The organism is Pseudomonas sp. ok272 (assembly GCF_900109995.1).
Classification (GTDB): domain Bacteria; phylum Pseudomonadota; class Gammaproteobacteria; order Pseudomonadales; family Pseudomonadaceae; genus Aquipseudomonas.
Genome location: NZ_FOCB01000003.1, coordinates 169,986 through 227,656, shown reverse-complemented (window position 1 = coordinate 227,656; position 57,671 = coordinate 169,986). Strand labels below are relative to the sequence as shown.

Here is a 57,671-nt window from a genome sequence, read left to right as displayed (position 1 = left end):
TCACAGCGTCGTCAAAACCCGTCGTCAACAGGAAGACCAGCGGCGCATGGCGTTTCGCCGCGCCATCGAGGATCGCTGCGAACAGCGCCAGTTGCTGGCCGAGATTGGCGATGGTCCTGGCGAGCCTGCACTCAATTACTGGCAGGCGGCTCCCGCAACGCCCCGTCGAAACGCTCAGCCAGCGCGCTGATCTGCGCTCGCTCGCTGCGGATAAAGCCCAGGAACGCATGGGCCACGGGTGACAGTCGCTTGGCTTTGGCTTGCACCAGGCACCAACTGCGGTACAGCGGCAGCTCTTCAACCGGCAACTCGATCAAGCCGCCGGTTGCCAACTCCAGGCTCAGGGCGTGGCGCGTCAACAGCGCCACGCCCAGACCCGCCAGCACACACTCGCGCTGGGCTTCGGCCGATGAGACCTCCTGGGTCTGGTTGAAGTGCACGCGCTTGTCCTTGAAATACTCTTCGCACGCCAGTCGCGTGCCAGAGCCCGGCTCGCGCAGCAGCAGCGTGTAGGGCTCCAGGTCCTGTAGGCGCAGGGGGCCCATCTGGCACAACGGATGATCCGGCGGGGCGACGGCGACGATGGGGTTGTTGAGGAACGGCAGGAACTCCAGCCCCATGTCCTGAGGCACCATGGACATGATCACCAGGTCGTCGCGGTTATCGGACAGGCGCCGGATCACTTGCCCGCGGTTAGCCACGGTCAATTGCAGGTTCACTTCCGGATGCTGGCGCTTGAAGGCGGCAAACAGGTGCGGCACAAAGTATTTGGCGCTGGATTCCACCGCCAGTTTTAGTTGGCCCTGCAGTGAGCCCTGCATGTCCGAGAGCTGCATATCGAGGTTTTCCAGGCGCCCGAAAATATCCCGGCTGGCCCGCTGTAACGCTTCAGCCGCCTCGGTCATGTAGAGCTTTTTGCCGACATACTCGAACAACGGCTGGCCAATCAGCTCTTCAAGCTGGCGAATTTGTAGGCTGACGGCCGGTTGTGTGAGCGACATTTCCTCGGCTGCTCGGCTGTAGGACCGCAGGTCACAGACTTCGTTGAACACCCGAAGCTGACGCAATGTCATACGCATCAATGACTTACGCATATTAAAAGCACTCTGGCCGGGTGAGGGGTGTTTAACTATAAGTCGTTACTTATGGCTAACCCAATAATTATTGATTTTTATTAATTCCTTGAGGGAGATAGGGTGGCGGTGCGACTGATTTGAAACATTTAGTCACGCGCCGACCTGGGTCTAGCAGGTCGTAGCTCGCAATCGGCTCAAGGGAAATTCCAAGTGATAACAAAGATCCTGATCGCCAACCGTGGTGAAATTGCCGTCCGAATCGTGCGTGCCTGCGCCGAGATGGGCATCCGTTCGGTGGCGATCTACTCCGACGCCGATCGCCATGCGTTGCACGTCAAGCGCGCCGATGAGGCGCATAGCGTGGGTGCCGAGCCATTGGCCGGGTACCTGAACCCGCGCAAGCTGGTGAACCTGGCGGTGGAAACCGGCTGCGATGCGCTGCATCCCGGTTACGGCTTCCTGTCGGAAAACGCTGAACTGGCCGACATTTGCGCCGAACGGGGGATCAAGTTCATTGGTCCGTCCGCCGAAGTCATCCGCCGCATGGGCGACAAGACCGAAGCCCGACGCAGCATGATCAAGGCTGGCGTCCCGGTGACGCCGGGCACCGAAGGCAACGTTGCCGACATCGCCGAGGCGCTGACCGAAGGCGAGCGCATTGGTTACCCGGTGATGCTCAAGGCCACCTCCGGTGGTGGCGGGCGCGGCATTCGTCGCTGCAACAACCGCGAAGAACTGGAGCAAGCGTTCCCCCGGGTGATTTCCGAAGCCACCAAGGCGTTTGGTTCGGCCGAGGTGTTCCTGGAAAAGTGCATCGTCAATCCCAAGCACATCGAGGCGCAGATCCTCGGTGACAGCTTCGGCAATGTGGTGCACCTGTTCGAGCGTGACTGCTCGATCCAGCGCCGCAACCAGAAGCTGATCGAGATCGCCCCCAGCCCGCAACTGACCCCGGAACAGCGCGCCTACATCGGCGACTTGTCGGTGCGTGCGGCCAAGGCGGTGGGCTACGAGAACGCGGGTACCGTGGAGTTCCTGCTCGCCGAGGGCGAGGTGTACTTCATGGAGATGAACACCCGGGTGCAGGTGGAGCACACCATCACCGAAGAAATCACCGGTATCGACATCGTCCGCGAGCAGATTCGCATCGCCTCCGGCCTGCCGCTGTCGGTCAAGCAGGAAGACATCCACCACCGGGGTTTTGCGCTGCAGTTCCGGATCAATGCCGAAGACCCGAAGAACAACTTCCTGCCCAGCTTCGGCAAGATCACCCGTTACTACGCCCCCGGCGGCCCCGGCGTGCGTACCGACACGGCGATCTACACCGGCTACACCATCCCACCGTATTACGACTCCATGTGCCTGAAGCTGGTGGTCTGGGCGCTGACCTGGGAAGAAGCGATGGACCGTGGCTTGCGTGCCCTGGACGACATGCGCCTGCAAGGGGTCAAGACCACGGCCGCCTATTACCAGGAAATCCTGCGTAACCCGGAATTCCGTAGCGGACAGTTCAACACCAGCTTCGTCGAAAGCCACCCTGAACTGACCAACTACTCGATCAAGCGCAAACCCGAAGAGCTGGCCCTGGCCATCGCCGCCGCCATCGCCGCCCACGCAGGCCTGTGAGGAATATTCCAATGTCCAAGAAAATCTTTGTTACCGATACCATCCTGCGCGACGCCCACCAATCGCTGCTCGCCACCCGCATGCGCACCGATGACATGCTGCCGATCTGCGACAAGCTCGACAAAGTCGGCTACTGGTCGCTGGAAGTCTGGGGCGGCGCGACCTTCGATGCCTGCGTGCGCTTCCTCAAGGAAGACCCGTGGGAGCGCCTGCGCAAACTGCGCGCCGCGTTGCCTAACACCCGCCTGCAAATGCTCCTGCGCGGCCAGAACCTGCTGGGCTATCGCCATTACAGCGACGACGTGGTCAAGGCGTTCGTGGCCAAGGCGGCGGTCAACGGTATCGACGTGTTCCGCATCTTCGACGCGATGAACGACGTGCGTAACCTGCGCGTGGCCATCGAGGCGGTAAAGGCGGCGGGCAAACATGCCCAGGGCACCATCGCCTACACCACCAGCCCGGTGCACACCATCGAGGCCTTCGTGGCCCAGGCCAAGCAAATGGAAGCCATGGGTTGCGACTCGGTGGCGATCAAGGACATGGCCGGCTTGCTGACCCCCTATGCCACCGGCGAACTGGTCAAGGCGCTGAAGAGCGAGCAATCGCTGCCGGTGTTCATCCATTCCCATGACACCGCGGGCCTGGCCGCGATGTGCCAGCTCAAGGCGATCGAGAACGGTGCCGATCACATCGACACCGCGATCTCCAGCTTCGCCTGGGGCACCAGCCACCCGGGCACCGAGTCGATGGTCGCAGCCCTCAAGGGCAGCGAGTTCGACACCGGCCTCAACCTGGAGCTGCTGCAAGAGATTGGCCTGTACTTCTACGCCGTGCGCAAGAAGTACCACCAGTTCGAAAGCGAGTTCACCGCCGTCGACACGCGGGTGCAGGTCAACCAGGTGCCGGGCGGGATGATTTCCAACCTGGCCAACCAGCTCAAGGAGCAGGGCGCCCTGAACCGCATGAGCGAAGTGCTGGCCGAGATCCCGCGGGTACGTGAAGACCTCGGTTTCCCGCCGCTGGTCACCCCGACCTCGCAGATCGTTGGCACCCAGGCGTTCTTCAACGTCCTGGCCGGCGAGCGCTACAAGACCATCACCAACGAAGTGAAGCTGTACCTGCAAGGCGGCTATGGCAAGGCGCCAGGGGTTGTCGACGAAACACTGCGCCGCCAGGCGATTGGCAGCGAGGAGGTGATCGACGTGCGTCCGGCTGACCTGCTCAAGCCCGAGATGACCAAGCTGCGCGGTGAAATCGGTGCGCTGGCCAAGTCCGAAGAAGACGTGCTGACCTATGCGATGTTCCCGGACATCGGGCGCAAGTTCCTCGAAGAGCGCGACGCCGGCACCCTGACCCCGGAAGCGCTGTTGCCGATCCCGCAAGGCGGTGGCGTGACCTCGGCTGGCGGCGAAGGTGTGCCGACCGAGTTCGTCATCGACGTGCACGGCGAGACCTACCGCGTGGACATCACCGGTGTGGGCGTCAAGGCCGAGGGCAAGCGGCACTTCTACCTGTCCATCGACGGCATGCCGGAAGAAGTGGTGTTCGAACCGCTCAACGAGTTCGTCGGCGGTGGCAGCAGCAAGCGCAAGCAAGCCACGGCCCCGGGCCATGTCAGCACCACCATGCCGGGCAACATCGTCGATGTCCTGGTCAAGGAAGGCGACACCGTGAAAGCCGGCCAGGCCGTGCTGATCACCGAGGCAATGAAGATGGAAACCGAAGTGCAATCGGCCATCGCCGGCAAGGTCACCGCCATTCACGTGGCCAAGGGCGACCGGGTCAACCCGGGCGAAATCCTGATCGAGATCGAAGGCTGATCCAGCGGCCTTCGACCACAACGCTTTAAACCTCGGGGGAGCATGTGCTCCCCTTTTTTTGCCTGCGATTCAGGCGACTCACTCATGACCTTGTGGGAGCGAGACCGGCTTGCCGACGAAGAGGCCGGAGCATTCAATCTCGCTCCCACCTGGGTGGCGTCTGTCAGAACGCCATGCGCCATTGCCCCATCACGCCGTGGCTGCGGCTGTCCGTACCGATTTCACCGGTGACGCCCACGCCCAGCGTGTGACCGGCCGAGAGCCCGAGGTCGAGCCCCAGGTCGAGGGACAGGCTGTCGCGGTCCAGTAGCGCGCCGTATACCTCGAAGCTTTTCCCTCCCTGGACCAGTCGTTGGCGCGTCCCGCCCTCGAGGTCACCGTAGGTCCGTTTCCAGCCGGCACTCAGGCGCGGTGTCAGTTGCAGGCCGTTGTCCAGGGTGTTGAGACTGGCCAGGCGCAGGCCGAAGGTGGTGCTGAGGTTGTCCTGGGTCTGGCCGTAGACTTTCAGCGCGGCGGCCCCGCCTTTCTCGGTGTAGCTGTCGCGCTGATAGCGTTGGTAACCCAGGTTGGCGAAGGGCTCGAACGTGAGGTTGTTCGTGCCCAGGTTGAAACCCGTCTCGGCAAACAGGTGCTGGGTGCTGGCGCTGTAGCTGCCCTTGGGACTGTCACGGAAGCCATTGAACGCCACTTGGCGCGTGCTGCTGCCGTCGTGGCTGGCGAGGGTCGCGCCCAGGCGCAACGCCATGGGGCCGCTTTGGTGCACGGCGTACGCGCCCAGGTGCCAGCTGTCGAGACTGCCGTCGAGCCACTTGGCATCGAGGCGAGTTTGGGATTTGCCCCCCATGACGCCTATCCGCCACTGGTCATCCGCTCGCCAGTCGATGCCCATGACCAGGCCTTGGGTGTTGTGTTGCAGGGTACTGGCGAAGTCGCGGTCGACGTTGCCTGCATGGCCCAGGGCCTGGAGCCAGACGCGACCGGTCTCGCCGGCGGCCGCCTGGCGGGGTGCGCGGCTAACGCTGCCCAGGCCGTGAGGCGTGTTCAGTTGGCGCATGGCCGAGAGCAGGCTCGTGTTCACGGGGCTGACACTGCCGAGGGTGGCCTTGGCGAGGTTGGCGTTGCTTTCGGCGGCCAGTTGTTCAAACCCCAGGGCTGCGGTGGCTTTGTTGGACGTCAGCATGGCGCCGAGGAGCCGGTGTGCCGAGTCGGGTCCGGGCGCGGCTGGCGGTTTTGGCGCCTGGGTGGGCCGGGAGCCGGGCGCCGGCCTTGAGGCATGAGTGGCCGGTGAGCCGGGGGTCGGCTTTGCCGCCGGAGCGGGCTTGGGCTCGGGCGTTGGCGCGTGGGGGGCCCTGGGTTCGACCGGTGACTGGGGCGCTGGCGGTGTTTCCGGCGGGATCGGTGCGGGCGGTGCAGTGCCCTGCGGTTCCTCGATGCTCTTGGCCAGTTCGCGACTGTTGTCGGTGTCGGCGGCGCTTTCCAGTGGCACTTCGTTACGGGTATAGGTCAGGCCCACCCGTTGTTCTTCGTATTGCAGGCGGTGGTCCATGAATGGCAGGTCGTTGTCGACCCTGGCAAACGTGCCCTGGACGCTCCCGGCTTCGAGGATCGTGTGTTGACTGCTTTGCGGGTAGTCACCGCTGGTGACCAGCTTGAGGGTGGCATCGTTCAGCTCGGCGGTGCCTTTGACCACAATGGTCGGGCTGTTGCCGGAGGCATCGACGGCATAGGCCAGCACGGCGCTAGGGGACAGTTTCAAGTCCCGGGTGACGGTGGGTGCGCCGGACACGTTGCCGACGGACAGTTCGCCCTGGACGTTCAGGGCATCGACCGCGCCCCTGCCCGAGAACCGACCGCCTTCGAGGACATCCACGGCCCCGCCAATGGTCCCCTGGTTGGTCAGCACGCCCCCGGCGAGCACCTGGGCACCGTTCGCAATCGCCCCGTTGTTGCTCAGCGTGCCTTGGGTCAGTGCATGACCGCTGATGTTGCCGTTGTTGGTGAGTTGGGCCTGGGGGCGGACCAGCACTCCGGTACTGAAGTCGCCGGCGCCGCTGCGTGCCCAGTGGCCTTGCTTGACCTCCAGCCCGGCGAAGTTGCGGGTCTCGCCCAGTGTGCCGCCGTTGGCGGAGTCGAGTTGCAGGACGTTGTCGCCACCGCCGCCATCGACCAGCCCGGCGAAGCTGCCGCGGGGCTGCACGATGACCAGGTCATTGGTGTCACCCAGTTGCACGGAGACGCCACCCTTGGCCTTGATGCCTTTGGCGTAGGTTTTTTGGACGGTGTCCGGGTCGGCGATGAAGGCGTCGAGGCGGCTGATCAGTTCATGGGGTGTTTCTACGGTTGCCGGGTGCGGGTCCGCCAGGGTGGATTCGGCACAACCCAGTGCGAGTGCGATGGCCAGTGCCAGGAGTTGAGGGCGGTGTTGGTGTTGAGCGGGCATTGAGTTCAGCCTCTTTTGACAGGAGGCGGAACTCTAGGGGAGGGGCTGAGGTGGGCGATGTCAGGCGGTTCCGGGTCTGGAGCTGGTGGGGTCTGAGGGGGCTTGGGGAAATTGCGTGCTGAATGGGGTGTGGGTGTTTATGGCTGATCGGTGCTGGCGAATGGGCTTACAGACGACCTGTCGCTTGTGGATGTACCTCGGTCCAAAAACTGTGGGAGCAACTGTCTTAGCCATGCCGCTCGTCACCGCCATCGCGAGCAGGACTCTGGGTTGAGCCCGTAGGAGCGAGGCTTGCCCGCGAAGCGGCCAGCCCATTCAACATCGATGTGGTCAGGCTTACCGCCTTCGCGGGCAAGCCTTAATGCCAGTCAGTTAAGGCGCCAAACCTGTGGGAGCGAGCCTGCTCGCGAAGACGGCAACACAGCCAACATCTCCGTTGACTGACCTACTGCTATCGCGAGCAGGCTCGCTCCCACGCGGGTTTCGCTTAACTGACTGGCATTAGGGCAAGCCTCGCTCCTACAAGGATCCGGGCCTGACACGGGATGTGTGTTCGCCTCAGACCAGGGTGGGTGCGGGCTTGTCGGATCGCCGCACCGTCGCGAAGGCGGCCTGACAGCCGTCCGACCTCTGGCGGTTGGTGTACATATCCATTGCTGAGGGTGCGGCGGCTGTTGGTTTCGCCCTGACGGTCGACTCCCTTTGGCAGACGCCGGAGTGCCGGCCCAGCCCAAAGGAAGCAAAGGTCTCGCCCCTAGCGTTCGGCCCCTCGAAAGGACGGCGATGCAGTCCCGCGCGAGCAAGCTCGCTCGTCACGGGTGTTACTGCGACATCGAGAAGCATTGCAGGCACGCCTGGGATTTTTACTTCACGCGCTCATCACCCGCGACACTCCACCAGCGTCTTCACTTGCCCCGACGCGGTCTGGTTGTCGTCCGCCAGCCAGCGTTCAAACCCGGCGCCAATCGTCGGCCATTCGCCGTCGAGGATGGAGTACCAGGCGGTGTCGCGGTTTTTGCCTTTGACCACCATGTGCTGGCGGAACAGGCCTTCGTAGCTGAAGCCGAACCGTTCGGCGGCGTATTTGGAGCGGGCGTTGGCGTTGTTGCACTTCCATTCCAGGCGCCGGTAGCCCAGTTCGAATGAGTGCTTGGCCAGCAGGTACACCGCTTCGGTGCTCCGGGGTGAGCGTTGCATCGGTGCGCCGAAGGTGACGTGGCCGATTTCGATGCGGCCCTGGGCCGGGACGATGGACATCAGGCCGAGGAGGCCTTGTGCCTGGCCCGTGGCTTTGTCGATGACGCTGAAGAAGTACGGGTCGCTGTGGGCCGCGTGGTTGTTCAGCCAGTCATTGAAGGCGCTGCGCTCGAGGAACGGTCCGTAAGGCAGATAGTCCCAGAGCTTGAGGTCCGCGCCGGGGCCTTGCAGGGCGTGGAACAGGGCGTCGCCGTGGCGGGCCGGGTCGAGTTTCTCAAGGCGGATGAAGCGCCCTTCGATCAATGGCGCGGAGGGGGCCGGGGCGCCTTTCCAGTCAGCCAATGCAGTGCTCATGCGGTGCTCCTTGAACCTTAAAGGCCTTTGCGGAATTGGATGAAGCCGGGGCGTTCGGCGATGCGCTCGTAGAGCTGGATCGCGGTGGCGTTGGTTTCGTGGGTCAGCCAGTGCACTTTGGCGCAGCCGTCGGCCTTGGCCGTGGTGTAGACGAACTCGATCAGTTGGCGGCCGACGCCGGTGCCACGGGTTTCAGGGGCCACCAGCAGGTCTTGCAGGTAGCAGGCGTTTTCAATGCTCCAGTTCGAGCGGTGGTAGATGAAGTGCACCATGCCCACCGCCTTACCATCGGCCCAGGCCAGCGCCGCGTGGGTGGGCTCGCTCGGGTCGAGTAAACGCTGCCAGGTGTTCTGGGTCACCGCCTCGGGCAACTCGGTGTTGTAGAAGCGCAGGTAGGCGTGCCACAGGGGCAGCCAGGCGGCGTGGTCGTCGGCGGTGACGCGGCGGATCTCGATCGGGCTCATGTTCATTCCTTGGGCATCAAGTGGGCGAGGGCCTGGTCGTGCGGGTCGGGACTGGCGGCCAGTCCTTCACGTACGCCGGCGATGTCTGCGGTGCTGCGGTTCTGGCTGAGCTTGCGCTTGCCTTCCAGGCGCTGGATCGGCAGGGCGAAGCCGACGATGGCCTTGAGCATGCCATCGATGTACTGGGCCGGGGCATCGTCGACCTTCCACGGTTGGGCACGGCCGCTTTCGTGACGCTCGGTCAGGGCGCTGACCAGCCTGAGCAAGCGTTCGGCATCGCTGAACACCTCGGCGGTGCCAGAGGCGTGGACGGCGACGTAGTTCCAGGTCGGCACGACTTTGCCGTGCTCGGCCTTGGCGGGGTAGAACGAGGGGCTGACGTAGGCATCCGCCCCGGCAAAGATCACCAGCGCCTCGGCCCCGGCTTGCAGCGCCTGCCACTGCCGGTTGGCGCGGGCCAGGTGGCCGTAGAGCGTGCCGTGCGGGCCTTCGCCGGGGTTGAGCAGCAGTGGCAGGTGGCTGGCTTGCAGGCCTTGTTCTCCCTGGGTGACGAGCACTGCCAGGCGGGTGTCGAGGATCTGTTGGTGCAGGGCAGTGAGGTCGTCGACGGCAAAGGCGCTGGGGAGGTACATGGAAGTTTTCCTTGGCGAATGCCTGCATCCTAGGCAGGCTATTGGTTCGTTGTAAGAGCCATTAAAGGCTATTTTTATAGGTCCAATCACCCAGGTTCCGTTGCCATGAACAGCCCGACACCGTCCCTGTCGTTCAACCCCGCCGGCATCGAGCTGGATCGGCGCAAGGGCTTGAGCCGCCAGCTCTACCAGGCCTTGAGCGTGCGGGTGCTCGACGGCCGGCTGGTGGGCGGCACCCGATTGCCGGCCAGCCGCGACCTGGCGGCGGCGCTGTCGATTTCACGCAACAGCGTGGTGCGGGCCTACGATCAGCTGTATGCCGAGGGCTTCATTGAAGGGCGGGTGGGCGATGGGACGTACGTCGCGCAATTGCCCGCCAGCGTGTTGCCGGCGAAAAAACTATCCACACAAGTATCCACAGGGTTATCAACAGGCTTACCCACAGGTTTATCCACAAATTGGCTGGATTTACCTGTGGTTTCATCCAGTAAAGTTATCCACAGTGCTGCGCTGGCGCGGGTTGAAAAGCATCATTTACCCCGGCCGCCGAGTGGTCCGCCACGGGCTTTTCGGGTCGGGGTGCCGGCGTTCGATCTGTTCCCGTTCGAGGTCTGGGCCAAGCTGACGGCGGCTTTCTGGCGCAAGCCGGACTTGCAGCAGTTGTGTTACGGCGCGCCGGAGGGGGATGCGCGTTTGCGTGGGTTGATTGCCGCGTATTTGCGCAGTTCCCGTGGTCTGCAGTGCAGCGCTGAACAAATTGTGATCACCAGCGGCGCACAGCAGGGGATTAGCCTTTGTGCACAGCTGCTGGTGGCGCGGGGGGATGGGGTGGCGGTGGAGAATCCCGGCTATCGCGCCGCCGGCCATGCGTTCGCCGTGGCCGGGGCGCGGCTGCACGGCGTGGCAGTGGACAGCGATGGCATCGACTGCGCCGAACTGGGCGCGTTGGCAGATTGCCGCTTGGCCTATGTCACGCCGTCGCACCAGTACCCGACCGGGGTGATCATGAGCCTGGCCCGGCGCCTGGAACTGCTGGCCTGGGCCGAGCGCACCGACGGCTGGATCGTCGAGGATGACTACGACGGCGAGTACCGTTACAGCGGCGCACCCCTGGCGCCGCTCGCGGCATTGGACCGCCAGGGGCGGGTGATCTATGTCGGCACTTTCGGCAAGGTGGCGTTCCCGGCCTTGCGCCTGGGGTATCTGGTGTTGCCGATGGGCTTGGTGGACGCGTTCGCCCAGCGCCGGGCAGTGGATGTGCGCCATTCGGAGGTCAGCACCCAGGCGGTGATGGCCGAGTTCATGGCCGCCGGGCATTTCCAGCGGCACATACGGCGCATGCGCCGGGCGGCGCTGAATCGGCGTGATGCCTTGCTGGCCGCCTGGCCAGCGGACATTGCCGGGGTACGGGCGCTGCCCCAGGTGGTGGCCGGGTTGCACGTGATGGTGCGCGTGGACAGCCTGGCCCGCGAGCGCGAATTGGTCGAGCAAGCGGTGGGGGCCGAGGTCGAAGTCAATGGCTTGAGCCATTACTGGTTGCCGGACTCCAGCGTCCCCGATGACCAGCGTGCGGGGCTGGTGCTCGGGTTTGCCGGGGTGCCACCGCTGGCGATCGAGGCGGCGGTGGCGCGTTTGAAGGCGGTTTGGTGTGGCTGAGCACCAAACGGCCACGGTCTTCATTGACAGAACCAGCGCCATCGCGGGCAAACCCACACAAGCGAGACCGGCTTGCCGGCGAATGCAGCCTGTCAGCTGACTGAGATGCCGACTGATACAGCGCCTTCGCGAGCGGGCTCGCTCCCACGCGGGTCCACGGCGAATGCAAATCCGGCGCTCGACACGGATCCCCGTGGGAGCGAGCCCGCTCGCGAAAGCGGTGGGTCAGTCAATGGTGATGCTGGCTGTGCCGGCCTCTTCGCGGGCAAGCCTCGCTCCTACGGGCTCAACCCAGATTCTTGCTCGCGAAGGGGCCCGCCCGGTAGCCCTCACATCGACTGAAGCAACGCCATTGTGATCAGCGCTCGAAGAACAACGACTTGGCCAGTGCCGGGGCGATTTCACTGCGGTACACCGCGATCTGGTCGTGGTCGGTCAAGCCGGTGCGCTGGAACGCGCCGCCGAGTTTTTGTTGCTCGCGGGTCTTCAGGTGGCCGGCGGTAAAGTCCATGGCCGCGGCGTCTGGCGAGGCATAGTGGAAATGCGCGTACCACAACACCGCGTGGGTTGAGTGGTCGCGCACTTCGTACTCGTCCAGGTAGTCTCTGCCGGGGCCTTTGAGGCGACGCCGGGCGAGGACCTTGGCAATCTTGACCTGCCCCTGATCGTGCAACCACTGCACCCGCGTCGCCGTGGGCGGTTGCTGCTTGGTCATGTTGATGCGCGTCTGGGTGCCCAGTGCGTAGAGTCGCTGGGCGGCGTCATTGAGTCGCCGGTTGAGCCCGGCGGCGGAAGGGCGGTCGCTTTCGGTGAGGTTGAGTTGGGTCAGGGCGTGCTCGATCAGGCCGCTGGCGTGTTCCAGGCGGGCGGCGTACTGGTGGAACATCTCTTCGATTTCCACTGGGATGCGTCCGGGCTTGCTGGCGTGCGCCACGGTCCGTGCGGTGCTGGCCGGTTCTTGGGCCAGGAGTGTTTCCGCGCCTTCGAGGCTGCTGGTCAAATCCTTGGCGGATGGCGGGCGCGGGTGGGTGGACGGTCTTTCACGCTCGACCCAGACCCCCGGGGTTTTTTCGTGGAAGGTGGCGATGATCTTGCCGGTCATGGGCGCCTTGACGTCGACCAGCCCGGCGTCCGCGGCGTGGGGCTCGCCCACCAGCACGCCGTTGTAGCGGGTCTTGATGACTTTGCGCTTGGGCGTGGTCACGTCCTTCGATGTGCTGGGCTTGGGTGCCAGGGCTTTTCGTTCCCGCAGGCTCACGGCCAGTTCGCGCACGGTGTGTTGGTTGAAGGCGTCGATTCGCTGGCGCAGGCTTTCCAACGGTTCACGGTTGACCTGCTCGGGGTACTGCGCGTGCAGGTCCAGCAGGCGCTGATCGACAATGGCGAACTGCTCGGCCAGGCTGTTGAGGACTTCGATGCGCTCGTCCAGGTGGGTGATGTTGGCTTCAGCGACGGTCTCTACCCAGCTCTGAATGTTGAGGTCGGCGGCATCGACGATCTCGTGGATCTGCGTGCGGGCGCTGGCGAACGCCTCGCCCGTTCCCGTGCCGACGCAGAGATAGCTGGCCAGGGTGACTTGCAGGGCCTTGAGGTCGTAGAGCTTGATGGACGGCAAGGCGCGTATGTTCTCCTGGATGACCTTGAGGCCTTCGGCGCCGAGGCTTTCCAGTTCCCGGTAGCGAGTCTCGGCGTACTCCAGGCGATTGATCATCTCCTGGTTCATGTCCGACATCGCGGAGGCGCTGGCGGCTTGTCGTTTCGGGTTGGCCGCGTTTTCGTTTTCGAGGGTGTCCAGGGTCGAGGTGAACTTTTCGCGAAACGTATCCAGGCGCTCGGCGACGGCGGAACGGGTCAGCAGTAACTGCTTGCCCAGGTAATCAATCATCGAACTCTGGTAGTTGGGGACGGTGTCGATGATGTTCAGCGACCTGAGCTGGCGGATCGGCACGTCGTACTCCTGCAGCCGGGTGTTCACTTTATGGATGAACACTTCCCGTCGCAGGTTGGTGGAGGGCCCCGGGGTGTTGCCTATCTCGCTGTGGGCCTGGCGTACATCCACCAGCCCGCTCAGTTCGTTGGCATCGAATGCACTGAGGCCTTTTCTGAGGGTTTCGATGCGTGAAGGTTTTGCCTGCTGGGCGGCTCGCCTGCGGTTTCTGAAGCCGCCACCACGCAGGTGCAGGCGGGTATCGACAAACCATGAGCCCGCCAGGTTTCGCACCAGCACGGGGCCGGTGCGTGCGTGATTGAGGGGGTCGACGATGACGACGTGGTCATTGTCATCGACCTTCACTTCGAACCAGCGCTCGCCCACCGGCGCATACCATTTGCCTTCAAGGGCGTAGAGGTGCCGGTGAGGGCCGGGTTGTTGGCTGGGCTCGTCCAGCCCGGCGGGTTTGGCGGTCTTGAAGCGGTCCAGGGTGGCGCCCAGGCTGGCGGGCGTGCGGTTGAGTGCGCCGTGGGTGAGCAGGGCGCCTTGATGCGTCACCGGGAGTTCGCTGCCGACGATGTTCGACGTTTGCCTCACGGTGGTGTTTTTGGGCACCGGTACAGGCTTTTCCGGCAATGGGATCAATGGCGTGGAGAGGATCTCCTGCGGTTTCCTCGACGCTTGCCGTCGCGGCTGGCGCAGGGCCAGGTGCAGGATCAGCGCCATGCCCAGGTCGAGCAGCAGGTTGACCTGGGCCGTCCATTGCATGGGCTCGTCAGCCACGTCCTGGGCCTGCTCGACGGTTTGCAGGTCGTCCATGATCTGCCAGATCCAGGCGGCGATCCCGACCGTGCGGCCCATGAAGGGCAAGGCGACGTTGAAGATCTGCCAGCCGGCGCGCCGCAAGCTCGTCCAGCGCTTCTGCGCGTTGGACACCGATTGGCGGGTCGCCAGTTCGACCATGGCATTGGCGTTGTCCTTGAACAACGTGGCCAGGAGTTCACTGCCCAGTTGCTCATCGCTGAGGGTGATGGGGCCGCTCATGTACAGCAGGGTCTGGCTGTCGACCAATGCCTGGGTCAGCGTCCAGGGCGACGGCAGTTTGTTGGGGAGGACGTACTGCGCGTAGTTGAACTGTGCCCCTTCAGGCAGCCAGGCGAGGACCGATTCGCGCAGTTCGCGCTGGTGTTTGATCGCGTAGAGCAGGTTTTGCCGGGACGGGAACTGCGTCAGCACCGGTTCCAGCAGGGGCCGATACAGCAGGCATGGCCCTTGGCTGGAATCCTTGGGGCCGATCACGAACATGTTGGCGACCACATCCTGCTCATGGCCGGGGCGCAAGGTCGGGATGAACGCCAGGCGTCGCACGACGATCTCCTGTCCCTCGACGTAGCGCTGATGGGCCTGGGGTTGCATCGCCGCGGCGACATAGCGGTAGCCCTGTTGGCTGAGACCCGCCTGTCGCTGGACCTTCAATTGCAGGGCCAGCAAGGGCAGTTGCACGCGCAAGTGATCGCTGTAGAGCTGTTGGCGGGACGCGGACTGTACCGGGTCATCGAGCAACTGCCGTTTGATCAGGGCCGGGTAGTGCGCGCCGATGTCGAGGCTTTCGATCAACGTCTTGAGGTAGCTGTAGGTCAGCCACTCGGGGGCCGGACCACCGTTGTAGAGCACGCTGGCCTGGCCGGTCGGCAGGCCGGTGAGGTTTTCCAGCGCCAGGTCGATCAGGCTGCGCCGGGTGATGTCGGTCGCGCCGGGTTGGACAAACGTGCCCCAGACCACCGGGCTCTCGATGACGACCTCGACCTGGTCCAGGTTCAGCCTGGCGCCATTGGGCTGGGCCTGCAGGCGGTTGTGCAGTTGCTCACGGGCGTAGTCACGAATCGGCGCGATGCCGTCACGAAAGGACTGGCCTTGATGCTGGGTGTGCAGATTGGCCAGCTCGATCACGTAGCGGCTGTAGGTGGCGATGTCGAGGTCGCTGCCAGCGATCAGCCACTCGGGAAGGCGCTGATGAATCTCCTGGATGTGTGACAGGGTGTGATCGCTCAGGTCTTCGATTACCGGTAGCACGTGGGCAATGGTCGGTGTGGACGTGCTGGGGGTGGCGGGGTCCTCAAGCTCGGCAGAACCGGTGGACGCAATCGCGTCGAGTTGCAGGCTGATCAGGGTGGTGGCCAGGCTGTCGAAAAAATCCCCGCCCGGCTCGAACAGTCGCCATTGCACCGTCATGTCATGGGGGGCCTGGTTGAAGCGCTCGGGCATCGTTGCGCCGAGCTGTGCCAGGGACTCGAACTTCTCGTAACCGTTGACCAGCGAGTAGGTCAGGATGCGTTGTTGCTGGTCGTGTTCACCGATGACCACGGCGATGTCCGCGAAGCCCACGTGCGTGAAGATGTCGCGGCGCAGGGTATCGATGTCGATCAGGTAGGCGCGCACGGTGTAGGGCGCCAGCCCCGGACGCGTCGCCGCCTCGGGGAATTGGAACAGCGCCCTGGCAATGGCGCAATCGTGCTCGTCCCAACCCTCGACCGAGGTGACGTCCCACACCTTGCGCAGCGACTGGGAGAGCGTTTGCCAGCGTGGGCCGGTGTCGGCATTGGAGGCGTTCCAGTAGTCGAGTTGCTGCTCCTCGAAGGCCTCGGACAACAGCTCGGACAGCTCGTTGATCAGGCGCGCGATGGCCGTGATGTCCACCGGCAGGTGAACGACGGGCTGGGCATCTGGCTGCTGGGTGAGGAAGTGTTCGCCGTCGAGGTAGATCACCGGCTGGGGCGACAACGCCTGGCGGGCCAGGACCGAGGTCAGCGACTCGTAGCGTGCCGGGGCGGGTCGGATCAGGTCGCCGTCGATGCGCCAGCCCGGGGTGACGACCATCGCCTGGTCCGGGTCGATGTCCAGCGTCGGGTACAGCTCCTTGAGGGCCGAGCGCAGGGTGGTGGCGGCGACTTCCCGGCTGGTCGGACCGGTGGTCAGTTGCGTCAGCAGTGCGTAGGTGCTGGCAGGGTACTGGGTGTCATCAGGGAGCGAGTTAACAGCCGAGTCATTAGGCATGTGCAATTCCTTTGCAGGGGTTAGTCGGAGGTGGGGCGCTCAAGTTTCAGGAACACGGCCAGCAGCAGTGGATCGCTGAGCTTGCGCAATCGATTGTCCAGGGACGTACGGGTCGTCAGCGCCAACTGGACGTCAGGGGGGAGTGGGTTGAGGTGCTGGTCGGCGATTTTCAGGTGGGCGGCGCTGAAGCGCTGGGCCGGGGTCTTGAGGCTCGGATAGTGGAAGTGGGCCAGCCACAAGGGTTGGTCGTGGTGGGCGGTGTCGAGGATCAGGTACTCCTGGAAGTAGTCCTGCTGTTGCTGGGTCTTGATTCTGCCGGCATCGTTGCGGATCACCCGGACCTGGCCGTTGTCGATCATCCACTGCAAGTCGCTCTGGCGCGGCTTACGGGCCTTGAGCATCATGGCCCGGGTGCGGATGCCTTCGCGGCGCATCCGGGCAGCGTCTTCGCGCAGCTCGGTGGGCAAGGTGGCCACGGGCAGGGGAGCGTCAGTCTTCGACAGCTGGATGGCGAGCGTGTCGAGGGCACTGGCGGTTTGCTCCAGGCGCTGCGCTTGTTGGTCGAAAATATCCTGCATGTCCGCCGGTACGCGTTTGGGGCGCTGGGCGTCTTGTTTCGTGCGACGGATAAAGCCGTTGCTGTCCAGGTTCAACTCCAGGGCGGCGTTAATGACTTGGGTCGGGTCATCGGAAGGCGGCGAGGTGCGCGTTGCCTTGGATTGGATCAGCGTCAGCGGCGCTTGATCGGGGGTGTCGGAGGCTTTCCTGGGCTGTTCGCGGGGGCGGGTCTTGACGATCTTGATGCTCGGCCGGGGCCTGGCGGGGCCCGCCGTGGCCGAAGTGGTAGAGACCGTGCGGACCAGCAGGCTGTCGAGGGTGGTTTGTGCCAGGTGCTGAAACTCCCCGACCAGGGTTTTCACGCGTGCCAGCGGTTCGGGGTGAACCCGTTCCGGGTAGTCCACCGGTAACTCATCGATCTGCTGGCTGATGCTGCTGTAGTCATCGATGATTTGGATCAATTGCTCGATTTGATCTTGTGGCGCCAGTTCACCGGGCGCCGCGCGCACCATCTGCGCCATGTCCCTGCTGGCCAATGCCGCGCGATGCACGACGTGGCTGACGGCCAGTCGCGCCTGTTCCATGTCTTGCGCGGCTTGTTCGTGGATGCACAGTTCATAGGCGATGGAGATTTCGTTGGTTTTCACATCCCACTGGGTGAAGCGCGGTGCCGAGGCCTTCAGGTGGGTCGAGGCCACCAGCCCACTGGCGCCGATGTCGGTCAGTTTGCCCTGCAGTACGTTGAGTTGGGCCAGTTTGCCGAGCATGGCGTGGCCCAGCTGGTTACTGAGCGCGATGTCGTCCAGCAAGGCCTGGTGGGCGGCTGGCGATTCATCCTGCCAGCTTAGCTCGATACGTTTCATGACGGCCGTGTAGCTGAGTTGGGTGATCGAGATCCACAGGTTGATGTGCCGTTGTTGTTCGGCGTTCAAGCGCAACAACTCTTGCACATACCCGGCCGTTCCCCCGACGTCGCGCCACTCGTTGATCCGCGTCAGTGCCTGTTCAAACAGGCTGATGAGCTCCTGGGTCTTGTCTTGGCACTGCTGCAGGTCGCGCTCCGAGGGCGATGGGTTCTCGCCGGTCCTGGTGGGGCCGTACAGCGTGCCCAACTCATCCTTCAAGCGGGTTTCCCGGGTTTTTAATTCGCTCAGTTGTTGCGCCAGTTCCAGGCGGCGCTGGACTCTGGCCCGGCGCGAGGTTTTCAGTTGGCTTTTCAAGCTGGTGCCAGCCCCGAGCAAACGCAGGCTGGTGTCCACGCGCCACGTCTGGTCGCGGGTACTGGCCAGGCGCGGCCCGAGGCGCGATGGATGTTGAGGATTGAGCACCAGGATGTTTTCGTCTTCGTCTTGAACCACTTCGAACCAACGGTCGGCCGCCTGCGCATAGGTTTTGTCGTGCAGTTGGTACAACGGCGGCGAATGCTGCGGATCCACGGTCAACGCCGGATCGTCCGGGGCCGCGACCTTGAGGGTGTCCAGGTAGCTGGCCAACTGGGCGGGGCTGCGCCGCGGCACGCAACCTTCGGTGGCGATGGCGGCGTGCTGGCCGTGGGGGATTACGCCGGGCGCATCGGCGCTGAGGGTGGGGCGCAGGTGGGTGGCCAGGGCCACGGGCTCGGGGCTCGGCCGAGTACGGACAGGGCTGGTCAGCGGCTGGGGGGATCCGGTCTTGCGCCGCTGATTGGCGTGATGGGTGATGAAGATGGCCAGCGCCATCAGGACATCGCCCAGTCGCTCCCATTGAATCGGGCTTTGTCCTTGCTCATGGGCGTCCAGCGCCTGCTGCAGGTCATTGAACACTTGCCAGGCCCACACGGCCGCCCCGGCGTAGCCATTGAGGAAGTTCGACGCCACGTTGAAGACCGCCCAGCCGCTGTCCTCCAACAGCGCCCAGCGCCGCTGGGCGTTGGACTGTGATTGGCGGTCGGCCAGTTCGATCATGGCCTGGGTATTGGTGGCATACAGCGCGGCGAAAATATCACCGGTCAGCTCCGTGCTCGAAAACTCCAGGGTGCCGGCCCACTCCAGCAGGTTCAGGGGTTCGGCCAGCGGTTGCAGCGCCAGCCAGGGTGACGGCAGGCCGATGGGCAGCAAGTATTGCGCGTAGTTGAAGCTCAGCGCCCGGTTGGGCAGCCATGCCAGGATCGAGTCGCGCAGTTCGCCCGGCTGGTGCATGGCGTAGAGCAGGTTCTGCATGGAGGGGAACTGCTGCAGCGGGGGTTCCAGCAGCGGCCGATAGAGCAGGCATGGACCGTCTTGGGGGTTGCGCGGGCCAATGATGAACATGTTGAGGACGTTATCGCCGTGGCTGCTGAGCCGGTGCTGCGGGCGCAAGGTCAGGGGGCGGATCACGATGGGCTCACGGCTGGCCGGTGTCGGGTCGACCAGTTCGTTGATGTAGCGATAGCCGACCTCATCGACATGCCCCCGTTGCCTGACTTTGCATTCCAGCGCCAGCAACGGCAGCAACGCGCGCAGTTGCTTGATGTAGAACTGCTTTTGCCGGGGCGCCTGGTCCGGGTCGTCGACCATTCGGCGCTTGATCAGTTGCGGGTAAACCCTGCCGATGTCCACCCGTTCGGCGATCGTTGTCAGGTAGCGCACCGTCAGCCAGTCGGGAACGGTTTGCCCGTGCTTGAAACTGACGCTCGCCAGATAGGGCGGCGAATTGCTCAGGGCAAACTCGCCAAGGGTCTGGGTGTGATGCTCGAAGGGGTTGGGTAGGGTGAACGCGCCGGCGGTGAAGCTGTCGGTCAGGGTAATGCGCAACTCGTCGAGCGGCAGCGAGGCGACCGCGGCCAGGGTTCGGTCGACGATGATGGCCTCGCGCATTTTTTTCTGGGCGAAGGCTTTGATCGGTGGAAGGCTGAACAGATCATCCGGGGTTTGCTCACGCAAGGTGCTTAGTTCAACCAAGTGCTGGCTGTAGGCGCTCAGCTCATGGCTTGAGGCGCGGAGCAGCCAGTCGGGGATCGAGCCTTCCAACTGGTTCAGGCGGGTTTGTTCGCGATCACTGATCGCCGCCTCGTGGGGGCTGTGCGGGGGCTCGGCGTGTGGCAGGTGCGCGGACGACGCGGGTCGGTTGAGGGCCTCGATGGCCAGCAATTGGGTGTTGATCATGGCCCAGGCCATGTGATCGAAAAAGTGCCCTGCGGGCTCGATCAGCCGCCATGAAAACGCCTGTGCGGCAATCGCAGCAGGTAGGCGCGGGCGTATGGCCGTGCCCAGGGCCTGCAGCGAGTCGAAGGCCTCATAGCCGTACTCGACGGAGTACATCAACAGGCTGTCGCGTTCTTTATAGCGTCCGTGCAGCACCACGCTGCCGATCCACAGCTCATGCTTGAGCACCGTTTCGTTCGGGGTGTCGATGTCGATCAGGCACACCTGGATGGCGGCCATGTCCGGTTGCCGGGCCAGGCGTTCGGGTTTGTCGGGATACGCACTGACGGCACGGGCGATGGCGCACTGATCGGCATCCCAGCCGCTGACGTGTTGGACGTCCAGGGCTTTTTGCAGGCTGTCGGCGAACGTCTGCCAGCGTGGCAAGTGGCCGTCGCTGGTGTTCCAGAAGGCCAGTTGCTGCTCCTTGAACGCGACGAACAGCAGTGGCGCCAAGTCATTGAGCAGCTGCGCAATCGCCTCGATGCTGACTTCCAGGTGCACCGTCGGCTCGGCGTCAGGGTCCTGGGTCAGGAAGTGTTCGCCCTCCAGGTAATTGGCGAGTGAGGCATCCCGGCTTTGGCGCATCAGGATCCGGCTCAGGGACTCGACGTGGATGTCCTCCAGGGTCAGTTCGTCATCGGCAAAACTCCAGGCCGGTGTGATGACGAATGTGCTGTCGGGGTCGATGTTCAGGTCGGGGTAGCGGTTTGCCAGTTCTGCGCGCAGCAGGTGGGTGGCGACTTCATGCAGGCTGGGCCCTTCGTCCTTGAGACGGGTGAGCAGGGCTTTCTCCAGCAGGGGCTGGGTGGTTTGGGCGGTATCCGGTGTTGCCGGTGGGTGGCTCATGGGCTGCTCCTTGCCGTGATCGATGCCAGTCAGAGGCACCGTTGCACAGGCCAAGGTAATGAGCCGAGGAAGGGGGGAGGTGGTAGTTAAATAGGGCAGGGCGTGGATCGGCGCGCCTGCCCAGGGTGCAGCGGCTTATTGCGCGCGTTCGAAGCCTTCGAGCACGTTCACCGCGTTGATGCCGATTTCCTCCACCGCGTAGCCCCCCTCCATGACGAACAGGGTCGGTTTGCCCAGGGCCGCGATGCGCGCGCCCATGGCCAGGTAGTCCGGGCTGTCGAGTTTGAATTGGGAGATCGGGTCATCCTTGAAGGTGTCGACGCCCAGGGACACGACGATGATGTCGGCGCCGTAGCGCTCGATTTCCTGGCAGGCCGCCTCCAGCGCCGCGCTCCAGGTGTCCCAGGCCGCGCCGGCGGGCAGCGGGTAGTTGAAGTTGAACCCCTCGCCCGGGCCCTCGCCGTGCTCATCGTCATAGCCGAGGAAGAACGGGAACTCGGCTTCCGGGTGGCCGTGGATCGAGGTGAACAGCACGTCGCGCCGGGCGTAGAAAATCGATTGGGTGCCGTTGCCGTGGTGGTAGTCGACGTCGAGGATCGCAACCTTCTGGTGCCCTTGGTCGAGGAAGGCCTGGGCGGCGATGGCGGCGTTGTTGAGGTAGCAATAACCGCCCATCAAGTCGCTGGCGGCGTGGTGTCCCGGTGGCCGGCACAGGGCGAACGCGCTGTGGGCGCCGTTCTGGATCGCCGCTTGGGCCGTGAGTGCGACTTGGGCGGCGCTGTAGGCGGCTTGCCAGGTCCCGGCGGTGATCGGGGCGCCGCCGTCGAAGCTGTAATAGCCCAGTTGGCCGTGCAGGCTGGTGGGGATCACGCGGCGCAGGGTGCGGGCCGGCCAGGTGTAGGGCAGCAAGTCGCCGTCGGTGTTGAGTTCGCTCCAGCGTGCCCAGGCGCCTTTGAAGAAGTCCAGGTAGTCGCGGCTGTGGATGCGCGCGATGGGGGCCAGGCCAAAGTCGGTGGGCGCTTGCACCGGGCCCAGATCGCGGGCGTGTACGCGGGCCAGGACGTGGTCGGCCCGCGAGGGCATTTCGAAGCAGGGCTTGAGTTGCCCGTCTATCAATTCGCAACGGCCGTGGTGCAGGTGGTGATCGTGCGAGTAGATCGTCAGCATGTTGTTGTTCTCCGCAGGGCTGATTCGGGTGTGCACAGTTTTGCGGGGTGGGGCGATTCGGAGAATGTCGGGAAAGGCCAAAAGGGGATCGATAGGGCCAGTGTGTGTGTCCGTAATTGGCCCTGTGAGGGCGGATGCTGGCGGGTGTACCCCAATCCAAAAACTGTGTCTTAGCCATGCCGCTCGTCACCGCCATCGCGAGCAGGAATCTGGGTTGAGCCCGTAGGCGCGAGGCTTGCCCTAATGCCAGTCAGTTAAGGCGCCAAACCTGTGGGAGCGAGCCTGCTCGCGAAGACGGCAACACAGCCAACATCTCCGTTGACTGACCTACTGCTATCGCGAGCAGGCTCGCTCCCACGTGGGTTTCGCTTAACTGACTGGCATTAAGGCTTGCCCCATTCAACATCGATGTCGTCAGGCTTGCCACCTTCGCGGGCAAGCCTCGCGCCTACAAGGAATTGAGCGGCTCCCCGGATGTGTGTTCGCCGTGGACCAGGGTGGGAGCGAGCCCGCTCGCGAAGGCGGCCGACCAGCCGATCTGATTTTTCAGGTGTACCCCGACCCACTGTGGCAGCGAGACCGGCTTGCCGGCGAAGGCGGTTGTCCAGGCTCGCGGGGGGTCAAGGTCGAAACTGGCTCGGTGCCACGCCGCTCCAGCGTACGAAGGCGTGGCGGAAGCTCGCGGTCTCGCTGAAGCCCAGGGCTTCGGCGATGCGGTAAATGGGCAGTTGGTCTTCGCACAGCATTTGCTTGGCCCGTTCGAAGCGCAGTTCGTCGAGCAGTTCCTGGTAGCTGCTGCCCAGGTCTTTGAGGTGTCGGCGCAGGGTGCGTGCCGAGCAGTTCAGTTGTTCGGCCAGTCCTTCCAGGCCGGGCGCGGCACTCAGTTGTGCGGCCAGCAGTTGGCGGATGCGGCCTAGCCAGGCCTGGCGCCCGGTGAATTCGAGGTTCTGTTTGCGGCAGCGCTCGGCCATCGCCTGGTGGGTGATGGTGTCGGCCAGCGGCAGGGGGTGTTCCAGCCAGCGTTGGTCGAAGGCAAAGGCGTTGGCCGGGGCGTCGAACTGCAAGGGGCAGGCGAAGTGTTCGGCGTAGCGCGCTTGGTAATCGGGCGCTGGGTGTTCGAAGCGTGCACCGAGCAAGGGCAGGGGGTGGCCGAGCAGGTCCTGGCAGATGACTTTCAGTGAGACCAGGCAGAACTCGACGTTGAACGGTGCCAGTGCGGGGCTCTCCCGATAGCCATCGGCGGTGAACCAGACGCGCTCGCCGTCGGGTTCAAGGCTCAGTTCAAACAGGGTGCCCAGCAGCGCCGGGTAATGCATCGCCATGCGCAGGGCGTCACCTAAGGTGGCACTGGTGAGTAGGGCATACCCGAGCATGCCGTAGGACGACACGTGCATGCGCCGTCCCAATTCCAGGCCAATGTCGTGGCGCAAGGCCACGGCATTGGCGCAGACCAGCATTTCCTGGCTGGTGGTGATGCGGGTGTCGGCGCGTCCCAGGTCCGCTGCGCTGATGCCGCTGCCGGCCAGTACGGCGTCGCTGGACAAGCCCTCGGCCTTGAAGGCGTTGAGCACCAGCGACACGGCGTTGAGGGTGGTCAGGTGCGAGTGCAGCATGGGGCAGGTCCTGTCAGGGTTTGCCGGGAGCGAGCAAGTTGTGTGCCGCTGCCAGGCCCCGAGGTCTCAGCGCAGTTCGCCACACAGGTCCAGCTCCACCAGGCGCCGGACCTCGGCGATGGCCAGGCCGGCCCCGAGCAACGCCTGCAACTTGCCGAACACCGCTTCACGGGTCATGCCGCCACCGGACAACACCCCGACCCCGCGCAGGCGGCTGCCGGCTTCGTAGACGTCCAGTTCGACCCCGCCTTCGTGGCATTGGGTGATCGCCACGACCACGATGCCGTGGTCGTGGGCCCGCTTGAGGCTGGCGAGGAACCCAGGGTTATCGCTGGGCCCGGTGCCGCTGCCGAAGCATTCGAGCACCAGGCCTTGCAGGCCACTGTTGAGCAGCGCATCGAGCTGTTCGGCGTCGATGCCGGGGACCAGGGGCAGCACGCCGACTTTGGCCAGTTGCCTGGCCTGACGGTAATCGAGGGCCGCCGGGATCGACGGGGCTTTCACGCCGCCGCCCTGGCGCGCCAAGCGCTTGAACGGATGACGGCCGAAGCTGCGCACTTTGGCGCAACGGGTGGGCTCCAGCAGTTCGCCGTGGAAGTACAGGTGCACGCCCGGCGCCAGGCCCTGGCCGAGGGCGAGCAGGGCGCCGCCGAGGTTTTCCCAGGCATCGCTGTCCGCCACGCCGGCCGGCAGCATCGAGCCGGTCAACACCACACGCGCCGGCAGGCCCAGCAACTGGAAGCTCATAGCCGCCGCGCTGTAGGCCAGGGTGTCGGTGCCATGCAGGATCAACACGCTGTCACAGCCATTGACCTCGACGGCCTCCACCACCGCTTCGCGCAGGCGCTGCCAGTAGGCCGGGGTCATGTTGGCGCTGTCGATCAGTGGGCTCATCTCCCGAAAGCGCCACGCCGGCACCACCAGGTCGGGCTGGCTGTGCAGGTACTCGCGCATCCGTGCCTCGAAGCCGGCACTCGGGGCCAGGCCATTGGGGCTGGCCTGCATGCCGATGGTGCCACCGGTGTAGAGCACCATGACGTGTTGGGCGGCGGGATAGGTGTTGGGGATCATGCTGGAGGTCTCCGAGAACGATGACGTCCTGTGGGAGCGGGCTTGCTCGCGAAGGAGGGCGGTCAGTCAACACCGATGTCGACTGATTCACCGCTTTCGCGAGCAAGCTCGCTCCCACAGGTTTTGCGCCTGAGTGACGAGCATGGGGAGATGCCGGGCTCCCGCATGGAGGATTGCACTGTAACCGATCAGCGTTGCGCTGCGGTCTCGGCCGCTACCGGCGCGGGTGCCTGGGCCGGCGACTTGGCGGGCCAGGCCTTGCGGTCCAGGTCCAGGTCGGGGAACTGGCTGGCGTCGAACACCGGCGTCTTGATCCCGGCGGCCCGCTGGTCGTCATAGTCACGCAGCAGGCGCATGGCGACTTTGAACAACAGGAGCAGCGCGATCAGGTTGACGAACGCCAGCAGTGTCATGGTGATGTCGGCGAAGGCAAACACCGTGCTCAGGTTCTCGATGGCGCCCCAGACAATCAGCGCCAGCACCAGCGCGCGGTAGCCGATCAGCGCCTTGCGATTGCCCCCGACCAGAAAGCGCAGGTTGTTCTCGCCCAGGTAGTAGTTGTAGAGGATCGAGGTGAACACGAACAAGGCCAGCGCCACCGAGATGAAGATCCGCCCCCATTCGCCGACCACGGCGGCCAGGGAGTTTTGGGTCAGGACAATGCCGTCGCCTTCAAAACCCGGGGTGTAGAAGCCCGAGAGCAGGATCAGCAGCGCGGTGCAGGTGCAGATGATGAAGGTGTCGAGGAACACGCTGAACGCCTGGACCACGCCTTGTGCGACCGGGTGCTCGACCTGGGCCACGGCGGCCACGTTTGGCGCGCTGCCCAGGCCCGCTTCGTTGGCGAACACGCCGCGCTTGACGCCCATGATGATGGCGCTGCCGATCAGGCCACCGAAGACCGGGTCCATGCCGAAGGCGCTGCGCACGATGGTCATCAGCATGCCCGGCACGTGGTCGAACTGCAGCACGATCACGTAGACGGTCACCCCGATGTAGGCCAGGGTCTTGACGGGCACCAGCAGGTCGGCAATGGCGGCGATGCGCTTGATCCCGCCGATGAACACCAGGCCCAGCAGCGCCGCCAGGCCGACGCCGGTCCAGGTGGTGTCGAGGCTGAAGGCGTCATTGAGCGAGTGCGTCACGGCGTGGGCTTGCAGGCCGATGAAGGCGACGCCGAAGGTGATCAGCAGCAGGAACGCCATGACTTTGCCCAGCCAACGCTTTTGCAGGCCGTGCTGGATGTAATAGGACGGGCCGCCACGGTATTGGCCGTCGGCGTCGCAGCGCTTGTACAGCTGGCCCAGGGAGCATTCGATGAGGCTGCTGGCCATGCCGACCAGTGCGGTCACCCACATCCAGAACACCGCGCCGGGACCGCCCAGGGTCACGGCGATGCCGACGCCGGCGATGTTGCCCGCGCCCACGCGTCCGGCGAGGCTGAGCATCAGTGCCTGGAACGAGCTGAGCTGTCCGGCGCTGCTTTTGAGGCTGTCGCGAAACACCGCGAACATGTGGAAGAAGTGCCGCAACTGAACGAAACGCGAGCGGATCGTGAAGTAGCTACCGAGCCCGACGATGAGCACGATCAGTACTTTCCCTGAGAGGAAGTCGTTAATGACTTCAAGCATGGAGTATTCCTCTTACGTTTTTTGTGTAGGCACATGCCAGCCGGACAGTCACATCGAAGGACACCCGATGGCGCAGGGCGCAACGGCTGGGTCGAGGATAGTCCCGGTTTGAAAGTACGGGTTTGTTGTAGGTATGGGGTTCGCAGGGGAGGGGGCCTTGCTACTGGCGGCCGCTCACGCGAAGAGGGGCGGCACTATACCGAGACATGGGGCACACGTCTGTAACAGTGGGTTAAAGGTTTCAGCCCAAGGCTGCGCGGGTAGTTTTTCTGTGGGGGTGTGTTGTTCTACCGATCGACAGACAAAAAAAAGGGCCTGGAGAGTGATCTCCAAGCCCTCAAAAGGTGAGAGGTGTCTAGTCCCTCGACCTGGTGAGCGGTGCTACAGCGTTCAGGCCTTCAGGGGCACCAGACGCGGGGCAATCATGTTTTCCGGGCGCAGGATGTCGGCGAGCATGGCTTCGTCGAGCAGGCCTTCTTCGCGCACCAGTTCCAGCACGCCGCGGCCGCTTTCGAGGGCGATGCGGGCGATGCGGGTGGCGTTTTCATAGCCGATGTACGGGTTCAGCGCGGTTACCAGGCCGATCGAGTGCTCGACCAGTTCGCGGCAGCGGGCTTCGTTGGCGGTGATGCCGGTGATGCAGTGCTCGCGCAGCATGTCCATGGCGCGTTGCAGCAGGCGGATCGAGTCGAAGATCTTGAAGGCGATCAACGGCTCCATCACGTTCAACTGCAGCTGGCCGCCTTCGGCCGCGATGGTCAGGGCCAGGTCGTTACCGATGATCTGGAAGGCCACCTGGTTAACGGCTTCCGGGATAACCGGGTTGACCTTGCCGGGCATGATCGAGCTGCCTGGCTGACGCGCTGGCAGGTTGATCTCGTTGATCCCGGTGCGTGGGCCGCTGGACAGCAGGCGCAGGTCGTTGCAGATCTTCGACAGCTTGACCGCGGTGCGCTTGAGCATGCCGGAGAACAGCACGAAGGCGCCCATGTCGGAGGTGGCTTCGATCAGGTCGGCAGCCGGTACCAGCGGCTGGCCGCTGATGGTCGCCAGGCGCGAAACGGCCAGGGCCTGGTAGCGCGGGTCGGCGTTGATGCCGGTACCAATCGCGGTGCCGCCCAGGTTGACTTCGGTCAGCAGCTCGGGCGCCAGGGTCTTCAGGCGGGCCAGGTCTTCGCCCAGGGTGGTGGCGAAGGCGCGGAACTCTTGGCCCAGGGTCATTGGCACGGCGTCTTGCAGTTGGGTACGACCCATCTTCAGGACGTGGCTGAATTCTTCACCTTTGGCGGCGAACGACTGGATCAGGCTGTCGAGGCTGGCCAGCAGGGCATCGTGACCCAACAGCAGACCCAGGCGGATGGCCGTCGGGTAGGCGTCGTTGGTCGACTGTGCCATGTTCACGTCGTTGTTAGGGTGCAGGTATTGATACTCGCCCTTCTGGTGACCCATGGCCTCCAGCGCGATGTTGGCGATGACTTCGTTGGCATTCATGTTGGTTGAAGTGCCGGCGCCGCCTTGAATCATGTCCACCACGAACTCGTCGTGGAAGTCGCCGCGGATCAGGCGAGCACAGGCTTCGCTGATGGCAGCGTGCTTGGCTTCGCTCAGGTGACCCAGCTCGCGGTTGGCGTCAGCAGCGGCTTGTTTGACCATTGCCAGGCCCACAACCAGCTTCGGGTAGTGCGAAATCGGGACGCCGGAGAGACGGAAGTTATTCACCGCTCGCAGGGTCTGGATGCCGTAATACGCTTGAGCCGGTACGTCGAGTACGCCAAGCAGGTCTTTTTCGGAGCGGAAAGATGCAGCGGAGGACATGATAGAAATCATCTCGATATGGACCCGGTCGATGCCGGAACGCTGTGAATGCTAGGCTTGTGGGTAATTTTGGGCCAATGCTGTTAAACACTGGCCTATGCACATTCGGCATAATACCGATGTGACGCCGCGAGCGCGGCGAGCGTGTGAGCTAATTTGGTGCGTGTTCGGGAGGACGTGATGAATCTGGAAAGCAAATGGTTGGAGGACTTCAGTGCCCTGGCCGCCACCCGCAGCTTCTCGCAGGCCGCTGAGCGGCGCTTCGTGACCCAGCCGGCGTTCAGTCGGCGGATCCGCAGCCTGGAGACCGCCTTGGGCTTGCAACTGGTCAACCGTTCGCGCACGCCCATCGAGCTGACGGCGGCGGGGCAGTTGTTCCTGGTCACGGCCCGCACGGTGGTTGAGCAACTGGGCGAAGTGCTGCGCCACCTGCATCACCTGGAAGGTGGGCAGGGCGAAGTGATGCAGGTCTCGGCGGCGCATTCCCTGGCCCTGGGGTTCTTCCCGCGCTGGATCGCGCAACTGCGCAACGAAGGCCTGAACATCGCCACCCGGCTGGTGGCGACCAACGTCGGCGATGCCGTGCATGCCTTGCGTGAAGGCGGTTGCGACTTGATGCTGGCCTTCTACGACCCGGATGCGGCCATGCAGATGGACCCGGAGATTTTCCCCTCGCTGCACCTGGGCCACACCGAAATGCTCCCGGTGTGCGCCGCCGATGCCGACGGCAAGCCGCTGTTCGACCTCGAAGGCGAGGCCAGCGTGCCGCTGCTGGCCTACAGCGCCGGGGCGTTCCTGGGGCGCTCGGTGAACCTGCTGCTGCGCCAGCGTGCCCTGCGCTTTACCACCATCTACGAAACCGCCATGGCCGATAGCCTCAAGAGCATGGCCCTGGAAGGGTTGGGCATCGCCTGGGTGCCGCAGTTGAGCGTGCGCGCCGAGCTGGCCCGGGGCGAACTGGTGGTGTGCGGTGGCCCGCAGTGGCATGTGCCGCTGGAGATTCGCCTGTATCGCTGTGCGCTGGTGCGTAAGGCCAACGTGCGGTTGTTGTGGCGCAAGCTGGAAGGAGGGGCAGCGGGCGCGGCTTCTTGAGCACGGGCAACGGATGAAGGTTCGTCGAATGAGCCTTCATCCGTTGGGTTGCCGAGGCTCACCGCACGTCAGTCGAGGCTGTCGAGGTACTTGCGAATGTTCTCCCGGTTTTTATCGCTGAAGCGGAACGCGACGCGGCCTTCTGCCGTTGGGTAAAGGGTCGATTTGGTCGGGCCGTAGTAAGTTTCGACGCTTTCTTCGGCATCTTCATGACGTGCACCAAACATGTGAGCGACTTCGTGAGCGGCCGTGACGTTGTGTGTAATCGAGGCGATGGCCAGGGCTCCTGGCTGGTAGGCAACGCCCAAGATCTTGTCATTGATTGCGTGGCGGGTTAATAGAAGGAACTTGTGCAGGCGGTCATCGAAAACGAAGTGGTCGGAGTTGATGTAACTCAATACGTTGGCGTACAGGCGCTCCAGCAGGTTACCTAAATCAGTACCTTTATAGTTAAAGGTGCTGATAGAAGGTGCCGCTGAAGGCTCAATGAAGTTGACGTCCATTGCCTGGCCGGAAATGTTAGAAATTTCATCGGTGACCCAATCGAAATGATCAAGGGAGAGTTGGTCTTGATTGGCATCTTTTAGGTCTTCATGGATAAATACGGTGAGCAGAATGGGATGTTTTGACATGTTGCACTCCTTGGCAAGTCATTGGCATCGTGTGAAGGCGCTAAGGCGTTTAAAGATCAATACCGGCTGTCGACATAGTCTTTGATGCGTTTTCTGTTGCCGTCACTGAACACCAGGCAGTTCGAACGCAGTGGCAACGGTGGGAACATGAATGTTTCGCACCACCAACCGTTGTAAAGCACTTCGCCCTCTTCATGCACCGCATTGAAGGTGTGGCCCAGTTCGTGGCCTACGGTCTGTTTGAAATCCAGTGACGCGATGGCGGCAGCCCCGGGCCTGCGTGCAAAACCACCGGTGCCTCCGAAGACCGGGCCACCATTGATGAAGTCGTTGGTGATCAGGATGTATCGGCTGTTCAAGGATTCCAGGAACCCTGTGTTGTGTCGCTCCTTTGCATACTCCCAGGCAAGGTTTACCCATTGCTCCAGGGACTTGGCAGGGTCTTCATTTTTGTAGTTGAAGTGGGTGTAGGGAGGGCGATCTTGATCGATGAAGACGTGGGCTTTGCGTCCCGTGATGTTTTCGAACTCCGAGATGAACGGTTGTAGGTATTCGGTATAGAGGCTGGTTCTTTTTGCGGTCGGGACGTCATCGTGGATGATTGCAAAGATCCTGATGGGGTCCAGAGGGTCGTCAATCAGCGCGCTGTGGGCATTCGAGGTGAAGGCGCCGAAATTGATAAGTGCCGCGCTGGTTATCGAGAACAGTGTCTTTAATGTCGAGTTCATCCTTGATCTCTTTTAGTCGTTCAGTGTGAGGGATGTGTGTTGTTGCGCACCCGGTTGTTTGAATCAAAAGGACGACGATTTAATAAACGACCGTGTGCCTGTGTTCATTGCCGGTGGGTCATGTCAGTCGTACGTGGCCAAATAGTTTTTGATGTTCTGTCGATTGGCCGGGCTGTATTTGTAGCAGTTGGACTTTAGCGAGTCGGGTTCTGGTGTCATGTAGGTTTCGCACCACCAACCGTTGAAGTGCGTTTGCGAGTCTTCATGGGTGGCACCTAACAAGTGCCCCACTTCATGGCCGACGATCAAATAGCGGGTCAGCGAGGCAATGGCATACTTTCTTGAATACGGGTAAACCAGGGCAATGCCTGCGATGCTGTCGTTCAACTGCTCCTTGGTGATCAAGATGACTTGGGTCAATGCGTTGGTCTTGAAACCCTCGGCTTGCATTTCGCTTAGATAGTTGCCGCCCATGCCCTCCCAGCGCTTCACGGTCCGCAGCGCATCTTCGCCTTTGTAGTCAAAGTCGCAATACGGCGCGCGCTTGCCGAACACCACATCAACTTTTCGTTCGATGAAGCTTTCCAGTTCACTGACGAAAGGTTGGAAGTGGTCAGCGTAAAGAGACGTCCTGACGGACGCCGGTACATCACTGTGGATGATGGCGAAAATGGTGATGGGTTCTTTATTGACGGTGATAGTCGAGTTCATCCTTGATCCCTTTAGTTATCTTGGCATGGGTATGTCGGTGGCGATAAGCTGTGGCGAAACTCAATCTAACGGTGATCAACTAGTTTGGCGAGTTGGCGTATATTTCTTTCTATTGCGTCGTGCGGGCCATGATAAATAACCGTTACTTTCAACTTCGTAGACGATTGACTGATCTGTGTTTGAGTAACTAAGTCCGGGGTGTTGCTGGCTGACTTTCGAGTCAGCAAATACGCTCTGGCGAGGCGAATGACAGATGGTCGCCACGGGGGCTGTTTATCTGCCGTATTACGGTATACTGCGCGGCCTTCGGCCGGTTCGCCTGGCCATAATTCGTACAAACAAGCCACGCATAATGCGTGGCTTGTTGTTTTTTGATGCGCCTGCGGGCGCCCAGAGAGAAGAGGCGCGACGATGAGTGCACTGGTTGGCGTGATCATGGGCTCCAAGTCCGATTGGTCCACCCTTAGCCACACCGCCGATATGCTGGAAAAGCTCGGCATCCCTTACGAGGTGAAAGTGGTCTCGGCCCATCGCACCCCGGACCTGCTGTTCCAGTACGCCGAAGAGGCTGAGGCGCGTGGCATCGAGGTGATCATCGCCGGTGCCGGTGGCGCGGCCCACTTGCCGGGCATGTGTGCGGCCAAGACCCACCTGCCGGTGCTGGGCGTGCCGGTGCAGTCGTCGATGCTCTCGGGTGTCGATTCGTTGCTGTCGATCGTGCAGATGCCGGCCGGTATCCCGGTGGCCACCCTCGCCATCGGCAAGGCCGGCGCGATCAACGCGGCGCTGCTGTCGGCGAGTATCCTGGGCGCCAAGCACCCGCAGTTCCACGCGGTACTCAAGACTTTCCGTGCTGAGCAGACAGACAGCGTCCTGGACAATCCAGACCCACGCATTGCCTGAGGTTGATTGATGAAAATCGGTGTAATCGGTGGCGGCCAGTTGGGTCGCATGCTGGCCCTGGCGGGCACTCCGCTGGGCATGAACTTCGCTTTCCTGGACCCCGCGCCAGATGCCTGCGCCAGCGCGCTGGGTGAGCACTTGTGCGCCGACTATGGCGATCAGGACCACCTGCGCCAGTTGGCTGACGAAGTCGACCTGGTGACCTTCGAGTTCGAGAGCGTCCCGGCCGAGACCGTGGCCTTCCTCTCGCAGTTCGTCCCGGTGTACCCGAGTGCCGAAGCCCTGCGCATTGCTCGCGACCGTTGGTTCGAGAAGAGCATGTTCAAGGACCTGGGGATTCCGACCCCGGCGTTCGCCGACATCCAGTCGCAAGCCGACCTGGAGGCCGCCGTTGCCGCGATCGGGCTGCCCGCCGTGTTGAAAACCCGCACCCTGGGTTACGACGGCAAGGGCCAGAAAGTGCTGCGCACGCCTGAAGATGTTGTCGATACCTTTGCCGAGCTGGGCAGCGTGGCCTGCCTGCTGGAAGGCTTCGTGCCGTTCACCGGCGAAGTGTCGCTGATTGCCGTGCGCGCCCGTGATGGCGAGACCCGGTTCTACCCGCTGGTCCACAACACCCACGACAGCGGCATTCTCAAGCTGTCGGTGGCCAGCACCGAGCATCCATTGCAAGCGCTGGCCGAGGATTACTCCAGCCGCGTGCTCAAGCAACTGGACTATGTCGGGGTGATGGCGTTCGAGTTCTTTGAAGTCGACGGTGGCCTCAAGGCCAACGAAATCGCGCCACGGGTGCACAACTCCGGGCACTGGACCACGGAAGGCGCCGAGTGCAGCCAGTTCGAAAACCACCTGCGCGCCGTTGCCGGCCTGCCGCTGGGCTCGACGGCCAAGGTCGGCGAGAGCGCCATGCTCAACTTCATCGGTGTGGTTCCGCCGGTGGAGCAGGTCATGGCCATTGCCGATTGCCATCTGCATCACTACGGCAAGGCGTTCAAGACCGGACGCAAGGTCGGTCACGCCAACCTGCGCTGCGCCGACATGGCCACGCTGGAGCAGCAGATCCTCAAGGTCCAGGCGCTCATCGGCGAATAGTTTCACGCGCCCGCGGCGGAACCTTCGGGTGTCGCCGCTCTCTGATGGCAGGATGCCAAAGTCTGGCTAGGCTTTGGCATACGCCACTTCATATCAGAGGAAACGCCATGGGCATTATCGGAACCATCTTCATCGGCTTGATCGTTGGCCTGCTGGCTCGTTTCCTGAAACCGGGCAACGACAGCATGGGCTGGATCATGACCATCCTGCTGGGCATTGGCGGTTCGCTGGCCGCCACCTACGGTGGGCAGGCGCTGGGGATCTATCAGGCGGGCCAGGGTGCGGGCTTCATCGGTGCCTTGGTGGGCGCGGTGGTGCTGCTGGTGATCTACGGCCTGGTCAAAAAGAGCTGATCGACGCGACAAGGCCTCCTGCCCGGTTTCCGCGCGGGGGGCTAGAATGCTCGGCGACTGATCGATCCTTCTTCTACCGAGCACCTTCATGCGCCGTCTCTTGTTGACTCTTGTCTTGTTGGGCCCTGGCCTGACGCACGCCGGCGACCTGCCGGAAACCGATTGGCTGGAGCTGATGCCCCAGTCGGACCAGCAGGCGCTCGAAGCCATGCCGGATATCGACCACGACTCCCCGGAAGCCAACGGCACCTTTACCGACAAGGGTGGCTTGAAGCAGAGCAAGGGTTTGCCGGCGGTGATGTATTCGACCAAGACCGTGGCGGCGATGAACGACAAGGCCATTCGCCTCGGGGGTTACCCGGTGCCGCTGGAAACCGACGGCAAGGGCCGCAGTACGTTGTTTTTCCTGGTGCCCTATCCAGGTGCTTGCATCCACGTGCCGCCACCGCCGCCTAATCAGTTGGTGTTGGTGCGTTATCCCAAGGGGTTGAAGCTCGATGACATCTATACCCCGTTGTGGGTGACCGGTACGTTGAAGGTCGAGAAGGTGACCAACGACCTGGCGGATGCGGCGTATGCGCTGGAGGCGACGAAGGTGCGGGTGGTGGTGGAGGCGGATTTGTAACGCTGACCCCCCTCCCGGACCCAGTGTGGGAGCGAGCCCGCTCGCGAAGGCGGCCTATCAGCCGACCTGGCTCTTGGCGGGTGGTGTACATATCCGTTGTTGCGGGTGTGGCGGCTGTTGGTTTCGCCCTGACGGTCGACTCCCTTTGGCAGACGCCCCAAAGGAAGCAAAGGTCTCGCCCCGAGCGTCCGGCCCCTCGCTAGGGCTCGGGGTTCCTTCGTTCCGGTATCCCTCTGGGGGCATCGCCTCCGGTTTGCTTCGCTGCACCTCCGTGCGATGAGTTCGACTGCGTCGAACGGCGCTGCGCGCCAGTCCCCAGAGGCATACCTCCACTCAGCCTGCCGATGGGGCGGGTGGATCAAGATCAAGAGCCAGATCAAGAGCGGCAGGCGAGCTAACGCTCGGCCTGTTGAGTGGTGAAGGGCGGTGCGGGGTGGTTGGGAGTTTGGTGGTGGTGGTGGTGGTGGTGGTGGTGGTGGATTTGCTTTTGGTGGGAGCGGGCTTGCTCGCGAATACGGTCTATCCGTTGGCTGAGAGGGTGACTGACACGCCGCATTCGCGAGCAGGCTCGCTCCCACAGTGTTTTTTGCGGTGTGGGTTAGAGCGCTTTGCTGGCGATACTCACGCCCAGGGTATGCCTGGCCCCCGGCGCCAATACCACGCTGTCATCCAGCACATTCGCGGTCTCGATGCACAGCATGCGTTGCCAGCCGTCTTCGGCCATGTCGCTGAACGCGGCGGCGCGTTCGGACCATGGGTTCCAGATCACGGTCGAGCGTGAACCGCGGGCGGTCAGTTCGATGCGGCGTTCCCAGGTCGGGTCCACCAGGCTCAGCGTCGGCGGGGTGTCGAGGTAGATGCGGTCGGTCTCGCCGGTAAAGTGCAGGTCGCCGTGCTGGGTGACGGTGGTCCAGTTGTCCAGGGTCTCGATGTAGCTCAAGCCGTCCAGGCCTTCGACGTGCACGTCGCGCACATCGCTGACCGCGTAGTAGGTGTGCAGCGCCTGGCTGATGTTGACGGGGTCGGCGCCGCGGTTGTGGCTGGTCAGGTGGATGTGCAGTTGCTCGTCCAGGCGAATGCTCAGCGTCAGGTCGACGTGGTGGGGCCAGCCCGGCAGGCCGCCGTCGGGGTAGGGCAGGACGAATTCCACCTTGAGGCTGTCGCCTTCGGCTTCAATCGTCCCCAGCTCCCAGTCCATCGCCCGTACCAGCCCATGGGCGGTGGCGGGCAGGTCGCTGGTGTGCATGGCCTTGACGCCGGGCGGGTTGCGGTCCAGGTTGCTGAACCACGGCCAGCACACCGGCACGCCGGCGCGGATGCTCTTGCCCGCCTTGAACCGCGCCTCATCGTTGAGCCAGATCAGCGGGGGTTGCCCAACGAGTTGATAGCTGAGGATGTGCGCGCCTTGCTGGGCGACCAGCAATTCGGCCTGGCCGTGGCGAATCCGCCAGCCGCTCAGTTCATCCAGGGTCACGACTTCAACGTTGGGCGTCTTCATGCTGGGCATCTCGTGCAGGATCAAGGATGAGCGTCGGCCGCCAGCGTTAGCGTGCCCGGGGTGGAACCGAACGGGTGCGGCCGCTGCCGTCGATGGCGACGAACACAAACACCGCCTCGGTGACTTTGCGCCATTCGCTGGACAGTGGGTCGTCGCTCCACACCTCGACCATCATCTTGATCGAGCTGCGGCCGATCTCCAGGGCTTGGGTGTAGAAGGACAATTGTGCGCCCACCGCGACCGGGACCAGGAACGCCATGCGATCAATGGCGACCGTGGCCACGCGGCCCCCGGCGACCTTGCTGGCCATCGCCGTGCCGGCCAGGTCCATCTGTGACACCAGCCAGCCGCCGAAAATATCGCCAAAGCCGTTGGTTTCGCGCGGTAGCGCGGTGATCTGCAGGGCCAGGTCGCCTTGCGGAATCGGATCGTCTTGTTCGAGCTCTATCATGCCGGGGGTGCCTCTGACCCGTGACTCTCATAGGTGTTTCAGGTGAATAGCCGTCTTGGGAAAAACGTTTCAGCCCGAACACAATGCGTTCGTCACGTTTCTCGTAAGGCGTACTAAGGGGAAACTCTGCGAAATCGGCTGACAGTGGCCAACGTCGTTTTCGCACAGCAACCCCCTACAAGCCGGAGCAAGGGTGCGAGTATATCGGTCGATAGACTCCACGACGACCGTCCGGTTCTCATTTAGGCGGTCAAATACGCGCTTCTATGTGCTTTTTCGAACAATTTGTTATGGTGCCGAACCTGCCCAAGCCCTTGCCAGCGTTGTTGGGGTTGCAGATTTGACTATAAGAGAAGTTCTTGCCATGACCACAGCGCCACCGAGCACGGCGACACCCGCGCAACCTGCACGTCCCTTGACCCGCAATGACTACAAGACCCTGTCGCTATCTGCCTTGGGCGGTGCGCTGGAGTTCTACGACTTCATCATCTTTGTGTTCTTCGCCACGGTTGTGGGTAAGTTGTTCTTCCCGCCGGACATGCCCGAGTGGCTACGGCTGATGCAGACGTTCGGCATCTTCGCTGCCGGCTACCTGGCGCGCCCCCTGGGCGGTATCGTCATGGCGCACTTCGGCGACCTGCTGGGACGCAAGAAGATGTTCACCCTGAGCATCTTCATGATGGCGGTACCGACGCTGATCATGGGCCTGCTGCCGACCTACGCGCAGATCGGCCTGTGGGCGCCGATCCTGTTGCTGCTGATGCGGGTGATCCAGGGCGCGGCCATTGGCGGAGAAGTGCCGGGCGCCTGGGTCTTCGTGTCCGAGCACGTGCCGCAACGCCACATCGGCTACGCCTGCGGCACCCTGACGTCGGGCCTGACGGCCGGGATCCTCCTGGGTTCGCTGATGGCCACCGCGATCAACAGCCTCTATACCCCCGAGCAAGTGGCCGACTACGCCTGGCGGATTCCATTCCTGATGGGCGGGGTGTTTGGCCTGTTCTCGGTCTACCTGCGCCGCTGGCTGCACGAGACCCCGGTGTTCGCCGAACTGCAACTGCGCAAGGCTCTGGCTGAAGAAGTGCCGCTGCGCACCGTGCTGCGCGACCATCGCGGCGCCATCGTCATCTCGATGCTGCTGACCTGGCTGCTGTCGGCCGGGATCATCGTGGTGATCCTGATGACCCCGACCGTGCTGCAAACGGTCTATCACTTCCCGGCGACGCTGGCACTGCAAGCCAACAGCGTGGCGATTGTGTTCCTGAGCCTGGGCTGCGTGGCTTCGGGGGCCCTGGCTGATCGCTTCGGCGCCGGGCGGGTGTTCGTGGCGGGCAGCAGCTTGTTGCTGATCAGCTCCTGGACTTTCTATCACAGCCTGTTCAATCACCCTGACTGGTTGTTCCCGATGTACGCCCTGACTGGCCTGCTGGTGGGCACCATTGGCGCCGTGCCGTACGTGATGGTCAAGTCGTTTCCGGCGGTGGTGCGCTTCAGCGGGCTGTCGTTCTCCTACAACCTGGCCTACGCAATCTTCGGCGGCCTGACGCCGATGGTCGTGACCCTGCTGCTCAAGGAAAGCCCGATGGGGCCGGCCTACTATGTGGCGATCATCTGCGGCGTGGGGATCGTCGTCGGTGGGTACCTGTGGAAGCAGGGGCGCTAGGGCCGGTTCCCTATCGCGTCTGTACGGGCGACATCGCGAGCAGGCTCGCTCCCACAGGATTAGCGCAATCCTTGTGGGAGCGAGCCTGCTCGCGATAAGGGCCCCCGAATTACCGCGTAACAGCCCCATGCTGGCCATTCATCCAATTGTCATATTCGCGTCATAGAGTGTTCACACGGTCTGCCGATACTTGGCCCCGACTTCACACACCTATTACCAGGAGTAAGGCATGAAACTGAAGCGTTTGATGGCGGCAATGACCTTTGTCGCTGCTGGCGTTGCGACTGCCAACGCAGTTGCCGCTGTTGACCCTGCGATCCCGAGCTACACCAAGACCACTGGTGTGTCGGGCAACCTGTCCAGCGTCGGCTCCGATACCCTGGCCAACCTCATGACCCTGTGGGCCGAGCACTACAAAAAAGAATACCCGAACGTCAACATCCAGATTCAGGCCGCCGGCTCTTCCACCGCGCCACCTGCGCTGACTGAAGGCACCGCTAACCTGGGCCCGATGAGCCGCAAGATGAAGGACAACGAGCTGCAGGCCTTCGAAACCAAATACGGCTACAAGCCGACCGCCATCCCGGTTGCGGTCGATGCCCTGGCCGTGTTCGTGCACAAGGACAACCCGATCCAGCACCTGACCATGGAACAAGTCGACGCGATCTTCTCCTCGACTCGCCTGTGCGGTGCCAAGGCTGATGTGAAGACCTGGGGCGAGCTGGGTGTGACCGGCGACCTGGCCAACAAGCCAGTGCAACTGTTTGGCCGTAACTCGGTATCCGGCACCTACGGCTACTTCAAGGAAGAAGCCCTGTGCAAAGGCGACTACAAGCCAAACGTCAACGAGCAACCAGGCTCGGCGTCGGTCGTGCAGTCGATCAGTTCCTCGCTGAACGGCATCGGCTACTCGGGCATCGGCTACAAGACCGCCAGCGTGAAGACCGTGGCCCTGGCCAAGAAAGGCAGCACTGACTTCATCGAAGACACCGAAGAAAACGCCCTGAACGGCAAGTACCCGCTGTCGCGTTTCCTCTACGTCTACGTCAACAAGGCCCCGAACAAGCCGCTGGCCCCGCTGGAAGCTGAGTTCGTGAAGCTGGTCCTGTCCAAGCAAGGCCAGGAAGTCGTGGTCAAGGACGGCTACATCCCACTGCCAGCCAAAGTCGCCGCCAAGGCACTGGCTGACCTGGGTCTGCAAGAAGGCGGCGCTGAAGTCGCAAAGAAGTAACACCTTGAGCCTGGCTTAGCCGGGTTCCAGTGTGGGAGCGAGCCTGCTCGCGAAGAGGGTGGCACATTCAACCGCGTTGTTGATGGGTACACCGCTTTCGCGAGCAGGCTCGCTTCCACACCACTCCAATTTCTCTATCCGCTGCCAGTTTCTACGGGCGGCGGATTTGTTGCGTCACTGCATTGTCATCTTTCTGTCATACAGGATCGCTAGGGTGTGCGCATGAATGATCTGGCCAATTCCCCAATGACTACGACTTCCCCTCCCAAGCGCATTGACTTCAATACGCCTGAATTGAAACGCAAGCGCCGCATTCGCGCGCTCAAGGACCACCTGACGCGCTGGTACGTGCTGATTGGCGGCCTCGCCGTTCTCGGCGCGATCACGCTGATCTTCTTCTTCCTTGGCTACGTCGTCGCGCCGCTGTTCCAGGGCGCCGACCTGACCGCCGAAGACGCGATCACCCCGGCCTGGATGCAGGACGCCGGCAAGCCGCTGATGATCTCCCTCGAAGAGCAGAACCAGGTCGCCATGCGGGTTTCCGACAAGGGCCAGGCGATTTTCTTCGACATCAACAATGGCGCCGAACTCAAGCGCGTCGACCTGGCAGTCCCGGCGGGCACGCACGTGACGTCCATCGGTGAAGACCAGCCCGGTACGCCGCTGGTGGCCGTGGGCTTGTCCAATGGCCAGGCGCTGGTGTTCCGCCACACCTACAGGGTCAGCTACCCGGACGGCAAGAAAACCATCTCGCCGGCCATCGAGTACCCCTACGGCGAAGCACCGATTGCGTTGAATGAAGAGGGCGGTGCGCTGGAGCACGTCAGCCTCAACGCCAGCGATTCGGCCCTGGTCCTGGCCGGCTCCACCGGCGCGCAATTGCACGTGCTGTCGCTCAGCCGTGAAGAAAACATGATGACCGGCGAAGTCACCAGCGAGCGCAAGCGCATCGAGCTGCCGCAAATGACTGAGGCGGTGAAGAACATCTTCGTCGACCCGCGCCAGCAGTGGCTGTACGTGGTCAACGGGCGTGCCCAGGCCGACGTGTTCAGCCTGCGCGACAACAGCCTCAACGGTCGCTACAAACTGTTGGACGACGGTGAAGCCCAGGTCACGGCCAGCACTCAGCTGGTCGGTGGCATCTCGCTGATCATCGGTGACTCCAGCGGTGGCCTGGCCCAGTGGTTCATGGCCCGTGACCCGGATGGCGAGCAACGCCTCAAGCAGATCCGCACCTTCCAGATGGGTAAGGCGCCGATCATTGAAATCACCGCCGAAGAGCGCCGCAAGGGCTTCGTCGCCCTGGATGCGTCCGGCAAGCTCGGGGTGTTCCACAGCACCGCCCACCGTACGTTGCTGGTGGACCAGGTGGTCGAGGGCCCGGGGGTCTTCGGCCTGTCGCCACGGGCCAACCGCGTGATCGTGGAAGCCGGCGGCAAGCTGCAACCGCTGCTGCTGGACAACCCGCACCCGGAAGTGTCCTGGAGCGCGCTGTGGAGCAAGGTCTGGTACGAGAACTACGACGAGCCTAAATACGTCTGGCAGTCGACCGCCGCCAACAGCGACTTCGAACCCAAGCTGAGCCTGTCGCCGCTGACGTTCGGTACCCTCAAAGCTGCGTTCTACGCCATGCTGCTGGCCGCGCCGCTGGCCATTGCCGCCGCAATCTACACCGCTTACTTCATGGCCCCGGGCATGCGCCGCAAGGTCAAGCCGGTGATCGAACTGATGGAAGCGATGCCGACGGTGATCCTCGGCTTCTTCGCCGGCCTGTTCCTGGCGCCGTACGTGGAAGGGCATTTGCCGGGGATCTTCAGCCTGTTGCTGCTGATGCCGGTGGGCATCCTGGTGGCCGGCTTCACCTTCAGCCGCCTGCCCGAGTCGATCCGCCTGAAAGTCCCGGACGGCTGGGAAGCCGCGATCCTGATCCCGGTGATCCTGTTCGTGGGTTGGCTGTCGCTGTACATGAGCCCGTACCTGGAGACCTGGTTCTTCGGCGGCGACATGCGCATGTGGATCTCCCATGACCTGGGCATCACCTACGACCAGCGCAACGCCCTGGTGGTTGGCCTGGCCATGGGTTTTGCGGTGATCCCGAACATCTACTCGATCGCCGAAGACGCCGTGTTCAGCGTGCCACGGGGCCTGACCCTGGGCTCCCTGGCCCTCGGCGCCACGCCGTGGCAGACCATGACGCGGGTGGTGATCCTCACCGCTAGCCCGGGCATCTTCTCGGCCCTGATGATCGGCATGGGCCGCGCGGTCGGGGAAACCATGATCGTGCTGATGGCCACCGGCAACACGCCGGTGATGGAGATGAACCTGTTCGAAGGCCTGCGCACCCTGGCGGCCAACGTCGCGGTGGAGATGCCGGAGTCGGAAGTCGGCGGCAGCCACTACCGCGTGCTGTTCCTCTCGGCGCTGGTGCTGCTGCTGTTCACCTTCGTCATGAACACCCTCGCGGAACTGATTCGTCAGCGTCTGCGCAAGAAATACTCGTCGCTTTAAGAAAGGTAGAAGTCTGTGAAACAGAACTCCCTGAATGGATGGTTCAAGAGCGGCGCCCCGGGCGTCTGGATCAGCGGTGGCGCGGTGGCTATCGCCGTCATCATGACCATTGGCCTGCTGGCGGTGATCGCCGTGCGCGGCCTGGGCCACTTCTGGCCGTCGGACCTGATCCACGCCAGCTATGACGTGCCGGGCCAGGCCAATCACCTGGTCATCGGTGAAGTGGTCCAGAAGGAAGAAGTGCCGCGCGAACGCCTGAAGAGCGCCGGCCTGCCGGTGCCCGATGTCGGCCCCGAGTTCATGACCCGGGAGCTGATCAAGGTCGGCAACCGTGACCTGAACGGCAACGACTTCACCTGGGTGGTGGGCGAGTGGCTGACCAACCAGACCACGCCGCCGGAGCTGATGGCGATCGAGCGGCGTGAGTGGGGTAACTTCTACGGCTACCTGGTCAACGTCAAGGAAGGCGGCAAGGTCATCGCCGAAGGCCAGGCGGCCTGGCCTGAGTTGCAAGCGCGGATCGATCGGGTGAATACGCTCGCGGCACAGCTCAAGACCATCGAGAAGTCCGACATCGGCGCGATCAACGCGGGCCTGGAGCGCATCCGCCTGCACGGTCGCAAGCTGGAGCTGGACGGCAAGCTCGACGCCACGGCGCAGGCCGACATGGAGTCCGAGCGCGCCGAGCTCAATGCCCGTTACCAGGCCATCGAAGCGCGCCTGAGTGACCTGCATGCGCAGTTCAACCGCGACAGCCTGACCGCCCGCGATGCCAACGGCAAAGAGATTGAAATCGGCCTGGGCAAGGTGGTTCACGCCTACCAGCCGAACGCCATGGGCACCTTGACCAAGATCGGTTTCTACTTCGCCAAGGTCTGGGAGTTCCTCAGCGACGACCCGCGTGAAGCCAACACCGAAGGCGGGATTTTCCCGGCGATCTTCGGCACCGTGATGATGACCCTGATCATGGCGATGATCGTGACCCCGTTCGGCGTGCTGGCGGCGGTGTACCTGCGTGAGTACGCTAAACAGAACACCTTGACCCGGGTGATTCGGATCGCCGTGAACAACCTGGCCGGCGTGCCAGCGATTGTCTACGGTGTGTTCGGCTTGGGCTTTTTCGTCTATGTGCTGGGCGGCTCGGTCGACCGGCTGTTCTTCCCCGAAGCGCTGCCGGCCCCGACCTTCGGTACGCCGGGCCTGTTGTGGGCGTCCTTGACCCTGGCGTTGCTGGCCGTGCCGGTGGTGATCGTGGCCACCGAAGAAGGCCTGGCGCGGATCCCGCGCACCGTGCGCGAGGGCTCGCTGGCCCTCGGCGCGACCAAGGCCGAGACGCTGTGGAAGATTGTCCTGCCAATGGCCAGCCCGGCGATGATGACCGGCATGATCCTCGCGGTGGCCCGTGCCGCCGGTGAAGTGGCGCCGCTGATGCTGGTGGGCGTGGTGAAGCTGGCGCCGTCGCTGCCACTGGACGGCAACTACCCGTACTTGCACCTGGACCAGAAGATCATGCACCTGGGCTTCCATATCTATGACGTCGGCTTCCAGAGCCCGAACGTCGAAGCCGCCCGACCGCTGGTGTACGCCACGGCGCTGTTGCTGGTGCTGGTGATCGCCACCCTGAACCTGTCGGCGGTGTGGATTCGTAACCACCTGCGCGAGAAGTACAAGGCGTTGGATAGCTGATGTGATGCAGCACTGATTATTCTGTGGGAGCGAGCCTGCTCGCGAAGCGTCTGGCGCCAGTGATGGCCCCTTCGCGAGCAGGCTCGCTCCCACGCAACCAAACCGAATTTGTTAGCACAGGGAGCCTCCCATGCAGCACGAAGCACACACCCACGGCATCAACATGTCGGCATTGGGTCGCGACAAACAGAGCCTGAGTCTTGAGCAGGAAACCGTGGCCATCGAAGTGCCGGGCCTGAGCCTGTTCTACGGCGACAAGCAAGCGCTGTTCGACGTCAGCATGAACATCCCGAAACAGCGCGTAACCGCGTTCATCGGTCCGTCCGGCTGCGGCAAGTCAACGCTGCTGCGCACCTTCAACCGCATGAACGACCTGGTGGACGGCTGCCGCGTCGAAGGCGAGATCAACCTCTACGGCAACAACATCTACCGCAAGGGCGAAGACGTGGCCGAGCTGCGTCGTCGCGTCGGCATGGTGTTCCAGAAGCCCAACCCGTTCCCCAAGACCATCTATGAAAACGTGGTCTACGGCCTGCGCATCCAGGGCATCAACAAGAAGCGCGTGCTCGACGAAGCCGTCGAGTGGGCGTTGAAAGGCGCGGCGCTGTGGGATGAGGTCAAGGACCGCCTGCACGAATCGGCCCTGGGCCTGTCCGGTGGCCAGCAGCAACGTCTGGTGATCGCCCGCACCATCGCCGTGGAGCCGGAGGTGCTGCTGCTCGACGAACCGTGCTCGGCACTCGATCCGATCTCGACGTTGAAAGTCGAAGAGCTGATCTACGAGCTCAAGTCCAAGTTCACCATCGTCATCGTGACCCACAACATGCAACAGGCGGCCCGGGTTTCCGACTACACCGCGTTCATGTACATGGGCAAGCTGGTGGAGTTCGGTGACACTGACACCTTGTTCACCAATCCGGCGAAGAAGCAGACCGAAGACTACATCACCGGTCGCTACGGCTAGGAAGCTGTGGTTCTGATTGCACTGACGCTGCGGTTCTCCGCACCCTACGGGACGCTCCAAGGACGCCAACATGATTAGCAAAGAAGGCCTTACCCATCACATCTCCGCGCAGTTCAACGCCGAGCTCGAGGAAGTGCGCAGCCACCTCCTGGCCATGGGTGGGCTGGTGGAGAAGCAAGTCAACGACGCGGTCACTGCGCTGATCGAGGCCGACTCGGGCCTGGCCCAGCAGGTGCGCGAGATCGACGACCAGATCAACCAGATGGAACGCAACATCGACGAAGAATGCCTGCGCATTCTCGCCCGTCGCCAGCCGGCGGCGTCCGACCTGCGGTTGATCATCAGCATCTCCAAGTCGGTGATCGATTTGGAGCGCATCGGCGACGAAGCCACCAAGATCGCCCGGCGCGCGATCCAGTTGTGCGAAGAAGGCGAGGCCCCGCGTGGCTACGTCGAGGTGCGCCACATCGGCGACCAGGTGCGCAACATGGTCCGCGATGCGCTGGATGCCTTTGCCCGTTTCGACGCCGAGCTGGCGTTGTCGGTGGCCCAGTACGACAAGATCATCGACCGCGAGTACAAGACCGCGCTGCGTGAGCTGGCGACCTACATGATGGAAGACCCGCGCTCGATCTCGCGGGTGCTGAGCATTATCTGGGTCCTGCGTTCGCTGGAGCGCATCGGTGATCACGCGCGCAACATCTCGGAGTTGGTGATCTACCTGGTGCGCGGCACCGACGTACGGCACATGGGCCTCAAGCGCATGAAGGCCGAAGTTGAAGGCACCCGCGGCGAAAGCGCTAATGTTCCGGAGGCGGCTGACGATAACTAAGGTTGCCCAGGTAAAAACGCCCGGCCTTTTGGTCGGGCGTTTTTGTTTGTGCCGTATGGATTTCATAGCACCCGCGAACGCAACACGTCCCGGCGTGACTGAACAGTTTTGGCGAAATGCCATCAGCCAGGCAGTATGCTGGCCGGGATTAAAACGAGGGGTGGTCGATGAGTAAGGTCAGTGTGTTGGTCGTGGACGATGCCGCGTTCATTCGAGACTTGGTGAAGAAGTGCCTGCGCAACTACTTCCCGGGCATGCGCATCGAAGACGCGATCAACGGCAAGAAGGCCCAGGCCATGCTGGCTCGGGAAGCCTTCGACCTGGTCCTGTGCGACTGGGAAATGCCAGAGATGTCTGGCCTCGAACTGCTGACCTGGTGCCGCGCGCAGGACGCACTCAAGGCCATGCCGTTTGTCATGGTCACCAGCCGTGGTGACAAGGAAAACGTGGTCCAGGCCATTCAGGCCGGTGTCACGGGCTATGTAAGCAAGCCGTTTACCAACGAACAACTGCTGACCAAGGTCAAGCAGGCGCTGAACAAGGTGGGCAAACTCGACGCCTTGATGAACCATGCGCCGGCCAAGGTCAACTCGGCCTTTGGCAACGACTCCCTCAGCGCCCTGACCGGCGGCAAGGCGCCCACCGTGGTCCCGGCCCCCAACGCCCTCCTGCAAAGTGCCGCCGCGCCCGCCAAGGGGATCATCAACAGCCCGGCCGTCAAGGCGCCCCTGGCAGCGGGTGCGCGCGGCCAAGGCCAATTGCGCCTGCCCAGTGGCACCCAGCCGTGTGTGATCAAGGCCCTGAGCATCAAGGAGGCGCTGCTGGTGGTCAAGCGCACCGAAACCCTGCCCCAGGTACTCGACAGCGCCGTGCTCGACCTGGAGCAGGGCGACAATGCCGAGGTGGCCCGCCTGAACGGCTACCTGCACGCCATCGTCGCCCACGAACCCAAGCCCGACAGCGAATGGCTGCAACTGACCTTCCGCTTCGTCGACCAGGATGCACAGAAACTCGACTACATCTCCCGCCTGATCGCCCGGGGCACGGCACAGAAGCATTTTGTGCCGGGGGCATAGATCCCGCATCGCCTGACTTGACGCCTTCGCGAGCAGGCTCGCTCCCACCCTGAATCGGTGCCGGACCACGGGCTTGTGGTTGGTACTCATCAGGTGGGAGCGAGCCTGCTCGCGAACGGCGCCGCGTCGATTTGGGTCAATCGAGCAACAACACCTTGGCCAGCACGATCTTCGGGCCTTTCATCTTTTTGATGATGATCCGCAAGCCTTCGACTTCCAGGACTTCTTCCTCTTCCGGCACGCGCTTGAGGCTGTCATAGACCAGGCCGGCGAGGGTTTCGGCTTCGACGTGGTCGAGGTCGACGCCCAGCAGGCGTTCGACCTTGAACAGCGGCGTGTCACCGCGTACCAAGAGCTTGCCCGGCTGGTAGGCCAGGATGCCGCGCTCGGCCTTGCGGTGTTCGTCCTGGATGTCGCCGACCAACACTTCCAGCACGTCTTCCATGGTCAGGTAGCCGATGATGTTGCCGTCGGCCTCTTCAACCACGGCGAAGTGCGAGCCGCCCTTGCGGAATTGCTCCAGCAACTGCGACAGCGGCATGTGCCGCGACACGCGTTCCAGAGGGCGCGTCAGCTCGGCCAGGTTGAACGACTCGGGGATATGGTCGAGTTCGGCCAGTTCCAGCAGCAGGTCTTTGATGTGCAGCAGGCCGACGAACTCCTGGCGGACGCTGTCGTACACCGGGTAGCGGCTGAACTTGTGGCGACGGAACAGCGCGAGGATTTCCTTGAGCGGTGCATTGAACTCAAGGGTCACCAGGTCTTCTCGGGAGTTGGCCCAGTCGACCACTTCCAGCTCGCCCATTTCCACGGCCGAGGCCAGCACACGCATGCCCTGGTCGCTCGGGTCCTGGCCACGGCTGGAGTGCAGGATCAATTTCAGCTCTTCACGGCTGTAGTGGTGATCGTGATGGGGGCCGGGTTCACCTTGGCCGGCGATGCGCAAGATGGCGTTGGCGCTGGCGTTGAGCAGGTAAATGGCCGGGTACATGGACCAGTAGAACAAGTACAGCGGCACGGCGGTCCACAGCGACAGCAGTTCGGGTTTGCGGATGGCCCAGGATTTGGGGGCCAGCTCACCGATCACGATGTGCAGGTAGGAAATGATGAAGAAGGCGGTAAAGAACGACACGCCCTTGATCACTTCAGGCGACTCGACGCCGACTGCGCCGAGCAGCGGCTCGAGAATGTGGGCGAACGCCGGTTCACCGACCCAGCCAAGGCCCAGGGAGGCGAGGGTGATACCCAGCTGGCACGCCGACAGGTAGGCGTCGAGCTGGTTGTGAACGGTACGCAGGATGTGGCCGCGCCAGCCGTTTTTCTCGGCAATGGCTTCGACTCGGGTCGAGCGCAACTTGACCATGGCAAATTCTGCCGCAACGAAGAAACCGTTGAGCACAACCAGGATCAGAGCAAAAAGAATCATGCCGAAATCGGCGAAGAGTGTAGCGAGGGACAAACCAGGGGAAGGGTCCATGATGGAGTTTTGCGGGTTCCGTATGAGTCGAAAAAAAGGTGCTTCAGGCGCCTGAGCGGCAGGCCCGAGTCGGCCAATGTAGCGGCTGACAGGGCGATTGCCTAGTGTTCCGTCATCACACAGGCTAGTCGGTCAGGCTGCGGACCGTCGATTTTGTCACCTGGGCGGGGGCGAAATGGCAGGTAAAGGTGCTGCCGTGGCCCAGCACGCTGCTGATCTCCATGCGTGCACGGTGGCGTAACAAAACGTGTTTGACGATGGCCAGGCCCAGCCCGGTTCCGCCGGTGTTGGAGTTGCGGCTGGAGTCGACGCGGTAGAAGCGTTCGGTCAGGCGTGGCAGGTGTTTGCTGTCGATGCCGATCCCCGAGTCCTGCACGCTCAGGTGCGCACCGTGTTCGTCGGCCCACCAGCGGATGCGGATAGTGCCTTCGTCCGGGGTGTACTTCACCGCGTTGAACACCAGGTTGGAGAACGCGCTGCGCAACTCCGCTTCACTGCCCTTGAGCTGGACCGAGGCGTCCGCGTCCAGGGTAATGCGCTGGTTGCGCGGTCCGGACAGCGCCTGGGCGTCGCCCTTGATCGACTGCAACAGGCTGTCGATGGCCACCGGCTGGTTGTCCGAGGGGTAATCGGTGGCTTCCAGCTTGGCCAGCAGCAGCAGGTCATTGAGCAGGGTTTGCATGCGCTCGCCTTGCTGTTGCATCTGCTGCAGGGCACGGCTCCAGCGTGGGTTCACGTCGTCGACGTTGTCGAGCAGGGTTTCCAGGTAGCCGCAGATCACCGTCAACGGGGTGCGCAGTTCGTGGGAGACGTTGGCGATGAAATCCTTGCGCATCTGCTCCAGTTGATGGATCCGTGTGACGTCGCGCACCAGCATCAAGTGCTCGTTGTTGCCGTAGCGCGTGATGTACAGCTGAATGCGCAGCCGCTCGTTGGTCGGCGAGGGGATCTCCAGCGGCTCGGCATAGCTGTCCTGCTCGAAGTACTCCTTGAAGCGCGGGTGGCGCACCAGGTTGGTCACCGGCTGGCCGCTGTCCTGCGGCGTCTTGAGGCCCAGCAGGGTCTCGGCGGCGCGGTTCCACCACTCCAGGTTGCCGTCGCTGTCGAGCATCACCACCGCGTCCTTGAGCGCGGCGGTGGACTCCTGGACCCGGTCGATCACCGCTTGCAGGCGCCCGCGCACGCGTTGGTCGCGGCGTTGCAGGTGGTAGATGCTGTCGAACACCTCGCCCCACAGGCCGTAGCCATCGGGCGGTGCTTCATCGGGTTTGTGCAGGCGCAACCACTCGTGCAGGCGCAGCAACTGCTTGAGGGTCCAGGCCAGGTAGAGACCGATGCCGACGGCCAGGCTCCAGCCATATTCACCCGTGATCAGGCCGATCACCAGGCAGGCGGTGGCCAGCAACAACAGGTGGCGGATCAGGGTGCCATGCCAGTTTTGGTTCACTTGAACATGCGTCCTTGTCAGCGTGCCGAGCGGGTCAGGAGTGGCTCAGGCCTTGGTCGAGAAACGATAGCCAGTGCCGCGCACGGTTTGTACCAGATGTTCATAGGCATCACCCAGGGCTTTGCGCAGGCGGCGGATGTGCACGTCGACGGTGCGCTCTTCCACATACACATTGCCGCCCCAGACCTGGTCCAGCAACTGGCCACGGGTGTAGGCACGTTCCTGGTGGGTCATGAAGAACTGCAGCAGGCGATATTCGGTCGGCCCCATTTCAGCAGGCTTGCCGTCGATGGTCACGCGGTGGCTGATGGGGTCCAGCAGCAGGCCACCGACTTCAATCGGGGTTTCGCCGTCGGTCGGCCCGGTGCGGCGCAGCACCGCCTTCAGGCGCGCGACCAGTTCGCGTGGGGAAAAGGGTTTGGTGATGTAGTCATCGGCGCCGACTTCCAGGCCCTGGATCTTGTTGTCCTCTTCGCCTTTGGCGGTGAGCATGATGATCGGGATACCGCCGGTCAGTTCATCACGCTTGAGGCGCCGGGCCAACTCGATGCCGGAGGTGCCGGGCAACATCCAGTCGAGCAGGATCAGGTCCGGCTTGCGGTCGACGATGATGGCGTGGGCCTGTTGGGAGTTCTCGGCCTCCAGGCAGTCATAGCCGGCCATCTCCAACGCCACGGCGATCATTTCGCGAATGGGCGCTTCGTCGTCGACGATCAGAATGCTCCTGCCAACCATGCCTTTCTCCTCGTGTCATTGAACTGTCTTGCGCGCATTAGATAACGGAATTATTGCAGTCGTGTTACAGCAGTTTAGTGGGGAGGCGATGGGGATGATCCTGGACTACGCTTTAAGTCCGAATCCTGACAACCACACAAGAAGGTTTCCATGACTTACTTGACGCAATCCTGGAAGGCCCTGCTGCTCGGCGCTGCGTTGATCCTGCCGTCCCTGGCCCTGGCTGCCGGCCCCGCCATGGAAAAGGACGGCATGTTCACCGATCACAAGGGCATGACCTTGTACACCTTTGCCAAGGACACGGGTGGCAAGTCGGCGTGCAATGACAAGTGCGCAGCCAACTGGCCACCGCTCGCCGCAACGGCGGGGGACAAGTCCATGGGCGACTGGACGGTGATCCAGCGTGACGACGGTTCGATGCAATGGGCCTACGAAGGCCAACCGTTGTACACCTTCGTGATGGACAAGATGCCAGGGGAGAAGACGGGCGAGGGCAAGATGGACGGCGCCTGGAAGATCGCCAAGGCCAAGTGATCCCGATACACCACACCCTGTGGGAGCGGGCTTGCTCGCGAAAGCGTCGGGTCAGTCACATCGATGTTGAAGTGACGCCACCTTCGCGAACAGGCTCGCTCCCACAAAGGATTGATCTCCCACAAGGGGCTCAGCGCAGTGCGTAATCGAGCACAATCCCCACGAAAATCGCCAGCCCCGCCCAGTGGTTGTGCAGGAACGCCCGGAAGCACTTGAGCCGGTCCCTGTCGCGGGTGTACCAGAACTCCCAGGCAAAGCACCCGGCCGCCGCCAGCAGCCCGAGTTTGAACCAGCCCCCCAGCTCGAAGGTTGAACCGGCCAGCAGCAAGCACAGCAGCGCCAGGCCTTGCAGGGTGAGGATGATCACCCGGTCGGCGTCGCCAAACAGGATGGCCGTGGACTTCACCCCGATCTTCAGGTCGTCATCGCGGTCCGTCATGGCGTAGTACGTGTCGTAGCCCACCGTCCACAGCAGGTTGGCGATCCACAGGAGCCAGGCGATGGCCGGCAGTTCACCGGTCTCGGCGGTGAAGGCCATCGGCATGCCCCATGAGAATGCCGCGCCCAGCACCACTTGCGGGTAGTAGGTGTAGCGCTTCATGAACGGGTAAGTCGCCGCCAGTGCCAGGCCGCCGAACGACAGCCAGACCGTCGGCGCGTTGGTGCACAGCACCAGCAGGAAACTCAGGCCCATCAGCACGGCGAAGAACACCAACGCTTCTTTGGAACTGATCCGGCCGGCGGCCAACGGGCGTTGCGCGGTGCGTTTGACGTGGCCATCGACCTTGCGATCTGCCCAGTCGTTGATCACACAACCGCCGGCGCGGGTCAGCACCACGCCGAGGGTGAAGATCACGATGTTGGCCAGCGACGGCGAACCCTTGCCGGCGATCCACAGTGCCCACAGCGTGGGCCAGAGCAGCAGGTAGATGCCGATGGGCTTGTCCATGCGCGTGAGCTGGATAAAGTCCCAGGCACGAGGGTTCAAGCGGTTCAGTGACTGGAGCAGGCGTTGGTACATCAGCAGTTCTCCTCCTTCAAACCAGCGGCACACCACAGTGCCGGCAGGAAAATTTCAGCGACCAGCACACTCAGGGCCCCGCGGTCGAAACGCGAGCGTCGGCCCCACAGGCCGGGTGCCCGGGACTCACTGGGCAGCCAGTGCGGCGGGTAATGGCAGACCTCGATGGCGCGGCGGGAAAAGGCCTGGTCACAAAATAGCAACTCGCCCAGCGAGCGGCTGCCCAGCGCATCCATGTTCAGCCCACCCTCCTGCAAGGCACTGCGCGCGGCCACGCTGCGGGCAAACACCCAGGCCTGGCCGTGACCGCGCAAATACACCTCGCGCACCCAGCCTTCACTGCCGTCAGGCAGCGTCAGTGCCGCGCATTCATCGGGGCGCAACGGCTGCCATCCCTCAAACAGCGGGGTGACACTGAAGCCGTCATCCGACAAACGGGTCAGGCGGCGGGTGAGCGAGCCTTCATCGAACAGCCAATCCAGGGTCGGGGCATCGGGAAGGGGCGTCAGTTGACGTTGCGACAGCCACAAAGGCGCGGCAGGCAGGGCGGTTGAGTGCGGCACTGAGGGTCATTATTGGCAGCCAATGAGGCGCCGAGCTTACCATGTCGGGCGTTGCTGTTGACTGATCGGCGGGGCAATGGCGCCGAACAGGCTTGCATCTGGCGCGCCCGATCAGTACAAAACGCCCTGAGCCGCGCGGCAGACCTGAAACAGGCGACCGCACGCGCCAACCAGCCGGTGAACCTTAAGGAAAATCAGTAATGAAAAAGTGGCAATGCGTGGTCTGTGGGCTGATCTACAACGAAGCCGACGGCTGGCCGGATGACGACATCGCGCCCGGTACGCGTTGGGAAGACGTGCCGGCAGACTGGCTGTGCCCGGACTGCGGCGTGGGCAAGATGGACTTTGAAATGATTGAAATCAACTAAGACGCAAGAGGAGTAAGGCATGAACGCACCTGTCGTGATCGTCGGCACCGGCCTGGCTGGCTATAACCTGGCCCGGGAGTTTCGCAAGCTCGATGGCGAAACCCCGCTGCTGCTGATTACCGCAGATGACGGACGGTCTTACTCCAAGCCCATGCTCTCCACCGGCTTCGGCAAAAACAAGGATGCCGACGGCCTGAGCATGGCCGAGCCCGGCGCCATGGCCGAGCAGCTCAAGGCCCAAGTGCGCACCCACACGCGCATCAGCGGCATCGATCCGGGCCACCAGCGCCTGTGGATCGGTGAAGAGGCGGTGACCTACCGTGACCTGATCCTGGCCTGTGGCGCGCAAACCGTGCGCGTGCCGGTGCAGGGCGATGCGCCCGAGGCGATCTTCCCGATCAACGACCTGGAAGACTACGCACGCTTTCGGGCGGCAGCGGCCGGCAAGCGTCGCGTGCTGTTGCTGGGCGCCGGCCTGATCGGCTGTGAGTTCGCCAATGACCTGATCGCCGGTGGCTACGAGGTGCAACTGGTGGCGCCGTGCGAGCAAGTCATGCCGACCCTGCTGCATCCGGCTGCGGCCGCCGCGGTGCAGGCCGGGCTGGAAAGCCTGGGCGCGCAGTTCCACCTGGGGCCGGTGCTCAACCGCCTGCAGCGTACGGCCGATGGGCTGGAAGGGCATTTGTCCGACGGCCAGGTCATCCCCTGCGACGTGGTGGTGTCGGCCGTCGGCCTGCGTCCACGGACTGACCTGGCCGCCGCCGCCGGCCTGCAGACCAATCGCGGCGTGGTGGTGGACCGTCACCTCAAGACCTCCCACGCCAACATCTATGCCCTGGGCGATTGTGCCGAGGTCGATGGCCTGAATTTGTTGTACGTCATGCCCTTGATGAGCTGCGCGCGAGCGCTGGCGCAAACCCTGGCCGGCAACCCGACGGCAGTGAACTATGGCGCGATGCCCATCACCGTCAAAACCCCGGTTTGCCCCTTGGTAGTCTCCCCACCGCCACGGGGCACGGAAGGTATCTGGAGTGTCGAAGGGCAGGGCGCCGATATCAAGGCGCTGTGCCGCGATGCCAACGGCAAACTGCTGGGCTACGCCCTGACGGGGGCGGCCGTGATGGACAAATTGGCGTTGAACAAAGAGCTTCCGGCGCTTCTGGCGTAAATAAAGGTCGTTCTGTCGTAATTACCCCGCTTTTGCGCCTACAAAGGTGGCGCCGAGACTGGCGCCGCCCTGAGCCGCGTGCCATCCTCACACCGGTCTGCCGCAGAGTAGAGCCTGCGGCGCCTTGGGCGCTGATCCAAACGGACAGCACGGACATAACAACAAAAAACCGTCAAAGGGGCTTCACTTATGCGTAAACCAGACCTCGCCGCCGCTATTGCTGAAAAAGCGGACCTCACCAAAGAGCAGGCCAACCGCGTTCTCAACGCCGTTCTCGAAGAAATCACCGGTGCCCTGCACCGCAAGGACAGCGTTACGCTGGTGGGCTTCGGTACGTTCCTGCAACGCCATCGCGGTGCGCGCACCGGCAAAAACCCGCAAACCGGCGAGCCCGTGAAAATCAAGGCCAGCAACACCGTTGCCTTCAAGCCAGGCAAGTCGCTCAAAGACAGCGTCAATCCGTAACACCTACCTACTCCCCAACTGATCGGGGAGCGGATGTAAAAAATGGGCACGCCAACCAGGTTGGGTGCCCATTTTTTATGGGGGCGAATCACTCCAGGCCTGGGCCGTTGTGCAAAAAACGGCGCAGTGCGGGGCGGGCAAGCACCCCGGTGACCCCGCCGTAAAGCATGTTTATTTCTTACGAAATAGATAGGCGGATTCCTACTTTTGCGAAGACGTTTCCTATATTCGCACTTTGCCCGTCAACGTAAGTTTGCGCCCCCCGGGAGCGGACGGTTGTGGGTGTTTACATGCAGGTTCAAAAAGTCGCATTCAGCGCAATCAAGGCCGATGAGTGCCAGGTCGGTTTCAGCGCCGCCGGGTTTTCGACGACTGCCATTCGTGGCTGTGCATGACCTACTCCAGCAAGTTGTTCGCCCAGTACCGCGATCTGGCCGCGACCCCTATCGGTGAAGGCAGCGTCGCGGGTGAAGACGTGCGCTTTTCCAGCGAGTTCGAGTCCCTGGAAGAAGAGCTGGGTAAAGCGCAGTCGATGCACCGGACCGCGCAGATCGACTGGCTGAAAGTCCGCGAGACCAGTGAAGCGCTGTTGCGCAGCCAATCCAAGGATTTGCGCGTCTGCGCCTGGTTGACCTGGGCGCTTTATCAGCGCGAATCCTTCCCGGGGCTATTGGCCGGAATCGGCATGCTGCAGCACCTGTGCGAGCAGCAATGGTCGCAGCTGCATCCGCGCAAATCCCGCACCCGAATCGCCGCCATCGACTGGCTGTTGCCCCGTATCGAGCAGGTGCTGGGCGAAGACGTTCCCATCAAGGAGCAACTGGCCCTGTTCCAGCGCATGGTGGCGCTGCTGGAGGCGCTGGACCGCGTATTGACCGGTCATTTGGGCGATGACGCACCCTTGTTGTTGCCACTGGTGCGGCGCTTGAAAACCATGGTCCAGCGCGCACTCGAAAACACCCCCGAGCCGAGCATTGTCAGTGCGGCGGTGGCCCACGTGAAGCAGGCCGCCACCCAGCTGTTTGCGCCCGAGGCGCTGATCGACAACGAACGGGATGCCCACCGGGCCTTGCGCGCCCAGCAGGACAATGCCCGTTCACTGTGTGTCTGGTGGCTCAAGCACAAAGCCACCGACCTGCGCGCCCTGCACCTCAATCGCACTTTGCTCTGGCTGCCCATCGAGGTCCTTCCGGAGCGCAACGCCGACAACATTACGGCGTTGCGCGGGCTGCCTGGCGACAAGTTGAAAACCTACCTGGAACGCTTCGAGCAGCGGCACTTTGCCGATCTGCTGGTTGAGCTGGAAGCCAGCGTGGCCAAGTCGCCGTTCTGGTTCGATGGCCAGCGGCTGGTCTGGGAGTGCTTGCAGGGCCTGGAGGCCGAGCTGGCGATGCGTGAGGTAGAGATCCACTTCGCCTTGTTCATCCAGCGCCTGCCCGGGGTTGTCGAGTTGAGTTACCACGATGGCGTGCCGTTCGCCGATCCGGCCACTCGGGCCTGGATCAGTGCCCATGTCATGCCCCATCTACAAAGCACCCTGGCCCCTCGTGTGACCGAGGTCAGTACGGGCCAGCCGGCCTGGGAACTGGCGCTTGAAGACGCCATTGCGCTGCTGCGCGAGGAGGGCCTCAAGGCCGCGGTGCAGAGGCTCAAGCTGGGGCTGCGGGCCGCCCAGGGCGGGCGGGCGCAGTTTTTCTGGCGGCTCAGCCTGGCGCAACTGTGCGTCGAGGCGAAAAAGTACGAACTGGCCATGTCCCAACTCGACACCCTCGATTCACAACTGCAGCACAGCGGTGTGCACACCTGGGAGCCGGACCTGGCGTTGCACGTGCTGCACCTGCTGCACAACTGCTGCGAGTTGTTGCCCCAGGGCCATGCCGTGCGCGAACGCAAGCAGGAGATTTTTCGCCGGCTCTGCCACCTCGATCTTGAAGTCGTCATCCCATAGGCCTGCGGGCCGCATCAGCAAGGAAAATAACCATGGCCAAAGAAGGCTCGGTCGCCCCCAAGGAACGCATCAACATCACGTTCAAGCCCGCTACCGGCGGTGCCCAGGAAGAAATTGAACTGCCGCTCAAACTGTTGTCGATCGGTGATTACACCCAGCGTGCCGACGAACGCAAAGTCGAGGATCGCAAGCCGATCAGCATCGACAAGAACACCTTTGATGAGGTCCTCGCCAAGCAGGAACTGAACCTGGCGTTGAGCGTGCCCAATCGCCTGCTGGACGAGGACGAAAACGCGGAGCTGGCGATGCAGCTGCGGATCAACTCGATGAAGGACTTCAACCCGGCCAGCCTGGTCGAGCAAGTGCCGGAGTTGAAAAAGTTGATGGAACTGCGCGATGCGCTGATGGCCCTCAAAGGTCCGCTGGGCAACGCCCCGGCCTTCCGCAAGGCCATCGAAGGCGTGCTGGCCGACGATCAATCCCGTGCCCGCGTGCTCGATGAGCTGGGTCTGGCCCCCGCCGCCCCGAACGCTTGAATCCCTCTCCGTCAAGGAAGCCCAACCTATGAGCACCCGTGCCGCCCAGCAACACGTAACCCCCAGCGATGACTCCAGCCTGCTCGACAGCATCATCGCCCAGACCCACCTGACCCGCAGCGATGACGCCTACGTCATCGCCCGGCGTGGTGTATCGGCGTTCATCGAAGAGCTGCTCAAGCCCCACAACAGCGGTGAGCCGGTCAAGAAGGCCATGGTTGACCGCATGATCGCCGAAATCGACGCCAAGCTCAGCCTGCAAATGGATGAGATCCTCCACCACCCGGACTTCCAGGCACTGGAGTCGGCATGGCGTGGGTTGCAGCTGCTGGTCGAGCGCACCAATTTCCGTGAAAACATCAAGGTCGAAATCCTCAACGTCTCCAAAGAGGACCTGCTCGACGACTTCGAAGACTCTCCCGAAGTGATGCAAGCGGGCCTGTACAAACACATCTACACCGCGGAGTACGGTCAGTTCGGCGGCGAGCCGGTGGGGGCGATTGTCGCCAACTACTTCATGTCGCCCAGTGCCCCCGACGTGAAACTGATGCAGTACGTCTCGAACGTGGCGTGCATGGCCCACGCGCCATTCATTGCCGCGGCCGGCCCGAAGTTCTTCGGCCTGGACAGCTTCAGCGGCCTGCCGGACCTCAAGGACTTGCGTGACCATTTCGACGGCCCGCAGTTCGCCAAGTGGCAGAGCTTTCGCCAGTCCGAAGACGCGCGATACCTGGGGCTGACCGTGCCACGCTTCCTGTTGCGCAACCCCTACGACCCCCAGGAAAACCCGGTCAAATCCTTCGCCTACAAAGAGACCGTGGCCACCGATCACGAGCATTACCTGTGGGGCAATACGGCCTATGCATTCGGCACTCGGCTGACCGACAGCTTCGCCAAGTTCCGCTGGTGCCCGAACATTGTCGGCCCGCAGAGCGGCGGCGCGGTGGAAGACTTGCCGCTGCACCACTTCGAAAGCATGGGTGAAATCGAGACCAAGATCCCCACCGAAGTCTTGGTGTCCGACCGCCGCGAATACGAGCTGGCCGAGGAGGGGTTCATCGCCCTGACCATGCGCAAGGGCAGCGACAACGCGGCGTTCTTCTCCGCCAGCTCAGTGCAGAAGCCCAAGGCGTTCGGCAACAGCGCCGAAGGCAAGGCGGCGGAGTTGAACTACAAGCTCGGCACGCAACTGCCCTACATGATGATCGTCAACCGCCTGGCTCACTACCTCAAGGTGTTGCAGCGCGAGC

Annotated in this window: 45 protein-coding genes (2 of these 45 cut by a window edge); 23 read left to right on the top strand and 22 right to left on the bottom strand. The window is 63.0% G+C overall.

What is annotated here, in order from left to right:
- Positions 1 to 190, top strand: partial view of a PA3496 family putative envelope integrity protein gene (locus BMW74_RS06660; RefSeq protein WP_093415401.1) — the 3' portion only. 23 nt of this gene lie to the left of the window's left edge; 190 of the gene's 213 nt are visible here — the last part of the coding sequence; the start codon falls outside the window, past its left edge; it ends in the stop codon at positions 188 to 190.
- Here BMW74_RS06660 and BMW74_RS06655 read toward each other — a convergent pair.
- Positions 132 to 1,094: a LysR family transcriptional regulator gene (locus BMW74_RS06655; RefSeq protein WP_093415399.1), complete on the bottom strand. Its 963-nt coding sequence runs from the start codon at positions 1,092 to 1,094 to the stop codon at positions 132 to 134. The two genes, BMW74_RS06660 and BMW74_RS06655, sit on opposite strands and share 59 nt — an antisense overlap.
- A 192-nt stretch (positions 1,095 to 1,286) precedes the next feature.
- Here BMW74_RS06655 and BMW74_RS06650 point away from each other — a divergent pair, with 192 nt between their 5' ends.
- The gene (locus BMW74_RS06650) at positions 1,287 to 2,702 is read left to right on the top strand and encodes an acetyl-CoA carboxylase biotin carboxylase subunit (RefSeq protein ID WP_093415396.1); all 1,416 of its coding nucleotides are present in this window, start codon (positions 1,287 to 1,289) and stop codon (positions 2,700 to 2,702) included.
- An 11-nt stretch (positions 2,703 to 2,713) separates the two neighbouring features.
- Positions 2,714 to 4,522 carry a sodium-extruding oxaloacetate decarboxylase subunit alpha gene (gene oadA / locus BMW74_RS06645; RefSeq protein ID WP_093415393.1) on the top strand — a complete coding sequence of 603 codons (1,809 nt, stop codon included), beginning with the start codon at positions 2,714 to 2,716 and terminating at the stop codon, positions 4,520 to 4,522.
- Positions 4,523 to 4,685: 163 nt separating this feature from the next.
- Here oadA and BMW74_RS06640 read toward each other — a convergent pair whose 3' ends face one another.
- The 4 genes from BMW74_RS06640 to BMW74_RS06620 all read right to left on the bottom strand — a co-directional run bounded on the left by BMW74_RS06640 (position 4,686) and on the right by BMW74_RS06620 (position 9,609).
- Positions 4,686 to 6,962, bottom strand: coding sequence for an autotransporter outer membrane beta-barrel domain-containing protein (locus tag BMW74_RS06640; RefSeq protein ID WP_093415390.1), 2,277 nt, complete (start codon positions 6,960 to 6,962; stop codon positions 4,686 to 4,688).
- An 879-nt stretch (positions 6,963 to 7,841) separates the two neighbouring features.
- Positions 7,842 to 8,513, bottom strand: a complete 672-nt coding sequence (locus tag BMW74_RS06630; protein ID WP_093415384.1) for a GNAT family N-acetyltransferase — start codon at positions 8,511 to 8,513, stop codon at positions 7,842 to 7,844.
- A 17-nt stretch (positions 8,514 to 8,530) separates the two neighbouring features.
- A complete protein-coding gene (locus tag BMW74_RS06625) occupies positions 8,531 to 8,977 on the bottom strand; it encodes a GNAT family N-acetyltransferase (RefSeq protein ID WP_093415381.1) in 447 nt (148 codons plus the stop codon).
- Positions 8,978 to 8,979: 2 nt separating this feature from the next.
- On the bottom strand, positions 8,980 to 9,609 hold the full coding sequence (locus BMW74_RS06620) for an FMN-binding negative transcriptional regulator (protein WP_093415378.1): 630 nt from the start codon (positions 9,607 to 9,609) through the stop codon (positions 8,980 to 8,982).
- Between the two features lie 105 nt (positions 9,610 to 9,714).
- On the opposite strand from BMW74_RS06620, the gene BMW74_RS06615 reads away from it, so the two are divergent.
- Complete coding sequence (locus BMW74_RS06615; protein WP_093415375.1) at positions 9,715 to 11,265, top strand: MocR-like pyridoxine biosynthesis transcription factor PdxR; 1,551 nt, start codon at positions 9,715 to 9,717, stop codon at positions 11,263 to 11,265.
- A gap of 358 nt (positions 11,266 to 11,623) precedes the next feature.
- Here the strand turns inward: BMW74_RS06615 and BMW74_RS06610 are convergent, their stop codons facing one another.
- The 7 genes from BMW74_RS06610 to aspA form a co-directional block, all read right to left on the bottom strand.
- The gene (locus BMW74_RS06610; protein WP_093415372.1) at positions 11,624 to 16,249 is read right to left on the bottom strand and encodes a dermonecrotic toxin domain-containing protein; all 4,626 of its coding nucleotides are present in this window, start codon (positions 16,247 to 16,249) and stop codon (positions 11,624 to 11,626) included.
- Positions 16,250 to 16,269: 20 nt separating this feature from the next.
- On the bottom strand, positions 16,270 to 20,817 hold the full coding sequence (locus BMW74_RS06605) for a hypothetical protein (protein ID WP_093415369.1): 4,548 nt from the start codon (positions 20,815 to 20,817) through the stop codon (positions 16,270 to 16,272).
- 135 nt (positions 20,818 to 20,952) lie between these two features.
- Positions 20,953 to 21,984 (bottom strand): histone deacetylase family protein, encoded by a 1,032-nt coding sequence (locus tag BMW74_RS06600; protein WP_093415366.1) that lies wholly within the window; start codon positions 21,982 to 21,984, stop codon positions 20,953 to 20,955.
- Positions 21,985 to 22,604: 620 nt separating this feature from the next.
- Entirely contained in the window at positions 22,605 to 23,597 is a 993-nt protein-coding gene (locus BMW74_RS06595; protein WP_093415363.1) for an AraC family transcriptional regulator, read from the bottom strand.
- Between the two features lie 66 nt (positions 23,598 to 23,663).
- Complete coding sequence (locus tag BMW74_RS06590) at positions 23,664 to 24,668, bottom strand: asparaginase (protein WP_093415360.1); 1,005 nt, start codon at positions 24,666 to 24,668, stop codon at positions 23,664 to 23,666.
- Between the two features lie 188 nt (positions 24,669 to 24,856).
- Positions 24,857 to 26,299, bottom strand: a complete 1,443-nt coding sequence (locus tag BMW74_RS06585) for an alanine/glycine:cation symporter family protein (protein WP_093415357.1) — start codon at positions 26,297 to 26,299, stop codon at positions 24,857 to 24,859.
- A 390-nt stretch (positions 26,300 to 26,689) separates the two neighbouring features.
- The gene (gene aspA / locus BMW74_RS06580; RefSeq protein ID WP_093415354.1) at positions 26,690 to 28,114 is read right to left on the bottom strand and encodes an aspartate ammonia-lyase; all 1,425 of its coding nucleotides are present in this window, start codon (positions 28,112 to 28,114) and stop codon (positions 26,690 to 26,692) included.
- Positions 28,115 to 28,294: 180 nt separating this feature from the next.
- On the opposite strand from aspA, the gene BMW74_RS06575 reads away from it, so the two are divergent.
- Complete coding sequence (locus tag BMW74_RS06575; RefSeq protein WP_093415351.1) at positions 28,295 to 29,206, top strand: LysR substrate-binding domain-containing protein; 912 nt, start codon at positions 28,295 to 28,297, stop codon at positions 29,204 to 29,206.
- 68 nt (positions 29,207 to 29,274) lie between these two features.
- On the opposite strand, the gene BMW74_RS06570 is transcribed toward BMW74_RS06575, so the two are convergent.
- The 3 genes from BMW74_RS06570 to BMW74_RS06560 all read right to left on the bottom strand — a co-directional run bounded on the left by BMW74_RS06570 (position 29,275) and on the right by BMW74_RS06560 (position 31,277).
- Complete coding sequence (locus BMW74_RS06570; RefSeq protein ID WP_093415348.1) at positions 29,275 to 29,838, bottom strand: zinc metalloprotease; 564 nt, start codon at positions 29,836 to 29,838, stop codon at positions 29,275 to 29,277.
- 56 nt (positions 29,839 to 29,894) lie between these two features.
- Positions 29,895 to 30,566, bottom strand: coding sequence for a zinc metalloprotease (locus BMW74_RS06565; protein ID WP_093415345.1), 672 nt, complete (start codon positions 30,564 to 30,566; stop codon positions 29,895 to 29,897).
- A gap of 123 nt (positions 30,567 to 30,689) precedes the next feature.
- Positions 30,690 to 31,277 carry a zinc metalloprotease gene (locus BMW74_RS06560; protein ID WP_093415342.1) on the bottom strand — a complete coding sequence of 196 codons (588 nt, stop codon included), beginning with the start codon at positions 31,275 to 31,277 and terminating at the stop codon, positions 30,690 to 30,692.
- Between the two features lie 411 nt (positions 31,278 to 31,688).
- Between BMW74_RS06560 and purE the strand changes: the two genes are divergently transcribed.
- The 4 genes from purE to BMW74_RS06540 all read left to right on the top strand — a co-directional run bounded on the left by purE (position 31,689) and on the right by BMW74_RS06540 (position 34,250).
- On the top strand, positions 31,689 to 32,180 hold the full coding sequence (gene purE, locus BMW74_RS06555; RefSeq protein WP_019694319.1) for a 5-(carboxyamino)imidazole ribonucleotide mutase: 492 nt from the start codon (positions 31,689 to 31,691) through the stop codon (positions 32,178 to 32,180).
- A 9-nt stretch (positions 32,181 to 32,189) separates the two neighbouring features.
- The gene (locus BMW74_RS06550) at positions 32,190 to 33,272 is read left to right on the top strand and encodes a 5-(carboxyamino)imidazole ribonucleotide synthase (RefSeq protein ID WP_093415339.1); all 1,083 of its coding nucleotides are present in this window, start codon (positions 32,190 to 32,192) and stop codon (positions 33,270 to 33,272) included.
- Between the two features lie 107 nt (positions 33,273 to 33,379).
- On the top strand, positions 33,380 to 33,625 hold the full coding sequence (locus BMW74_RS06545; RefSeq protein ID WP_093415336.1) for a GlsB/YeaQ/YmgE family stress response membrane protein: 246 nt from the start codon (positions 33,380 to 33,382) through the stop codon (positions 33,623 to 33,625).
- Positions 33,626 to 33,713: 88 nt separating this feature from the next.
- Complete coding sequence (locus tag BMW74_RS06540) at positions 33,714 to 34,250, top strand: DUF3299 domain-containing protein (protein ID WP_093415334.1); 537 nt, start codon at positions 33,714 to 33,716, stop codon at positions 34,248 to 34,250.
- 598 nt (positions 34,251 to 34,848) lie between these two features.
- Here BMW74_RS06540 and BMW74_RS06535 read toward each other — a convergent pair.
- Both BMW74_RS06535 and BMW74_RS06530 read right to left on the bottom strand, forming a co-directional pair.
- Positions 34,849 to 35,748 carry a D-hexose-6-phosphate mutarotase gene (locus BMW74_RS06535; RefSeq protein WP_093415331.1) on the bottom strand — a complete coding sequence of 300 codons (900 nt, stop codon included), beginning with the start codon at positions 35,746 to 35,748 and terminating at the stop codon, positions 34,849 to 34,851.
- A gap of 46 nt (positions 35,749 to 35,794) precedes the next feature.
- Positions 35,795 to 36,199, bottom strand: a complete 405-nt coding sequence (locus BMW74_RS06530; RefSeq protein ID WP_093415328.1) for an acyl-CoA thioesterase — start codon at positions 36,197 to 36,199, stop codon at positions 35,795 to 35,797.
- Positions 36,200 to 36,563: 364 nt separating this feature from the next.
- Between BMW74_RS06530 and BMW74_RS06525 the strand changes: the two genes are divergently transcribed.
- The 7 genes from BMW74_RS06525 (at position 36,564) to BMW74_RS06495 (ending at position 46,159) form a co-directional block, all read left to right on the top strand.
- Positions 36,564 to 37,862, top strand: coding sequence for an MFS transporter (locus tag BMW74_RS06525; RefSeq protein WP_093415326.1), 1,299 nt, complete (start codon positions 36,564 to 36,566; stop codon positions 37,860 to 37,862).
- A 229-nt stretch (positions 37,863 to 38,091) separates the two neighbouring features.
- Positions 38,092 to 39,093, top strand: a complete 1,002-nt coding sequence (locus tag BMW74_RS06520) for a phosphate ABC transporter substrate-binding protein PstS (protein WP_093415323.1) — start codon at positions 38,092 to 38,094, stop codon at positions 39,091 to 39,093.
- A gap of 474 nt (positions 39,094 to 39,567) precedes the next feature.
- Positions 39,568 to 41,601 (top strand): ABC transporter permease subunit, encoded by a 2,034-nt coding sequence (locus BMW74_RS06515; protein WP_175479170.1) that lies wholly within the window; start codon positions 39,568 to 39,570, stop codon positions 41,599 to 41,601.
- 15 nt (positions 41,602 to 41,616) lie between these two features.
- The gene (gene pstA / locus BMW74_RS06510) at positions 41,617 to 43,287 is read left to right on the top strand and encodes a phosphate ABC transporter permease PstA (protein WP_093415318.1); all 1,671 of its coding nucleotides are present in this window, start codon (positions 41,617 to 41,619) and stop codon (positions 43,285 to 43,287) included.
- Positions 43,288 to 43,417: 130 nt separating this feature from the next.
- Positions 43,418 to 44,251, top strand: a complete 834-nt coding sequence (gene pstB / locus BMW74_RS06505; RefSeq protein WP_093415316.1) for a phosphate ABC transporter ATP-binding protein PstB — start codon at positions 43,418 to 43,420, stop codon at positions 44,249 to 44,251.
- 70 nt (positions 44,252 to 44,321) lie between these two features.
- Entirely contained in the window at positions 44,322 to 45,083 is a 762-nt protein-coding gene (gene phoU / locus BMW74_RS06500) for a phosphate signaling complex protein PhoU (RefSeq protein ID WP_093415314.1), read from the top strand.
- Positions 45,084 to 45,250: 167 nt separating this feature from the next.
- Entirely contained in the window at positions 45,251 to 46,159 is a 909-nt protein-coding gene (locus BMW74_RS06495) for a response regulator (protein WP_093415311.1), read from the top strand.
- A 136-nt stretch (positions 46,160 to 46,295) separates the two neighbouring features.
- Here the strand turns inward: BMW74_RS06495 and BMW74_RS06490 are convergent, their stop codons facing one another.
- From BMW74_RS06490 to phoB, 3 genes are all read right to left on the bottom strand, one after another.
- On the bottom strand, positions 46,296 to 47,636 hold the full coding sequence (locus tag BMW74_RS06490; protein ID WP_093415308.1) for a hemolysin family protein: 1,341 nt from the start codon (positions 47,634 to 47,636) through the stop codon (positions 46,296 to 46,298).
- A 124-nt stretch (positions 47,637 to 47,760) separates the two neighbouring features.
- A complete protein-coding gene (gene phoR, locus BMW74_RS06485; protein ID WP_093415305.1) occupies positions 47,761 to 49,083 on the bottom strand; it encodes a phosphate regulon sensor histidine kinase PhoR in 1,323 nt (440 codons plus the stop codon).
- 45 nt (positions 49,084 to 49,128) lie between these two features.
- Positions 49,129 to 49,818 carry a phosphate regulon transcriptional regulator PhoB gene (gene phoB / locus BMW74_RS06480; RefSeq protein WP_093415303.1) on the bottom strand — a complete coding sequence of 230 codons (690 nt, stop codon included), beginning with the start codon at positions 49,816 to 49,818 and terminating at the stop codon, positions 49,129 to 49,131.
- Positions 49,819 to 49,968: 150 nt separating this feature from the next.
- Between phoB and BMW74_RS06475 the strand changes: the two genes are divergently transcribed.
- Positions 49,969 to 50,352 carry a COG4315 family predicted lipoprotein gene (locus BMW74_RS06475; protein WP_093415301.1) on the top strand — a complete coding sequence of 128 codons (384 nt, stop codon included), beginning with the start codon at positions 49,969 to 49,971 and terminating at the stop codon, positions 50,350 to 50,352.
- Positions 50,353 to 50,482: 130 nt separating this feature from the next.
- On the opposite strand, the gene ubiA is transcribed toward BMW74_RS06475, so the two are convergent.
- Together ubiA and BMW74_RS06465 are read right to left on the bottom strand one after the other, a co-directional pair.
- Positions 50,483 to 51,373, bottom strand: coding sequence for a 4-hydroxybenzoate octaprenyltransferase (gene ubiA / locus BMW74_RS06470; protein ID WP_093415299.1), 891 nt, complete (start codon positions 51,371 to 51,373; stop codon positions 50,483 to 50,485).
- A complete protein-coding gene (locus BMW74_RS06465; protein WP_093415297.1) occupies positions 51,373 to 51,936 on the bottom strand; it encodes a chorismate--pyruvate lyase family protein in 564 nt (187 codons plus the stop codon). Before BMW74_RS06465 ends, ubiA begins: the two co-directional genes overlap by 1 nt.
- 200 nt (positions 51,937 to 52,136) lie before the next feature.
- On the opposite strand from BMW74_RS06465, the gene BMW74_RS06460 reads away from it, so the two are divergent.
- The 6 genes from BMW74_RS06460 to tssC all read left to right on the top strand — a co-directional run.
- A complete protein-coding gene (locus BMW74_RS06460; protein WP_093415294.1) occupies positions 52,137 to 52,304 on the top strand; it encodes a rubredoxin in 168 nt (55 codons plus the stop codon).
- A 19-nt stretch (positions 52,305 to 52,323) separates the two neighbouring features.
- Entirely contained in the window at positions 52,324 to 53,472 is a 1,149-nt protein-coding gene (locus BMW74_RS06455; protein ID WP_093415291.1) for an NAD(P)/FAD-dependent oxidoreductase, read from the top strand.
- A 189-nt stretch (positions 53,473 to 53,661) separates the two neighbouring features.
- A complete protein-coding gene (locus BMW74_RS06450) occupies positions 53,662 to 53,937 on the top strand; it encodes an HU family DNA-binding protein (RefSeq protein ID WP_003195589.1) in 276 nt (91 codons plus the stop codon).
- Positions 53,938 to 54,328: 391 nt separating this feature from the next.
- Positions 54,329 to 55,885, top strand: coding sequence for a type VI secretion system protein TssA (gene tssA / locus BMW74_RS06445; protein ID WP_093415289.1), 1,557 nt, complete (start codon positions 54,329 to 54,331; stop codon positions 55,883 to 55,885).
- A gap of 32 nt (positions 55,886 to 55,917) precedes the next feature.
- Positions 55,918 to 56,421 carry a type VI secretion system contractile sheath small subunit gene (gene tssB, locus BMW74_RS06440; protein WP_093415286.1) on the top strand — a complete coding sequence of 168 codons (504 nt, stop codon included), beginning with the start codon at positions 55,918 to 55,920 and terminating at the stop codon, positions 56,419 to 56,421.
- A 28-nt stretch (positions 56,422 to 56,449) separates the two neighbouring features.
- On the top strand, positions 56,450 to 57,671 hold the 5' portion of the coding sequence (gene tssC, locus BMW74_RS06435) for a type VI secretion system contractile sheath large subunit (RefSeq protein WP_093415283.1). Its footprint extends 254 nt past the window's final position; 1,222 of the gene's 1,476 nt are visible here — the first part of the coding sequence; it begins with the start codon at positions 56,450 to 56,452; its stop codon lies off the right edge, out of view.

Coding starts and splice junctions, on each gene's coding strand:
- BMW74_RS06630 (WP_093415384.1), bottom strand. CDS start 8,513: ATGAGCACTGCATTGGCTGACTGGAAAGGCGCCCCGGCCCCCTCCGCG.
- tssB (WP_093415286.1), top strand. CDS start 55,918: ATGGCCAAAGAAGGCTCGGTCGCCCCCAAGGAACGCATCAACATCACG.
- BMW74_RS06615 (WP_093415375.1), top strand. CDS start 9,715: ATGAACAGCCCGACACCGTCCCTGTCGTTCAACCCCGCCGGCATCGAG.
- BMW74_RS06525 (WP_093415326.1), top strand. CDS start 36,564: ATGACCACAGCGCCACCGAGCACGGCGACACCCGCGCAACCTGCACGT.
- BMW74_RS06490 (WP_093415308.1), bottom strand. CDS start 47,636: ATGGACCCTTCCCCTGGTTTGTCCCTCGCTACACTCTTCGCCGATTTC.
- BMW74_RS06540 (WP_093415334.1), top strand. CDS start 33,714: ATGCGCCGTCTCTTGTTGACTCTTGTCTTGTTGGGCCCTGGCCTGACG.
- tssA (WP_093415289.1), top strand. CDS start 54,329: ATGACCTACTCCAGCAAGTTGTTCGCCCAGTACCGCGATCTGGCCGCG.
- BMW74_RS06495 (WP_093415311.1), top strand. CDS start 45,251: ATGAGTAAGGTCAGTGTGTTGGTCGTGGACGATGCCGCGTTCATTCGA.
- BMW74_RS06545 (WP_093415336.1), top strand. CDS start 33,380: ATGGGCATTATCGGAACCATCTTCATCGGCTTGATCGTTGGCCTGCTG.
- phoU (WP_093415314.1), top strand. CDS start 44,322: ATGATTAGCAAAGAAGGCCTTACCCATCACATCTCCGCGCAGTTCAAC.
- BMW74_RS06610 (WP_093415372.1), bottom strand. CDS start 16,249: ATGCCTAATGACTCGGCTGTTAACTCGCTCCCTGATGACACCCAGTAC.
- BMW74_RS06620 (WP_093415378.1), bottom strand. CDS start 9,609: ATGTACCTCCCCAGCGCCTTTGCCGTCGACGACCTCACTGCCCTGCAC.
- BMW74_RS06570 (WP_093415348.1), bottom strand. CDS start 29,838: ATGTCAAAACATCCCATTCTGCTCACCGTATTTATCCATGAAGACCTA.
- BMW74_RS06550 (WP_093415339.1), top strand. CDS start 32,190: ATGAAAATCGGTGTAATCGGTGGCGGCCAGTTGGGTCGCATGCTGGCC.
- BMW74_RS06655 (WP_093415399.1), bottom strand. CDS start 1,094: ATGCGTAAGTCATTGATGCGTATGACATTGCGTCAGCTTCGGGTGTTC.
- BMW74_RS06515 (WP_175479170.1), top strand. CDS start 39,568: ATGCAGGACGCCGGCAAGCCGCTGATGATCTCCCTCGAAGAGCAGAAC.
- BMW74_RS06535 (WP_093415331.1), bottom strand. CDS start 35,748: ATGAAGACGCCCAACGTTGAAGTCGTGACCCTGGATGAACTGAGCGGC.
- aspA (WP_093415354.1), bottom strand. CDS start 28,114: ATGTCCTCCGCTGCATCTTTCCGCTCCGAAAAAGACCTGCTTGGCGTA.
- BMW74_RS06560 (WP_093415342.1), bottom strand. CDS start 31,277: ATGAACTCGACTATCACCGTCAATAAAGAACCCATCACCATTTTCGCC.
- BMW74_RS06605 (WP_093415369.1), bottom strand. CDS start 20,817: ATGAGCCACCCACCGGCAACACCGGATACCGCCCAAACCACCCAGCCC.
- BMW74_RS06595 (WP_093415363.1), bottom strand. CDS start 23,597: ATGCTGCACTCGCACCTGACCACCCTCAACGCCGTGTCGCTGGTGCTC.
- BMW74_RS06590 (WP_093415360.1), bottom strand. CDS start 24,668: ATGATCCCCAACACCTATCCCGCCGCCCAACACGTCATGGTGCTCTAC.
- BMW74_RS06455 (WP_093415291.1), top strand. CDS start 52,324: ATGAACGCACCTGTCGTGATCGTCGGCACCGGCCTGGCTGGCTATAAC.
- BMW74_RS06585 (WP_093415357.1), bottom strand. CDS start 26,299: ATGCTTGAAGTCATTAACGACTTCCTCTCAGGGAAAGTACTGATCGTG.
- BMW74_RS06640 (WP_093415390.1), bottom strand. CDS start 6,962: ATGCCCGCTCAACACCAACACCGCCCTCAACTCCTGGCACTGGCCATC.
- phoB (WP_093415303.1), bottom strand. CDS start 49,818: ATGGTTGGCAGGAGCATTCTGATCGTCGACGACGAAGCGCCCATTCGC.
- BMW74_RS06520 (WP_093415323.1), top strand. CDS start 38,092: ATGAAACTGAAGCGTTTGATGGCGGCAATGACCTTTGTCGCTGCTGGC.
- BMW74_RS06450 (WP_003195589.1), top strand. CDS start 53,662: ATGCGTAAACCAGACCTCGCCGCCGCTATTGCTGAAAAAGCGGACCTC.
- BMW74_RS06565 (WP_093415345.1), bottom strand. CDS start 30,566: ATGAACTCGACATTAAAGACACTGTTCTCGATAACCAGCGCGGCACTT.
- BMW74_RS06600 (WP_093415366.1), bottom strand. CDS start 21,984: ATGCTGACGATCTACTCGCACGATCACCACCTGCACCACGGCCGTTGC.
- pstB (WP_093415316.1), top strand. CDS start 43,418: ATGCAGCACGAAGCACACACCCACGGCATCAACATGTCGGCATTGGGT.
- BMW74_RS06625 (WP_093415381.1), bottom strand. CDS start 8,977: ATGAGCCCGATCGAGATCCGCCGCGTCACCGCCGACGACCACGCCGCC.
- BMW74_RS06530 (WP_093415328.1), bottom strand. CDS start 36,199: ATGATAGAGCTCGAACAAGACGATCCGATTCCGCAAGGCGACCTGGCC.
- ubiA (WP_093415299.1), bottom strand. CDS start 51,373: ATGTACCAACGCCTGCTCCAGTCACTGAACCGCTTGAACCCTCGTGCC.
- BMW74_RS06475 (WP_093415301.1), top strand. CDS start 49,969: ATGACTTACTTGACGCAATCCTGGAAGGCCCTGCTGCTCGGCGCTGCG.
- BMW74_RS06460 (WP_093415294.1), top strand. CDS start 52,137: ATGAAAAAGTGGCAATGCGTGGTCTGTGGGCTGATCTACAACGAAGCC.
- BMW74_RS06575 (WP_093415351.1), top strand. CDS start 28,295: ATGAATCTGGAAAGCAAATGGTTGGAGGACTTCAGTGCCCTGGCCGCC.
- purE (WP_019694319.1), top strand. CDS start 31,689: ATGAGTGCACTGGTTGGCGTGATCATGGGCTCCAAGTCCGATTGGTCC.
- oadA (WP_093415393.1), top strand. CDS start 2,714: ATGTCCAAGAAAATCTTTGTTACCGATACCATCCTGCGCGACGCCCAC.